General features: G+C 71.0%; 52 protein-coding genes, 1 pseudogene and 1 riboswitch (2 of these 54 only partly in view). Of the genes and pseudogenes, 32 read left to right on the plus strand and 21 right to left on the minus strand.

Going from position 1 to position 56,233, the window contains the following annotated elements; translation table 11 throughout:
- The 3 genes in view from C0010_RS05825 to C0010_RS05835 are tightly spaced (at most 37 nt apart) and all read right to left on the minus strand, a layout consistent with a single transcriptional unit that may run on beyond the window.
- A protein-coding gene (locus C0010_RS05825; protein ID WP_105566133.1) for a hypothetical protein crosses the window boundary here: on the minus strand, window positions 1-254 show its 5' end (the start). Its footprint begins 640 nt before the window's first position; 254 of the gene's 894 nt are visible here — the first part of the coding sequence; the start codon lies at window positions 252-254; its stop codon lies beyond the left edge, outside the window.
- Window positions 255-291: 37 nt separating this feature from the next.
- The gene (locus C0010_RS05830) at window positions 292-1,656 is read right to left on the minus strand and encodes an FAD-binding oxidoreductase (protein WP_105566384.1); all 1,365 of its coding nucleotides are present in this window, start codon (window positions 1,654-1,656) and stop codon (window positions 292-294) included.
- Entirely contained in the window at window positions 1,653-3,035 is a 1,383-nt protein-coding gene (locus C0010_RS05835; RefSeq protein ID WP_105566134.1) for an MFS transporter, read from the minus strand. Before C0010_RS05835 ends, C0010_RS05830 begins: the two co-directional genes overlap by 4 nt.
- A 157-nt stretch (window positions 3,036-3,192) precedes the next feature.
- On the opposite strand from C0010_RS05835, the gene C0010_RS05840 reads away from it, so the two are divergent.
- The 7 genes from C0010_RS05840 (at window position 3,193) to C0010_RS05870 (ending at window position 12,150) form a co-directional block, all read left to right on the plus strand.
- Window positions 3,193-4,659 carry a fumarylacetoacetate hydrolase family protein gene (locus C0010_RS05840; protein ID WP_105566135.1) on the plus strand — a complete coding sequence of 489 codons (1,467 nt, stop codon included), beginning with the start codon at window positions 3,193-3,195 and terminating at the stop codon, window positions 4,657-4,659.
- Window positions 4,656-5,342 (plus strand): GntR family transcriptional regulator, encoded by a 687-nt coding sequence (locus tag C0010_RS05845; RefSeq protein ID WP_105566136.1) that lies wholly within the window; start codon window positions 4,656-4,658, stop codon window positions 5,340-5,342. The genes C0010_RS05840 and C0010_RS05845 overlap by 4 nt, the downstream gene beginning before the upstream one ends.
- Window positions 5,339-6,829, plus strand: a complete 1,491-nt coding sequence (gene hpaE / locus C0010_RS05850; RefSeq protein WP_105566137.1) for a 5-carboxymethyl-2-hydroxymuconate semialdehyde dehydrogenase — start codon at window positions 5,339-5,341, stop codon at window positions 6,827-6,829. Before C0010_RS05845 ends, hpaE begins: the two co-directional genes overlap by 4 nt.
- A gap of 30 nt (window positions 6,830-6,859) precedes the next feature.
- A complete protein-coding gene (hpaD, locus tag C0010_RS05855) occupies window positions 6,860-8,017 on the plus strand; it encodes a 3,4-dihydroxyphenylacetate 2,3-dioxygenase (protein WP_105566138.1) in 1,158 nt (385 codons plus the stop codon).
- Between the two features lie 68 nt (window positions 8,018-8,085).
- Window positions 8,086-8,805, plus strand: a complete 720-nt coding sequence (locus C0010_RS05860) for a fumarylacetoacetate hydrolase family protein (RefSeq protein WP_158685357.1) — start codon at window positions 8,086-8,088, stop codon at window positions 8,803-8,805.
- Complete coding sequence (locus C0010_RS05865) at window positions 8,790-9,599, plus strand: HpcH/HpaI aldolase family protein (RefSeq protein ID WP_105566140.1); 810 nt, start codon at window positions 8,790-8,792, stop codon at window positions 9,597-9,599. The genes C0010_RS05860 and C0010_RS05865 overlap by 16 nt, the downstream gene beginning before the upstream one ends.
- A gap of 301 nt (window positions 9,600-9,900) precedes the next feature.
- Window positions 9,901-12,150, plus strand: coding sequence for an HNH endonuclease signature motif containing protein (locus C0010_RS05870; RefSeq protein WP_105566141.1), 2,250 nt, complete (start codon window positions 9,901-9,903; stop codon window positions 12,148-12,150).
- A gap of 369 nt (window positions 12,151-12,519) precedes the next feature.
- Here C0010_RS05870 and C0010_RS05875 read toward each other — a convergent pair whose 3' ends face one another.
- From C0010_RS05875 to sdhC, 10 genes are all read right to left on the minus strand, one after another.
- On the minus strand, window positions 12,520-12,876 hold the full coding sequence (locus tag C0010_RS05875) for a hypothetical protein (RefSeq protein WP_105566142.1): 357 nt from the start codon (window positions 12,874-12,876) through the stop codon (window positions 12,520-12,522).
- A 52-nt stretch (window positions 12,877-12,928) separates the two neighbouring features.
- A complete protein-coding gene (locus C0010_RS05880) occupies window positions 12,929-13,495 on the minus strand; it encodes a hypothetical protein (protein WP_105566143.1) in 567 nt (188 codons plus the stop codon).
- 34 nt (window positions 13,496-13,529) lie between these two features.
- A complete protein-coding gene (locus C0010_RS05885; protein ID WP_105566144.1) occupies window positions 13,530-14,135 on the minus strand; it encodes a GNAT family N-acetyltransferase in 606 nt (201 codons plus the stop codon).
- A gap of 12 nt (window positions 14,136-14,147) precedes the next feature.
- Window positions 14,148-15,155, minus strand: a complete 1,008-nt coding sequence (gene trpS / locus C0010_RS05890) for a tryptophan--tRNA ligase (protein WP_408631072.1) — start codon at window positions 15,153-15,155, stop codon at window positions 14,148-14,150.
- A 50-nt stretch (window positions 15,156-15,205) separates the two neighbouring features.
- Window positions 15,206-16,093, minus strand: coding sequence for an exodeoxyribonuclease III (locus C0010_RS05895; protein WP_232531761.1), 888 nt, complete (start codon window positions 16,091-16,093; stop codon window positions 15,206-15,208).
- 297 nt (window positions 16,094-16,390) lie between these two features.
- Complete coding sequence (locus C0010_RS05900) at window positions 16,391-17,059, minus strand: PepSY domain-containing protein (RefSeq protein ID WP_105566147.1); 669 nt, start codon at window positions 17,057-17,059, stop codon at window positions 16,391-16,393.
- 260 nt (window positions 17,060-17,319) lie between these two features.
- On the minus strand, window positions 17,320-18,078 hold the full coding sequence (locus tag C0010_RS05905; protein ID WP_105566148.1) for a succinate dehydrogenase iron-sulfur subunit: 759 nt from the start codon (window positions 18,076-18,078) through the stop codon (window positions 17,320-17,322).
- A complete protein-coding gene (gene sdhA, locus C0010_RS05910; RefSeq protein WP_105566149.1) occupies window positions 18,078-19,904 on the minus strand; it encodes a succinate dehydrogenase flavoprotein subunit in 1,827 nt (608 codons plus the stop codon). Before sdhA ends, C0010_RS05905 begins: the two co-directional genes overlap by 1 nt.
- Before the next feature lie 20 nt (window positions 19,905-19,924).
- Complete coding sequence (gene sdhD, locus C0010_RS05915) at window positions 19,925-20,368, minus strand: succinate dehydrogenase, hydrophobic membrane anchor protein (RefSeq protein WP_105566150.1); 444 nt, start codon at window positions 20,366-20,368, stop codon at window positions 19,925-19,927.
- Window positions 20,368-20,793 (minus strand): succinate dehydrogenase, cytochrome b556 subunit, encoded by a 426-nt coding sequence (sdhC, locus tag C0010_RS05920; protein ID WP_232531762.1) that lies wholly within the window; start codon window positions 20,791-20,793, stop codon window positions 20,368-20,370. Before sdhC ends, sdhD begins: the two co-directional genes overlap by 1 nt.
- Window positions 20,794-20,928: 135 nt before the next feature.
- Between sdhC and C0010_RS05925 the strand changes: the two genes are divergently transcribed.
- The 14 genes and pseudogenes from C0010_RS05925 (at window position 20,929) to C0010_RS05990 (ending at window position 36,263) form a co-directional block, all read left to right on the plus strand.
- Window positions 20,929-22,041, plus strand: coding sequence for a mannose-1-phosphate guanylyltransferase (locus tag C0010_RS05925; RefSeq protein WP_105566152.1), 1,113 nt, complete (start codon window positions 20,929-20,931; stop codon window positions 22,039-22,041).
- Between the two features lie 156 nt (window positions 22,042-22,197).
- Window positions 22,198-23,283 carry a BMP family lipoprotein gene (locus C0010_RS05930; RefSeq protein ID WP_105566153.1) on the plus strand — a complete coding sequence of 362 codons (1,086 nt, stop codon included), beginning with the start codon at window positions 22,198-22,200 and terminating at the stop codon, window positions 23,281-23,283.
- 85 nt (window positions 23,284-23,368) lie between these two features.
- On the plus strand, window positions 23,369-24,895 hold the full coding sequence (locus C0010_RS05935) for an ABC transporter ATP-binding protein (protein WP_105566154.1): 1,527 nt from the start codon (window positions 23,369-23,371) through the stop codon (window positions 24,893-24,895).
- Window positions 24,892-26,127: an ABC transporter permease gene (locus C0010_RS05940; RefSeq protein ID WP_105566155.1), complete on the plus strand. Its 1,236-nt coding sequence runs from the start codon at window positions 24,892-24,894 to the stop codon at window positions 26,125-26,127. The genes C0010_RS05935 and C0010_RS05940 overlap by 4 nt, the downstream gene beginning before the upstream one ends.
- Window positions 26,124-27,404, plus strand: coding sequence for an ABC transporter permease (locus C0010_RS05945; RefSeq protein WP_105566156.1), 1,281 nt, complete (start codon window positions 26,124-26,126; stop codon window positions 27,402-27,404). The genes C0010_RS05940 and C0010_RS05945 overlap by 4 nt, the downstream gene beginning before the upstream one ends.
- A gap of 5 nt (window positions 27,405-27,409) precedes the next feature.
- Window positions 27,410-27,808: a cytidine deaminase gene (locus C0010_RS05950; RefSeq protein WP_105566157.1), complete on the plus strand. Its 399-nt coding sequence runs from the start codon at window positions 27,410-27,412 to the stop codon at window positions 27,806-27,808.
- A gap of 47 nt (window positions 27,809-27,855) precedes the next feature.
- Window positions 27,856-29,214 (plus strand): thymidine phosphorylase, encoded by a 1,359-nt coding sequence (locus tag C0010_RS05955; RefSeq protein WP_174150327.1) that lies wholly within the window; start codon window positions 27,856-27,858, stop codon window positions 29,212-29,214.
- 80 nt (window positions 29,215-29,294) lie between these two features.
- The gene (locus tag C0010_RS05960) at window positions 29,295-30,428 is read left to right on the plus strand and encodes an adenosine deaminase (RefSeq protein ID WP_105566158.1); all 1,134 of its coding nucleotides are present in this window, start codon (window positions 29,295-29,297) and stop codon (window positions 30,426-30,428) included.
- A gap of 69 nt (window positions 30,429-30,497) precedes the next feature.
- Window positions 30,498-30,654, plus strand: a riboswitch (FMN riboswitch).
- A gap of 60 nt (window positions 30,655-30,714) precedes the next feature.
- Window positions 30,715-31,764 (plus strand): bifunctional diaminohydroxyphosphoribosylaminopyrimidine deaminase/5-amino-6-(5-phosphoribosylamino)uracil reductase RibD, encoded by a 1,050-nt coding sequence (gene ribD, locus C0010_RS05965; RefSeq protein WP_105566159.1) that lies wholly within the window; start codon window positions 30,715-30,717, stop codon window positions 31,762-31,764.
- Window positions 31,764-32,372 (plus strand): annotated as a pseudogene (locus C0010_RS05970) (riboflavin synthase); the annotation flags it as partial. The gene ribD and the pseudogene C0010_RS05970, both read left to right, overlap by 1 nt.
- A 152-nt stretch (window positions 32,373-32,524) precedes the next feature.
- Complete coding sequence (gene ribA, locus C0010_RS05975) at window positions 32,525-33,838, plus strand: GTP cyclohydrolase II (protein ID WP_105566161.1); 1,314 nt, start codon at window positions 32,525-32,527, stop codon at window positions 33,836-33,838.
- Window positions 33,835-34,305 carry a 6,7-dimethyl-8-ribityllumazine synthase gene (ribH, locus tag C0010_RS05980; protein WP_105566162.1) on the plus strand — a complete coding sequence of 157 codons (471 nt, stop codon included), beginning with the start codon at window positions 33,835-33,837 and terminating at the stop codon, window positions 34,303-34,305. Before ribA ends, ribH begins: the two co-directional genes overlap by 4 nt.
- A gap of 56 nt (window positions 34,306-34,361) precedes the next feature.
- On the plus strand, window positions 34,362-34,715 hold the full coding sequence (locus tag C0010_RS05985) for a Fe-S protein (protein WP_105566163.1): 354 nt from the start codon (window positions 34,362-34,364) through the stop codon (window positions 34,713-34,715).
- A gap of 174 nt (window positions 34,716-34,889) precedes the next feature.
- Window positions 34,890-36,263, plus strand: coding sequence for an MFS transporter (locus C0010_RS05990; RefSeq protein WP_105566164.1), 1,374 nt, complete (start codon window positions 34,890-34,892; stop codon window positions 36,261-36,263).
- A 92-nt stretch (window positions 36,264-36,355) separates the two neighbouring features.
- On the opposite strand, the gene C0010_RS05995 is transcribed toward C0010_RS05990, so the two are convergent.
- Genes C0010_RS05995 through C0010_RS06010 form a run of 4 tightly spaced genes read right to left on the minus strand, consistent with a single transcriptional unit; the run spans window position 36,356 to window position 42,090 of the window.
- Entirely contained in the window at window positions 36,356-38,920 is a 2,565-nt protein-coding gene (locus tag C0010_RS05995) for a glycoside hydrolase family 78 protein (RefSeq protein ID WP_105566165.1), read from the minus strand.
- 23 nt (window positions 38,921-38,943) lie between these two features.
- On the minus strand, window positions 38,944-39,852 hold the full coding sequence (locus C0010_RS06000; RefSeq protein ID WP_105566166.1) for a carbohydrate ABC transporter permease: 909 nt from the start codon (window positions 39,850-39,852) through the stop codon (window positions 38,944-38,946).
- On the minus strand, window positions 39,849-40,742 hold the full coding sequence (locus C0010_RS06005; RefSeq protein ID WP_105566167.1) for a carbohydrate ABC transporter permease: 894 nt from the start codon (window positions 40,740-40,742) through the stop codon (window positions 39,849-39,851). The genes C0010_RS06000 and C0010_RS06005 overlap by 4 nt, the downstream gene beginning before the upstream one ends.
- Before the next feature lie 58 nt (window positions 40,743-40,800).
- On the minus strand, window positions 40,801-42,090 hold the full coding sequence (locus C0010_RS06010) for an ABC transporter substrate-binding protein (protein WP_105566168.1): 1,290 nt from the start codon (window positions 42,088-42,090) through the stop codon (window positions 40,801-40,803).
- Between the two features lie 152 nt (window positions 42,091-42,242).
- Between C0010_RS06010 and C0010_RS06015 the strand changes: the two genes are divergently transcribed.
- Window positions 42,243-43,226, plus strand: coding sequence for a LacI family DNA-binding transcriptional regulator (locus C0010_RS06015; protein WP_232531764.1), 984 nt, complete (start codon window positions 42,243-42,245; stop codon window positions 43,224-43,226).
- Between the two features lie 27 nt (window positions 43,227-43,253).
- On the opposite strand, the gene C0010_RS06020 is transcribed toward C0010_RS06015, so the two are convergent.
- Window positions 43,254-44,660 carry an MFS transporter gene (locus C0010_RS06020; RefSeq protein ID WP_105566170.1) on the minus strand — a complete coding sequence of 469 codons (1,407 nt, stop codon included), beginning with the start codon at window positions 44,658-44,660 and terminating at the stop codon, window positions 43,254-43,256.
- A 122-nt stretch (window positions 44,661-44,782) separates the two neighbouring features.
- Here C0010_RS06020 and C0010_RS06025 point away from each other — a divergent pair, with 122 nt between their 5' ends.
- On the plus strand, window positions 44,783-45,184 hold the full coding sequence (locus C0010_RS06025) for a MerR family transcriptional regulator (protein ID WP_174150266.1): 402 nt from the start codon (window positions 44,783-44,785) through the stop codon (window positions 45,182-45,184).
- Between the two features lie 60 nt (window positions 45,185-45,244).
- Here C0010_RS06025 and C0010_RS06030 read toward each other — a convergent pair whose 3' ends face one another.
- Genes C0010_RS06030 through C0010_RS06040 form a run of 3 tightly spaced genes read right to left on the minus strand, consistent with a single transcriptional unit; the run spans window position 45,245 to window position 48,298 of the window.
- The gene (locus tag C0010_RS06030; protein WP_105566171.1) at window positions 45,245-46,381 is read right to left on the minus strand and encodes a hypothetical protein; all 1,137 of its coding nucleotides are present in this window, start codon (window positions 46,379-46,381) and stop codon (window positions 45,245-45,247) included.
- A gap of 58 nt (window positions 46,382-46,439) precedes the next feature.
- Window positions 46,440-47,120 (minus strand): response regulator, encoded by a 681-nt coding sequence (locus C0010_RS06035; protein WP_105566387.1) that lies wholly within the window; start codon window positions 47,118-47,120, stop codon window positions 46,440-46,442.
- A complete protein-coding gene (locus tag C0010_RS06040; protein ID WP_105566172.1) occupies window positions 47,117-48,298 on the minus strand; it encodes a sensor histidine kinase in 1,182 nt (393 codons plus the stop codon). Before C0010_RS06040 ends, C0010_RS06035 begins: the two co-directional genes overlap by 4 nt.
- Before the next feature lie 77 nt (window positions 48,299-48,375).
- Between C0010_RS06040 and C0010_RS06045 the strand changes: the two genes are divergently transcribed.
- The 9 genes from C0010_RS06045 to C0010_RS06085 all read left to right on the plus strand — a co-directional run.
- A complete protein-coding gene (locus C0010_RS06045) occupies window positions 48,376-48,807 on the plus strand; it encodes a hypothetical protein (RefSeq protein ID WP_105566173.1) in 432 nt (143 codons plus the stop codon).
- 70 nt (window positions 48,808-48,877) lie between these two features.
- Window positions 48,878-49,696 (plus strand): MurR/RpiR family transcriptional regulator, encoded by an 819-nt coding sequence (locus tag C0010_RS06050; protein WP_105566174.1) that lies wholly within the window; start codon window positions 48,878-48,880, stop codon window positions 49,694-49,696.
- A gap of 153 nt (window positions 49,697-49,849) precedes the next feature.
- Complete coding sequence (locus tag C0010_RS06055) at window positions 49,850-50,530, plus strand: tyrosine-protein phosphatase (RefSeq protein ID WP_105566175.1); 681 nt, start codon at window positions 49,850-49,852, stop codon at window positions 50,528-50,530.
- Complete coding sequence (locus C0010_RS06060) at window positions 50,527-51,315, plus strand: metallophosphoesterase family protein (RefSeq protein WP_105566176.1); 789 nt, start codon at window positions 50,527-50,529, stop codon at window positions 51,313-51,315. The genes C0010_RS06055 and C0010_RS06060 overlap by 4 nt, the downstream gene beginning before the upstream one ends.
- Window positions 51,316-51,357: 42 nt before the next feature.
- Window positions 51,358-52,395 (plus strand): ABC transporter substrate-binding protein, encoded by a 1,038-nt coding sequence (locus tag C0010_RS06065; RefSeq protein WP_105566177.1) that lies wholly within the window; start codon window positions 51,358-51,360, stop codon window positions 52,393-52,395.
- The gene (locus tag C0010_RS06070) at window positions 52,396-54,072 is read left to right on the plus strand and encodes an ABC transporter permease (RefSeq protein ID WP_105566178.1); all 1,677 of its coding nucleotides are present in this window, start codon (window positions 52,396-52,398) and stop codon (window positions 54,070-54,072) included.
- Complete coding sequence (locus tag C0010_RS06075; protein WP_105566179.1) at window positions 54,069-55,139, plus strand: ABC transporter ATP-binding protein; 1,071 nt, start codon at window positions 54,069-54,071, stop codon at window positions 55,137-55,139. Before C0010_RS06070 ends, C0010_RS06075 begins: the two co-directional genes overlap by 4 nt.
- Window positions 55,136-55,672, plus strand: coding sequence for a histidine phosphatase family protein (locus C0010_RS06080; RefSeq protein WP_105566180.1), 537 nt, complete (start codon window positions 55,136-55,138; stop codon window positions 55,670-55,672). The genes C0010_RS06075 and C0010_RS06080 overlap by 4 nt, the downstream gene beginning before the upstream one ends.
- A 90-nt stretch (window positions 55,673-55,762) precedes the next feature.
- On the plus strand, window positions 55,763-56,233 hold the start of the coding sequence (locus C0010_RS06085; protein ID WP_105566181.1) for an Rv2578c family radical SAM protein. 555 nt of this gene lie beyond the right edge of the window; 471 of the gene's 1,026 nt are visible here — the first part of the coding sequence; its start codon is at window positions 55,763-55,765; its stop codon lies off the right edge, out of view.

Below are 56,233 nucleotides of genomic sequence, written 5' to 3' on the forward strand. Positions count from 1 at the left end.
GCCGCGCCCGTCGTGATCGCGGCCCGGCCGACGAACCCGAGCTCGTCGCCCTCCGTATCACGGCTGGGGCGCAGGCTCGCCCACATCGTCCACGCGGTCAGCCCGGCCACGGCCCCTCGGTAGGCCAGCCGGCGCCCCGTCGACAGCCGCCTCGGCTCGATCAGGGCCAAGGCCGCCATCAGCGCGGTCGAGACGACCCCGTGCGCCACGCTGTTCGGATCGTTCAGGCGGCGCAGTATCCGACGAAGTGCCATGTGCCAACGCTATCGGTACCGGCTCACCCGAGGGTCGTCACACCGCGAACACCTTGCCCGGGTTGAGCAGCCCCCGCGGGTCGAAGAGCTCCTTGACGCCGCGTTGCAGCTCGAATTGCGCATCGCCCAGCTCGTCCGCCAGCCAGCGGCGCTTCAGCAGCCCGATGCCGTGCTCGCCGCTGAGCGTGCCGCCGAGGTCGAGCGCCGTCTGGAACACCTCACCCGCCGCTTCCCAGATGCGGTCGGGCACCGCGCCGCCGTCGTCGTACGAGAACACCGGATGCAGGTTGCCGTCACCCGCGTGGCACCCCGTCGGGATCGACACCTCATAGCGGCGTTCGATGCTCCGGATGGCGGCGAAGGCGTCGACCATCCGGTCACGCGGCACCGCGATGTCTTCGACGAGGAGCCCGCCGCTGGCTGCCTCGACCGCGGGGAACACGTTGCGCCGGAGGCTCCACAGCCGCTCGCTCTCTGCGGGGTCGGTCGTCGAGCGCACGTCGCCGCCCGCCTCCCGGAGCGCCTGCGCGACCCCGGCGCCCGTCCGCTCGGCGTCGGGGCCGTCGCACTGGGCCAGCACGTACGCATCGGCCGTCTCGTTCAGCCGCTCACCCGTGTACGCCGCGACGCAGTCGAGCGACGGACGGTCGAGCAGCTCGAGGATCGCCGGGACGAGGCCGCGGCGCGAGATCTCGGCGGCGGCCCCCGCAGCATCGTCGAGCCGGTCGAAGAACGCCCCGATCGTCACGGGCTCGCCCGTGACGATCGGCACGAGCTTGAGCGTCGCCTCGACGACGATGCCGAGGGTGCCCTCCGAACCGATCATCAGGGCGCACAGGTCGTAGCCGGTCACACCCTTCACGGTGCGGTGGCCGACGTCGATCACGCGCCCGTCGATCAGCACGACCTTGAGGGCGAGCACCGCCTCGCGCGTGACCCCGTACTTCGCGCACAGCAGGCCGCCGGCGTTCATCGCGATGTTCCCGCCGACCGTCGAGATGTCGCGGCTGGCCGGGTCCGGTGCCCACCACAGGCCGTACTGCGCCAGCTCGGCATTGAGCGCCGCGTTCAGGATGCCCGGCTGCACGACCGCGAGCCGGTTCTCGCGCGAGACCTCGAGGATCCGGTCCATCCGCATCAGCGAGACGACGAGCTCGCCGGGCCCCGCGATCGCGCCACCGGCGAGGCCCGTGCCCGCGCCGCGGGTGACGACCGGAACGCCCTCGGCGGAGGCGATGCGGCAGACCTCCTGCACCTCCTCGACCGTCTCGGGCTCCACCGCGGCGATCGGACGGCCGGCCGCGCGATGACCGGAGCGGTCGGCCGTGTACGGGGCGAGCCCGACCGGGTCGCTGACGACCCTGCCGGGCACCGCCCGTTCGAGGCGAGCGACGAGGCTCACCGCACGCGCTCCGCCGGCCGCTGCCACACGTAGATCCCCCGGCGCTGCTCCTCCTCCGCCGTGGGGCGGAGGTTGATGCCTTTGCGGTCGCGCAGCAGCAGCGTGCCGACGAGGCCGATGGCCGCCATACCGACGAGGTAGAACGAGATGCTGCTCGCACTGCCGGTCGCCTCCAGGATCCAGGCGGCGATCGTCGGGGAGAACGCGCCGCCGATGATCGCACCGATCGCGTACGAGATCGAGACGCCGGAGAAGCGCACTGATGACGGGAACAGCTCGGTGTACCAGGCGGACTGCGGCCCGTACGTGAGGCCGAGGCCGACCGTCAGCATCAGCAGGGCGAGGGTGAGCGCCCAGATCTCCCCGATGTTCACGACGGGGAACAGCGCCGCGGCGCCGATGCCGAGCAGGACGTAGCCGATCACGTACGTCGTCCTGCGGCCGATGTAGTCGCAGATGATGCCGGCGAAGAGCGTGAACACGAGCCAGCTCACGGCCGACCAGGTCACGGCGGCCAGGACCGGCCCGCGGTCGAGGCCGAGCTCGGTCGTGCCGTAGTTCTGGATGTAGCCGCCCGTCGTCATGTAGCCGATGGCGTTGTTGCCGGCGAACACGAGAGCCGCGAGGATCACGAGCGGCGTGTACCGCGCGAACAGCTTCACGACGGGCGCCTTCGTCTGGTGCTTGCGCTCGGCGATCTCGGCGAACACGGGGCTCTCCTCGACGCCGTGGCGGATCCAGTAACCGACCGCGATCAGCACGATGCTGAACAGGAACGGGATGCGCCAGCCCCACCCGAGGAAGGCGTCGCCGGGGAACAGCATGTTCATGATCTGGAGCATGCCGCTCGAGAGCAGCAGGCCGATCGGCACGCCGATCTGCGGCATGGCGCCGAAGAAGCCGCGCCGCTTCACGGGCGCGTGCTCGACGGCCATCAGCACGGCACCGCCCCACTCGCCGCCCGCCGAGACGCCCTGCAGGATGCGCAGCAGGATGAGCAGGATCGGCGCCCAGACTCCCGCGACCGCGTACGTGGGCAGCAGGCCGATCAGCGCGGTCGCGCCGCCCATCAGCAGCAGCGTCGCGACGAGCACGGGCTTGCGGCCGAATTTGTCGCCGAAGTGGCCGGCGAGGAACGCGCCGAGCGGGCGGAACAGGAAGCTGATGCCGACGGAGCCGAACGCGAGGATGGTGGCGATGCTGTCGCCGGCGGGTTCGAAGAAGAGCGCGCCGAAGACGAGGCCGGCGCAGGCCGCATAGGTGAAGTAGTCGTACCACTCGATCGTGGTCCCCGCCACGGTGGCGAAGGCGACCCTGCGACGGTCGCGCGTCGACGAGATGGTCCCCGTCGGCGTCAGGGGCTGTGGTGCGTTGGACATCGTGTACTCCTTCGTAGCGAATGCCTGGCCGCGCGGAGGGCGCCGCGCGAGCACCGAGGCTACCCCTCGGCGCACCTCGTGCGGAGACCTTGTGCGCTTCCCCTGCGATGATATACGATTTCGGATACACCTCACCCGGACGAAAGGCGACGACGCCATGGGCACCGACAACCGCACGGGGGCGCTCCCCGCAGAGCCGGGCAAGATCATCGCCGTGCACCTGAGCTATGAGTCCCGCGCCGCCCAACGAGGGCGCCGCCCGAAGCACCCCTCCTACTTCCTGAAGCCGGCCAGCTCGCTGGCGGCATCCGGCACCGAGGTCGCCCGCCCGGCGGGCACCGAACTGCTCGCCTTCGAGGGCGAGGTCGCCCTCGTGATCGGCACGACCGCGTCGCGTGTGACACGCGACGACGCGTGGTCGCACGTCGGCTGGGTCACCGCGGCGAACGACTTCGGCCTCTACGACCTGCGCACGGCTGACAAGGGCTCGAACCTGCGCAACAAGGGCCGCGACGGCTACACACCGATGGGCCCAGGCCTCATCGACGCGCGGAAGGTGTCTCCGGATGCGCTCCGCGTGCGCACCTGGCGCAACGGCGCGCTCGCGCAGGACGACACGACGTCGGACGACCGGATGATCTTCCCCTTCGCCCAGCTCGTCGCCGATCTCTCGCAGCACGTCACGCTCGAACCCGGCGACGTGATCGTCACGGGCACGCCCGCCGGTTCCTCGGTCGCGCTCCCCGGCGACACGATCGAGGTCGAGGTCGACGCGCCCGCTGCAGGGCTCACGACCGGCCGCCTCGTCTCGCACATCGTCGAGGCCTCGGGCTCCTTCGATCCAGAGCTCGGCTCACTGCCCTCGATGGACGACGCCCAGCGCGAGGAGGCGTGGGGCTCGCGCGAGGCCGCCGGCCTCGTCGACGCCCCCGCGATCGACCCCGAACTGCGCGCGAAGCTCGAGGCCTGCCCCGTCGCCGGCCTGTCGCAGCAGCTGCGGCAGCGAGGCATCCGGTCGTGCTTCATCGACGGCGTGCGGCCGCTGACCCCCGGAACCAAGCTCGTCGGCGCCGCCAGAACGCTGCGCTTCGTGCCGCTGCGCGAAGACCTCTTCGCGAGCCACGGCGGCGGGTACAACGCGCAGAAGCGCTGCTTCGACTCGGTGCGCGAGGGCGAGGTCATCGTGATCGAGGCCCGCGGCGAGCGCGAGACCGGCACGCTCGGCGACATCCTCGCGCTGCGCGCGCAGGCCAGAGGCGCCGCCGGCATCGTCACCGACGGCGGCGTGCGCGACTCCGCGATCGTCGCCGGCTTCGGCCTTCCGGTCTTCGCGCAGGGCGGGCATCCGGCCGTGCTCGGCCGCAGGCACGTGCCGTGGGAGCACGACGTCACGATCGCCTGCGGCGGCGCCGCCGTGCAGCCGGGCGACGTCATCGTCGGCGACGACGACGGCGTCATCGTCGTGCCGCGCGGCCTCGCCGAGGAGGCCGTCAACGCCGCCCTCGCGAAGGAGGCGGAGGACGAGTGGATCGCCGAGCAGGTGAAACGGGGCGCCCCGGTCGACGGCCTGTTCCCGATGAACGCCTCCTGGCGCGAGAAGTTCGAGCGGGAGGCGGAGCGATGACCGAGACGATCGCCGCGAGCAAGTCGGAGCGCGCCTACGCGTGGCTCGGCGAGCGCATCGCGAGCCGCGAGTTCGGCCCCGGCTACCGTCTCGTGCTCGGCGACATCGCCCGCGAGCTCGACATGAGCGTCGTTCCGGTGCGCGAGGCCATCCGGCGCCTTGAGGCCGAGGGCGTGGTCACCTACGAGCGCAACGTCGGTGCCCGCGTCGCCCTCGCCGACCCGAACGAGTACGTCTACGCGATGCAGACCCTCGGCGTGCTCGAGGGCGCGGCCATGGCCCTCGCGGCCGCCCACATCGCGCCGGACGCCCTTGACGAGGCCGAGCGCCTGAACCGCCGGATGCACGGGCTGCTGGAGCGCTTCGACCCGCACCAGTTCACGGTGCTGAACGAGCGCTTCCACACGACGCTGTTCGAGGCCTGCCCCAACCCGCACATCCTCGACCTCGTCGAGCGCGGCTGGCGGCGGCTGAACAACCTCCGCGACTCGACCTTCGCCTTCGTCCCGACCCGCGCATCCGAGTCGGTCGAGGAGCACACCGAGATCCTGCGGCTGGTGCGCGAGTGCGCGCCCCCGGCCGAGATAGAGAACGCCGCCCGCCAGCACCGCTGGCGCACCATGAACGCGTACCTCGAGAACCGACACCCCGCCACTTCCCCGACGACGAGGAGCACCCGATGACCGCCCGCCCCGCGAACCTGCCCGAGCGCATCCGCCACTACATCGGCGGTGCCTTCGTCGACTCGGTCGACGGCGACGCCTTCGATGTGCTCGACCCCGTCACCAACGAGACCTACATCACCGCCGCCGCCGGCAAGAAGGCCGACATCGACGCCGCCGTCGCCGCCGCGCGCAAGGCGTTCACGGAGGGCCCGTGGCCGAAGATGCTCCCGCGCGATCGCTCCCGCGTGCTGCACCGGATCGCCGACATCGTCGAATCGCGCGACCAGCAGCTCGCCGAGATGGAATCCTTCGACTCGGGCCTGCCGATCACGCAGGCGAAGGGCCAGGCCCGCCGCGCCGCCGAGAACTTCCGCTTCTTCGCCGACCTGATCGTGGCGCAGTCCGACGACACCTTCAAGGTGCCGGGCCGCCAGGTCAACTACGTCAACCGCAAGCCGATCGGCGTCGCCGGCCTCATCACGCCGTGGAACACGCCCTTCATGCTCGAGAGCTGGAAGCTCGGCCCCGCGATCGCGACCGGCAACACCGTCGTGCTCAAGCCCGCCGAGTTCACGCCGCTCTCCGCGCAGCTCTGGGCCGGCATCTTCGAGGAGGCGGGCCTGCCGGAGGGCGTGTTCAATCTCGTCAACGGCCTCGGCGAGGAGGCGGGCGATGCGCTCGTGAAGCACCCGGATGTGCCGCTGATCTCGTTCACGGGCGAGTCGACGACCGGCCAGCTGATCTTCGCGAACGCGGCCCCGCACCTGAAGGGCCTGTCGATGGAGCTCGGCGGCAAGTCGCCTGCGATCGTGTTCGCCGACGCCGAGCTCGACGCCGCGATCGATGCCTGCATCTTCGGCGTCTTCTCGCTCAACGGCGAGCGCTGCACGGCCGGCAGCCGCATCCTCGTGCAGCGCGACGTGTACGACGAGTTCGTCGAGCGATACGCGGCGCAGGCGAAGCGCGTGAAGGTGGGCCTGCCGAGCGACCCGGCCACCGAGGTCGGCGCGCTCGTGCATCCGGAGCACTACGACAAGGTGATGGGCTACGTCGAGATCGGCAAGGGCGAGGGCCGCCTCGTCGCGGGCGGCGGCCGCCCCGACGGGTTCGAGACCGGCAACTTCGTGGCTCCGACGGTGTTCGCCGATGTGGCGCCGGAGGCCCGCATCTTCCAGGAGGAGATCTTCGGCCCCGTCGTCGCGATCACGCCGTTCGACACCGAAGAGGAAGCGCTCGCGCTCGCCAACAACACCCGCTACGGGCTCGCCGCCTACGTGTGGACGAACGACCTCAAGCGCGCGCACAACTTCTCGCAGGCGATCGAGGCCGGCATGGTCTGGCTGAACTCGAACAATGTGCGCGACCTGCGCACCCCGTTCGGCGGGGTCAAGGCCTCGGGCCTCGGGCACGAGGGGGGCTACCGCTCGATCGACTTCTACACCGACCAGCAGGCCGTGCACATCACGCTCGGCGAGGTCCACAACCCGAGCTTCGGCCGCGGCTGACCCGACTCCCCCACGACGCAAGGACGCGACATGACCACGGAACGCATCAAGACCTCATCCGGCTTCTTCGTCTCGCAGGAGGCGCCGATCTCGAGCGAAAACCCCGTCGCCACGCCGACCTCGGCACCGCCCGACATCCTGCGCTGCGCCTACATGGAGCTCGTCGTCACCGATCTCGCCGCCAGCCGCGAGTTCTACGTCGATGTGCTCGGGCTCTACGTCACGGAGGAGGACGAGGAGGCGGTCTACCTGCGCTCGACGGAGGAGTTCATCCACCACAATCTCGTGCTGCGCCGCGGCCCCGTCGCCGCCGTCGCCGCGTTCTCATACCGGGTGCGGGGGCCTGAGGACCTCGACCGCGCCGTCGCCTTCTACTCGGAGCTCGGCTGCCGCGTCGAGCGCCGCCCCGGCGGCTTCACGAAGGGCATCGGCGACTCGGTGCGCGTGGAGGACCCGCTCGGGTTCCCGTACGAGTTCTTCTGCGACACGACCCACGTCGAACGACTCTCGTGGCGCTACGACCTGCACACACCGGGCGAGCTCGTGCGGCTCGACCACTTCAACCAGGTGACCCCGGATGTCCCGCGCGCCGTGCGCCACTACCAGGACCTGGGGTTCCGGGTGACGGAGGACATCCAGGATGACGCCGGCACCGTCTACGCCGCGTGGATGCGCCGCAAGCCGACGGTGCACGACACCGCGGCGACGGGCGGCGACGGGCCCCGGATGCACCACGTCGCCTTCGCGACGCACGAGAAGCACAACATCCTCGCGATCTGCGACAAGCTCGGCGCCCTGAGGCGCTCCGACGCGATCGAGCGCGGCCCCGGCCGCCACGGCGTCTCGAACGCGTTCTACCTGTACCTGCGCGACCCCGACGGCCACCGCGTCGAGATCTACACGCAGGACTACTACACGGGCGACCCCGACAACCCCGTCATCACATGGGACGTGCACGACAACCAGCGCCGCGACTGGTGGGGCAACCCCGTCGTGCCGAGCTGGTACACCGACGCGTCGCTCGTGCTCGACCTCGACGGCAACCCGCAGCCCGTCGTCGCCCGCACGGACTCGAGCGAGATGGCCGTCACGATCGGCGCCGACGGCTTCTCGTACACCCGCCCCGAGGATGAGGAGGCGATGCCCGAGTGGAAGCAGGGCGAGTACAAGCTGGGGCACCAGCTGTGACCGCGCTCACCGCCGACCAGGTCACGGCGATCGCCGACGAGCTCGCCGCGGCCGAGCGCGACCGCACGATGGTGCCGCTGGTCGCGCCCCGGCATCCGGGAATGACGATCGACGATTCGTACGCCGTGCAGAACGAGTGGCGCCGCCGCGCGATCGCGGCGGGGCGCCGGCCGTTCGGGCGCAAGATCGGGCTCACGAGCAGGGCGATGCAGCAGGCCACAGGCATCAGCGAGCCCGACTACGGCGCGATCTTCGCCGACCAGGTCTACGAGACCGGCGCCGTGATCGACCATGCCCAGTACACGGGCGTGCGCATCGAGGTCGAGCTCGCCTTCGTGCTCGGCGAGGCGATCGAGGGCCCGGAAGCCACCGTGTTCGACGTGCTGCGGGCGACCGAGTTCGTCGTGCCCGCGCTCGAGATCCTGTCGAGCCGCATCGAGCTGGAGGGGCGCACGATCGTCGACACGATCTGCGACAACGCGGCCCTCGGCGGCGTCGTGTACGGCGGGAACCCGACGGCGCCTTCCGACCTCGACCTGCGCTGGGCATCCGCGCTGCTGTACCGCAACGAGCAGATCGAGGAGTCGGGCGTCGCCGCCGCTGTGCTGAACCACCCCGCGAACGGCGTCGCCTGGCTCGCGAACAAGCTGGCGCAGCACGACGACCGGCTCGAGGCCGGCGAGTTCGTGCTCGCCGGCAGCTTCACGCGCCCGATGTGGGTGCATCCTGGTGACACCGTGCTCGCCGACTACGGAACGTTGGGAACCATCACATGCCGCTTCGCCTGAGCCCCACGCTGCGCCAGATGCTCGCCGGCGCCGATCGCCCGGTCTTCGGAGGCTGGGTCTGCTCCGGCTCCCCCGTCATGGCCGAGATCATGGCCGGATCCGGCCTCGACTGGCTCATGATCGACATGGAGCACGGGCCGAGCTCGCTCGAGTCCGTGCAGGTCCAGCTGCAGGTCGCCGCCGCCTACGACGTCGCGACGGTCGTGCGCGTGCCGGCGAACGACGCCGTCTGGGTCAAGCAGGTGCTCGACCTCGGTGCGCGGACGATCATGGTGCCGATGGTATCGACCGCCGAGGAGGCCGAACAGGCCGTGCGCCACGCGTCGTACCCGCCGAGGGGGCACCGCGGCGTCGGCAACGCGCTCGCCCGCTCCGGCCGCTGGAACCGCGTCGACGGATACCTCGCGGACGCCGCCGAGCACGTCAGCGTGATCGTGCAGGTCGAGACGCCGGCGGGCGTGGAGAACGCCGCAGAGATCGCGGCGGTCGACGGCGTCGACGGCGTCTTCGTGGGCCCCAGCGACCTGTCGGCCGCGATGGGCCTGATCGGCCAGCAGACGCATCCGGACGTCCGCGCGGCCGTCGCGCGCACCTTCGGCGCCGTGCGCGGCGCCGGAAAGCCCGTCGGCGTCAACGCCTTCGACCCGGCCGCGGCCCACGCCTACGCCTACGCCGAGCAGGGCGCGTCGTTCCTTCTCGTCGGGGCGGACGTATCGATCGCGGCCCGCGGCTCCGAGGCACTCGCGGCCGAGTTCGTCCCGGCCGCCGAGCGGGAGCGGCGGGGGTCGTACTGACCACGCGACCGACCCTTCCCCGGGGCCAGCGCGCCCCGCGAACACGCCGCGCGACGTCGCGCACCGGCCGGCGCAGGAGCTGCCGGATTCAGCGACGCACCACGGCGGCGGGCGCGACCGCGGCGGCCCGACGCGACGCCTCCGCCGAAACGACGCGCACGCGCACACGTCCGGGAGCCGATCGCTCGGAATGATGCGATGGTGCGAGTCCCGCATCCGGCGAACCTGATCGAACTTATAAACCAGGAAGTTGCCCTGACTTACTCTAGACTTTCGTTCTTCTGTTCGATAGAATGAGGGCATGTCGAAGGTGACGATCGAAGACAAGCTCAAGGACCCCGGTCCGGTAGAGCTGGCCGAGACGCGTCGCCTGGTGGCGGAGGTCGTGCGACTGCGGGAGGCGCAGGCCCGGATGGATGGGGAGGTCGCGTCGTGTGTGGCGCGGCTGGCGGAGATCGCTCAGGCGCAGGGTGAGGCGATGGGGTCGTCGCATGGGCCGGAGTATGCGCGGCGGGCGATGGCGGCGGAGGTCGCCGCGGCGACGCGGGTGCATCCGGGGTCGGCACGGGCGGAGCTGGAGTCGGCCGAGCGGCTCGTGACGAGCTTCCCGGTCACGCATGCGGCGCTGTCGGAGGGGCGGATCACCGCCAAGCACGCGAAGGCCGTCACCGACGCCGGGCTCACGCTCGATGAGGGTGCGCGGGCGTCACTGGACGCCTCGGCGGTGCCGTTCGCGGAGGCCCGGACGCCGGGGCAGTTCGCGAAGGTCGTGAAGCTGCAGGCCGCGCGGGTTTCTGCCGTGACGCCGGCGGAGCGGCACGAGGCCGCCCGTGCCGGGCGGGGCGTGTTCCTGACCGACCTAGACGACGGGATGAGCGAGCTGGCGGTGCGGGTTCCGACGCTGCACGCCCACGGCATCCACGATCGCCTCACCCGCATGGCCCGCCGCGTCGATGACGAGCGTCGCGCGGCCCGCCGCGCCTGGATCACGGCTGGCCTCCCTCGCCCGTCCGAGGGGTGGGAGCACCTCCTCGACGAGGCGACCCCGGCGATGCTCGCCGAAGCCGCCCACGCGACGGTGGACGGAGACACCGCGGACCGCAGCTCTGGCGCGCACGTGGGTGCCGGCGCGATGGGCGCTGGCGTGTGGACCTCGACGAGCGGAACGACTCGCCACTCGGCTTCGGCTTCGGCTTCGGCTTCGGCTTCGGCTTCGGCTTCGGCTTCGGCTTCGGCTTCGGCTTCGGCTTCGGCTTCGGCTTCGGCTTCGGACCGGATCTTCGCCGGTTCCGGCGAGGATCTCGGCCTGCGCGCCAGCGACACTCGCACCTTCGACCAGCTCCGCGCCGACCTGGCCGCGGACCTCGCCCTCACCGGGAGCCCGTCTGCGGGGCACGAGTTCGGCGCTACCGCCCTGGCGGGACTGCTGTCGGGCGTGACCGCACACGTGCAGGTCGTCATCCCCGCCCGCACGATCATCAACCCCTCCGAAGGCATCGTCCTCGACGCGCGCGGCACGATCATCGCCACCGACGACGCCCTCGCCGCCGCGGGGCACGCGACCGGGTGGGATCGCCTGTTCGCCGCCACCGAGACCGGCGAACTCCTCGCCGTCGACCGGTACCGGCCCTCCAACGCCCAACGGCGCATGATCGTCGCGCGAGACGGCACCTGCCGGCTGATGGGGTGCACTGTGCCCGCACGCGCCTGCGACATCGACCACGTCCACGACTACGCCCTCGGTGGCACCACCGAGACCGGGAACCTCGAGGCACTGTGCGAGCGGCACCACCTCATGAAACACACCTCGGGGTGGAGAGTCCGCGCCCTCGGTGGCGGGCAGCTGGAACGGACCAGCCCCACCGGCCGCACCTACCCGACCGGGCCCGAGAGCCGCGTCTACTTCCGCGAACTCCTCACCGACGACAGCCCCGCACCCTTCGAACCACCGACCACGGCCGCGAGCTCGGGGACGAGTGCGTCTCCACTCGCCGCACACGCCGCAGGGACGAGTGCGTCCTCGGCCGCGGCGCGCACGGAGGGGACGAGCGCGCCCGAAACCACCGCACGCACCGCCGAGACCACCGCACCCGCGACCGCCGCACGCACCGCCGAGACGGCTGCGACCGCACCGCACACGGAGGGGGCGACGGCACCCGCCTCCGCCGCACGCGCCACGGGAACGGACGCTTCCTCGCGCAGAAGCGTCGCCGCCGCGCGCTCCCGGTTCGCGCCAGCGATGACCCGGCGCCTCGACGCCGCCCGCGCCCGCCGCGCAGACCGCGCCGCACAGGCCGACGAGCGCGCCCGCGCCGCCGACGCCCGCGAGCGCCTCATCGCCCAGCACATCACCGAGCGCCAGATCGAAGCCGCAGGCAACGCGATCGGCGAATGGACCACCGCCGAGCTCGACGACGCGAGCCTCCCCGCCGCGCCCGCCGAAGCCTCCGCGATCGAACGCATCCTGGGCGCGTACCTCGACCCGGCGACCGCGCCGAACGGCGCACTCTCGCCAACGGTGCCCGTTGACTTCTCGCTTGCGCCGGCGTAGCGCGAGGCCAGCCGGCGCAAGCGACCGAGGCAAGCGACTATGCCCACGGCCTCTCCGCCCCACGCGGTCAGCGGCACGCCGACGGACACAACCGGGAACGCGCATTCGAGGCCGCAGCCGACACCATCAGCGATCGGATCACCACCGAACTCGATGACGCCGCGTTCCCCGCTGCCCCCGTCGAAGCCTCCGCCACCGACAGCATCGCGCTCGCGCGATACCAGCGAGCGAATGGGGCTCGCGCGGGGAGCGTTCATCGCGCCTCACGGATCTCGGTTCCGCACCGACCTGATGCCACCGCACGATCAGCGCTCAGAACTCAGCCGCCCCAGCCATCACTGGGCCCGTGATCTCACGCGTTCCAGGAGCTCAGCAGGGCACGAACCCGCCACCGACATAGCGGAAGCCGTGCGGCCCCGGTGAAGTGAGCGAGTTCACGCTCTCGTCCAGGTGGACATCGAAGAGGGAGAAGACCCCCGCCTCGACAGCGTCGCCCAGCACGAGCCCGACGTCACGTGCTCCGGCGCACAGGTGTGGGTACGCGGCCTCGAACGCCGCTCGAGGGATCTGCACATCGAACTCGGCCGGAGCGTCGACGTCGCCGTCCGGCCCCTCGTACGTCTCCACGCTCGGGCGCATCCGGATGCGCTCGCCGGCGGCATCCACGACGAGCACATCCTCGCGCCGCGCCAGCCAGTCGAGCAGGCGCTGGTAGTGATCGGCCATCATCGGCAGGGTACGCGATGCGTGAGAACCCGCCCGCGACTGCCAGCGGAAATCAGCGCACCGAGCAGGTGTTGTCGCCCGCGACCTCGTTGCCATCGCCGTCGGCGCGGACGCCGTCGCACGTCAGGTCGCCACCGATCTCGTTGCGGACGAGGGTGGCGTGCTCCGCCTCCGAGATCGCGAGCGAGCCGCCGACCTCGGTCATCTTCACCACGACGCCCTGGGTGCGCGTGACCGTGAGGTCGCCGTCGACGCTCGACCCCGTGACGACGAGCTCCCGAAGCCCTCCGGCCGCGACGCTTCCGGTCATGCGGGTGTCAATGAGCTTCACGAAGTCGTATCCCTCGAACGCCAGGTCGCCGTCGACGCTCGCGTTCGTCACGACACACACATCGCCGCCCCGTGCCTCGCCCGACGCGCAGAGCTCGTCGGCGTTCTCGGTCGGCGCCGCGGAGCCAGCCCCTTCGGTGCCCTGCTCATCCGTTTCGGCCCCCTGCTCCGTCGCAGACGCATCCTTCTCGGTGACCGGCGCTTCCGGATCTTCCGGCGACGACGCACACGCGACGAGGCCGATCGTCAGGAGGCTGGCGGCGAACAGCGTGCCGATGGTGCGGCGCATGGGGCTCCTCGAAGCTCGTGGCAAAGCACCCAGACTAGCCCGCAGTCGCGAACGCGGGCGCATCCGCCGAGCCCCAGTCGACCGCCGCTCGTTCGTCGGTCGCCAGCAGCCCGGCGACCCAGCCGTCCGCGCGGCCTCGCCCGCTGCCGGCGCCGATACCGCCGAGCCCGAGCCGCCGCACGCCCTCGAAGCGGAAGCCGAGCTTCTGTGCGACGCGCGCCGAGGCCGAGTTGCCGACGGCCGCCTGCCACTGCACCCGCTCGAGCCGCATCGGCCCGAACGCGAAATCGAGCACGGCGGCCGCGGCCTCGGCGATCGCCCCCGTTCCGCGGGCACCCGGTGCCGCCCAGAACCCGAGCTCGGCCGCACCGTCGGCGATGCTGTCGAGCCCGATGACGCCGATCACGCCTTCTGGCGCGTCGAGCGGGCGGACCACCCAGGTCATGCTGGTGCCGTCACGCCACCAGCCGGCGGTGAGCTCGATGAACTTCTCCGCGTCCTCGCGCGTGTACGGCGAGGGCACGGTCGTGAAGTGCTGGATCGCCTCGTCCTGGCACGCCAGGTAGATCGGTTCTGCGTCGGATGCCCGTGGCGCCGTCAGCAGGAAGCGGGTCGTGTGCAGGGGGACGGGGTCGCCCATGGGAGCCCGCGCTCAGCCACGGCGGAGCAGGCCGATCCGGTCGCGCACGTCGGTCAACGTGCGCTCGGCGACCTCTTCCGCCTTGCCGGCGTTGACGGCGAGGACGCGGTCGAGCTCGGCGGGGTCGTCGAGCAGCTCGAGCGCCTTGGCGCGCACGGGCTCGAACTCGGCGACGACCGCGTCGCGCACCGCCTTCTTGAAGTCGCCGTAGCCACGACCGGCGAATTCGTCCTCGATCGCGGCGTGCGTCGAGCCCGTCAGCGCACCGTAGATCGTCATCAGGTTGGCGACTCCCGGCTTCGCCTCGCGGTCGTACCGGACGACGCCGTCGCTGTCGGTCACGGCCCGCATGATCTTCTTCGCCGTGACGCTGACGTCGTCGAGCAGCCACAGCACGCCCGCATGCGACTCGGCCGACTTCGACATCTTCGACGTCGGGTTCTGCAGGTCGTAGATGCGGGCTGCCTCGGCGGCGATGACGGGCTTCGGCACGACGAAGGTCTTACCGAAGCGCGCGTTGAAGCGCTCCGCGAGGTCGCGCGTCAGCTCGACGTGCTGCTTCTGGTCGTCGCCGACCGGCACGACGTCGGTCTGGTAGAGCAGGATGTCGGCCGCCATCAGCACGGGGTAGGTGAACAGGCCGACGCTCGTCGCGCTCTCGCCAAACCGCTGCGACTTGTCCTTGAACTGCGTCATCCGGCCGGCCTCGCCGAAGCCCGTGATCGTCGAGAGGATCCAGGCCAGCTCGGTGTGCGCCTTCACATGCGACTGCACGTAGAGGGTCGACTTCGACGGCTCGATGCCCGCGGCGATGTACTGCGCGGCGGTGCGGCGCGTCTTCTCGCGCAGCTCGGCCGGATCCTGCGGAACCGTGATGGCATGCAGGTCGACGACGCTGAAGAACGCGTCGTACTCCGCCTGCATGCGGCGCCACGGCAGGAGCGCCCCGATGTAGTTGCCGGCCTGGAGGGAGTCGGCCGACGGCTGCATTCCGGAGTAGAGGCGCTCAGTAGTCACCAGACGATTCTATGCGCTCGCCGATGCCCGGATCGCGCGGGGCGGGCAGGGCCTCAGCTGATCGCGTACTCCGCGACCACGGGTGCGTGGTCACTCCAGCGCGCGTCGTAGGAGGGGTAGCGGTCGACGCGGTAGGCCCCGACGAGCGCTGCGAGCGCGGGCGACGCCAGGTGGTAGTCGATGCGCCAGCCCGTGTCGTTGTCGAACGCCTGGCCGCGGTTCGACCACCAGCTGTACGGCCCCTCGACCTCGCCGGCGAAGGTGCGGCCCACGTCGACCCAGCCGAGCCCCGAGCGGCCCTCGCTGTAGGCGCGGGTGTCGCTCAGCTCGCCGACCTTGCCGCGACCGATGGGCTCCTGCCCCGGGACGGGCTCGCCCTCGGCGCCCAGGAAGCGGTCGAAGTACGCCCGCTCGCGCGCGAGGTAGCCGGCGCGGGCGACGTTGCCCTTCCAGTTCTTGATGTCGAACGGGCGGTGGCCGACGTTCAGGTCGCCCGTGATCACCGCGAGGGCACCGGATGCGGCGAGCTGCGGCATCCGGGTCTCCATGGCGTCGAGGAAGCCCCACTTGGCCTCCTGCTTCTGCGTATCGACCTCTCCCGAGTGCACGTACGCGCTCACGACCGTGACGGTGCGCCCGCCGACCTCGAAGTCGGCCTCGAGCCAGCGCCCCTGCGCGTCGACGCCCTCGCCGAGGCCCGTGCGGTGCGCGACGGCGGGCTCGCGCGAGGCGATCGCGACGCCGGCGCGCCCCTTCTGCGGGGCCTCCTCCTCGAGGATGTGCCAGCCGGGCAGCGCGGCCTCGACGTGCGAGCGGTCGGCGCGCACCTCCTGGATCGTGATGATGTCGGGGGCTGCCTGTTCGACCCACGCCTGCATGCCCTTCCGGACCGCGGCCCTGATGCCGTTGACATTGACGGAGGCGATGCGCACGGAACTCATGCCCACCACCCTATCCAGGGCCCCGGACATCCGGCCCCGCCCCGCGCGTCCCGCGCGCGCCGAAGGAGAAGCGGCAGGATCGAGGAGCCGATCGCCGGATTCCTCCTCGATGTTGCGGTTTCTCCTCGAAGCCGCCGCTCCCCCTCGATTCCTCACCGCTGCCGCGTCCCGAGCGCACTACGAAGGAGAAACCGCAGGATCGACGAGCCGATCGCCGGGTTCCTCCTCGATGTTGCAGTTCTTCCTCGATGTTGCGGCGTCTCCTCGAGACGGCGGTTCCCGTTCAGTTCCGGGCGATCAGTCGTCGGTCTCGACCTCGACGACCGCGCCGTTCGAGGCATCGACCGTCACGCTCGGGCCGTCGTCGCCCGTGCCGATCTCGACGTCGTAGAGGATGCCCGACCAGGACTTGTCGAGCGACCAGGACGACACGGGCCCGGATGCCTCGGCCGTCGCTGCCGCCATCGCCTCGGCGGGCGTGATCAGGCCGTCGAGCTCGAACGCCTCGTCGTCGACCTCGGCAGCATCGTCGGAATCGAGGGCCTCGCGCTCCTGCTGAACGATCTCGCCAGTGCTCGGGTCGATCGTCGCCTCGAACTCCTCGCTGCTCGATGCGAGGGTGACCTGGTACTCGAAGCGACCGTTGTCCTCATCGAGGTCGAGCGAGGTGAGCCGCCCGTCGAACGCGTCCTGCGCGATCTGCACCGCCTCGTCCCACGCGACGTCGAACTCCTCGGCCGCGAGCCCGTCCGCCGCTGCGTCGCCGGAGCCCGAGTCGGTCGACCCCGAGTCGCCTGAACCGGCGTCATCCGCGCCGCCGCCAGTCGCCTCGTCCGACGGCTCCGCCGTCACACCCGGTGCCGTCGACGACGGGTCCTCCGTCGTGCAGCCGGCGAGCGCGACGCCCGCCAGGACCAGCACCGCGGCGGTGCTGAGCGCACCCGTCGTTCCATTCATCCGGACCATGAAACCCCCTCGATCGACCGCGACCACCGCGGTGAGGCCAGAGTATCGACGCAGCGTCGGAGAACGCCCGGAATCGCACCTCGGATAAGAGAATCCTCACGTCCCGCGCATATCGGAGGCGGAACCGCTCCATCGAGGAGCCGGGCGCCGCACTCCTCCTCGATCGTGCGGTTCCTCGCCGATTCAGCTCGGCTGCCACTCACGCGGAAGGGACCCGGCGAATGCCGGGCCCCTTCGTGTGCGATGCGCGCGTCAGCGGATCAGCGGCCGCCCTTGATGATGGCCTGCTTCACCTCGCCGATCGCCTTGGTGATCTCGATGCCGCGGGGGCACGCCTCGGTGCAGTTGAAGGTCGTGCGGCAGCGCCACACGCCCTCCTTGTCGTTCAGGATGTCGAGGCGCACGTCCGACGAGTCGTCGCGCGAGTCGAAGATGAACCGGTGCGCGTTCACGATCGCGGCAGGGCCGAAGTACTGCCCGTCGGTCCAGAACACGGGGCACGACGAGGTGCACGCGGCGCAGAGGATGCACTTCGTGGTGTCGTCGAAGCGCTCGCGGTCGGCGATCGACTGGTGGCGCTCCTTGCCCTTCTCGGGCTCCGAGCGGGTCTGCAGGAACGGCTGGACCTCGCGGAAGGCCTCGAAGAACGGGTCCATGTCGACGATGAGGTCCTTCTCGAGCGGAAGGCCCTTGATCGCCTCGACGTAGACGGGCTTCGAGATGTCGAGGTCCTTGATCAGCGTCTTGCAGGCCAGGCGGTTGCGGCCGTTGATGCGCATCGCGTCGGAGCCGCAGATGCCGTGCGCGCACGAGCGGCGGAAGGCGAGCGAGCCGTCCTGGTGCCACTTGATGCGGTGCAGCGCGTCGAGCACGCGGTCGGTCGGATACATCTCGACGTCGTAGTCGACCCACTTCGGTTCGCTGTCGGTCTCCGGGTTGAACCGGCGCAGCATGAACGTGACCAGGTACGACTGAACGGTCTGCTCCTCGGCGGGAGCGTCGGCGACGGCGGTCGACATCAGTACTTCCTCTCCATCGGCGGGTAGCGCAGCTCGCCCGCGTCGTCCTTCGTGAAGACGACGGGCTTCCAGTCGAGCCGGATGTGGTCGTCCGGATCGGGCGAGTGCGGGTCGCCCGTGAGGTACGCCATCGTGTGCTGCATGTACTTCTCGTCGTCGCGGTCCGAGTAGTCCTCGCGCATGTGGCCGCCGCGGCTCTCCTTGCGGTTGCGCGCGGCGTAGGCAACGATCTCGGCGAGGTCGAGCAGGAAGCCCAGCTCGATCGCCTCGAGCAGGTCGGTGTTGTACCGCTTGCCCTTGTCGTCGACGTAGACGTTCTGGTATCGCTCACGCAGCTCGTGGATCGTGCCCATCACGTTCGTGAGGGTCTCCTCCGTGCGGAACACCTGCGCGTTCTTGTCCATCTCCTCCTGAAGAGTGATCCGGATGTCGGCGACGCGCTCCGTGCCCTTGCGATTCCGGATCTCCTCGAGCATGCTCCGGACGTTCTCGGCCGGGTTCTCGGGGAGCGGGACGAACTCCGCCGTCTTCGCGTACTCGGCCGCGTTGCGGCCCGAGCGCTTGCCGAAGACGTTGATGTCGAGCAGCGAGTTGGTGCCGAGGCGGTTCGAGCCGTGCACCGAGACGCACGCGCACTCGCCCGCGGCGTACAGGCCCGGAACGACCGTGTCATTGTCGGCGAGCACCTCCGCGGCGTTGTTCGTCGGGATGCCGCCCATGGCGTAGTGCGCCGTCGGCATCACGGGAACGGGCTCGACGACGGGGTCGACACCCAGGTAGGTGCGCGCGAACTCGGTGATGTCCGGCAGCTTCGTCTCGAGCACCTCGGCGCCCAGGTGGGTGCAGTCGAGGTAGACGTAGTCCTTGTTCGGACCGGCGCCGCGGCCCTCGAGGACCTCCTTGACCATGGACCGCGCCACGATGTCGCGGGGCGCGAGGTCCTTGATCGTCGGCGCGTAGCGCTCCATGAAGCGCTCGCCCGAGGCATTGCGCAGGATCGCGCCCTCCCCGCGGGCGCCCTCGGTGAGGAGGATGCCGAGGCCCGCGAGCCCCGTCGGGTGGAACTGGAAGAACTCGATGTCCTCGAGCGGCAGGCCCTTGCGCCAGACGATGCCGACGCCGTCGCCCGTGAGGGTGTGGGCATTCGACGTGGTCTTGAACATCTTGCCGAAGCCGCCCGTCGCGAACACGACCGACTTGGCCTGGAAGACGTGCAGGTCGCCGGTGGCGAGCTCGTACGCGACGATGCCGGCCACGCGGGTGCCGCCGTTGCCGTCGTCGACCGTGAGCAGGTCGAGCGCGTAGTACTCGTTGTAGAACTCGATGCCGAGCTTGACGCAGTTCTGGAACAGCGTCTGCAGGATCATGTGGCCCGTGCGGTCGGCCGCGTAGCACGCGCGGCGCACGGCCGACTTGCCGTGGTCGCGGGTGTGGCCGCCGAAGCGCCGCTGGTCGATCTTGCCGTCGGGCGTGCGGTTGAACGGCAGGCCCATGTTCTCGAGGTCGATGACGGCGTCGATCGCCTCCTTGGCGAGGATCTCAGCCGCGTCCTGGTCGACGAGGTAGTCGCCGCCCTTGATGGTGTCGAACGTGTGCCACTCCCACGAGTCCTCCTCGACGTTCGCGAGCGCTGCGGCCATGCCGCCCTGCGCCGCGCCCGTGTGCGAGCGGGTCGGGTAGAGCTTCGTCACGACGGCCGTCTTGGCGTTCGGGCCCGCCTCGATGGCGGCGCGCATGCCGGCTCCGCCGGCGCCGACGATGACCACGTCGTACTGGTGGTAGTAGATGCCGTCCTTGAGCTCGGCATCCGGGTGCTTGTCAGTCACGTGTGAACTGCTCCGTCTCGTTACGCGGCCTGGCACGCGTCCCAGAGAACGCTGTTCTCAGTGACGCCGAGGCACGGGTCGAAGGTGAACACGACGAGCGTGCCGAGGACGATCAGCAGGCCGGCTGCGGCCCAGATCGCGGTGATCAGCGAGGTGCGCAGCGCCTTGCGCTGCACGTAGTCGTTGACGATCGTGCGCATGCCGTTGGCGCCGTGGATGAAGGCGAGCCAGAGCATCAGCACGTCCCAGATCTGCCAGAACGGGCTGGCGAGCTTGCCGGCGACGAACGCGAAATTGATCGCGTGCACGCCGCCCTCAGGGATGATCAGGTTCGAGATCAGGTGGCCGAAGATCAGGATGACCAGGAGCACGCCGGAGACGCGCATGTACATCCAGCCCCACTTCTCCCAGTTCGAGCCCTTGCTGCGGGGCGAGCGCGGAGCGGCGATGGTGTCGGCAGTCATCAGTGGCCTCCCCCGAACACGTTCATCAGGTGGCGCGGTGTGAAGCCTGCCATCACGACGACCCAGAGCGCGATGACGACCCAGAACATCACGCGGTGGTAGCGGGCGCCCTTCGACCAGAAGTCGATGAGGATGATGCGCAGGCCGTTGAACGCGTGGTAGGCGATCGCGCCGACGAGGGCGACCTCGCCGACCCCCATGATCGGGGTCTGATAGGTGCCGATGACGGCGTCGTAGGCCTCAGGAGAGACCCGGATGAGAGCGGTGTCGAGCACGTGCACCAGGAGGAAGAAGAAGATGGCGACGCCGGTGATGCGATGCAGCACCCACGACCACATTCCCTCCGTGCCGCGGTAGAGCGTGCCCCGCGGCGTCTTCGAGGTGGTGTCCGACACCGACAGCGTCTGTCGTGTGGAACTGGACACGAGACAGCCTCCTTGTCGGTGCATGCGTTCCGGCGCGCGCAGAAGCAGCCGCGTCGTTGCCGTCCATCCTATTCCCAGCGGGATCACATCACGACGAAGGGCAACCTAACCGAGCCGCGCCGATAGCCTGGGGTGATGTCATCCGGAATCGACGACTTCTTCGCCGTCATCCCCGCCGGCGGAGTCGGTTCGCGCCTGTGGCCGCTCTCGCGCGCCGACGCCCCCAAGTTCCTGCACGACCTCACGGGCTCCGGCGTTTCGCTCCTGCGCAGCACCTGGGATCGCCTGCTGCCCCTCACGGGCGAAGACCGGATCGCCGTGATCACGGGCGCGAGCCATGGCGACGCCGTCGCGAAGAACCTGCCGGACATCCGGTGCGAGAACGTGTTCCACGAGCAGGACCCGCGCGAGTCCGCCGTCGCGATCTGCCTCGTCGCCGCCGTGCTCATGCGGCGGAACCCGGATGTCGTGATCGGCTCGTTCGCGGCCGACCACGTCATCACCCGCCAGCGGGCGTTCGAGTTCGCCGTCCGCCAGGCGGTCGCCGTCGCGCGCGAGGGCTACATCTGCACGATCGGCATCCAGCCGACGGAGCCGTCGGTCGGCTTCGGCTACATCCGCACGGGGGCCGAGCTCGTGATCGACGACGCCCCGACCGCCGCGGTCGTCGAGCGCTTCGTCGAGAAGCCCGACCTCGAGACGGCGAGGCGGTACTTCGCCGATCGCTCGTTCCTCTGGAACGCCGGCATGTTCATCTCGCGCGCAGACGTGCTGCTCGACGAGCTCGCCCGTCACGAGCCGGAGCTGCACGCTCAGATCGACGAGATCGCCGCCGCATGGGACGGGCCGGAGCGCGACGCCGTCGTCGATCGCGTCTGGCCGCACCTGAAGAAGATCGCCATCGACTACGCCGTCGCCGAGCCGGCGGCCGAGAACGGCCGCCTCGCGGTCGTGCCCGGCCAGTTCGACTGGGACGACGTCGGGGACTTCGCGAGCCTGTGGAACCTCGTCTCGAACGGCCGACGCCAGGAGATGACGATCCTGGCGGAGGAGGACCACGTGCTCGACGCCGACTCGAACGGCTTCGTCGTGTCGCAGACCGACCGCGTCATCGCGGTCGTCGGCCTCGACGACGTGATCGTCGTCGACACCGACGACGCCCTGCTCGTGACCAACAGCGAGCACGCCCAGCTCGTGAAGAACGTCGTGTCGTCGCTGCACCAGCAGGGCCGCGACGGCGTGCTGTGAACGCCGCGTGCCCGGTTTGTAACTATCCCGTTTCAGCACGCGCCCGGAGCTCGGAACGCACAACCCCCACGGGTTAGCGTGTGCACAATGCCCTGGGGCGCGCCGTCCGATCAGCGATTGCGCGAAGGGGCCTCGGTCTATGGAGGACACACCGTCATGAAGACGATCACTCGCTCGGCCCTCGGCGGCCTGGCCGTCATCAGCGCAGGCGCCCTGCTCGCGGGCTGCGGCGCTGCCCCCGAGGAGGACACCGCAGGAGGCGAGGGCGCGACCGACTTCCTGCCGTGCATCGTCTCCGACTTCGGCGGCTTCGACGACAAGTCGTTCAACCAGCTGTCGATGGAGGGCGTGCAGGAGGCGGCCGACGAGCTCGGCGGCGAGTTCAAGCAGGTCGAGTCGAACGCCGAGACGGACTACGCGCCGAACCTCGAGAACCTCGTCGCGCAGGGCTGCAACCTGATCACGGGCGTCGGCTTCGCGCTGGCCCCCGCGACCATCGAGAACGCGAACGCGAACCCCGACATCGACTTCGTCCTCGTCGACGACGCCGGCGACGCGGACGGCGACGGCCAGACCGACGCCGACAACCTCAAGCCCCTCCTCTACGACACGGCTCAGGCCGCGTTCCTGGCCGGCTACCTCTCGGCCGGCTATTCCGAGAGCGGAAAGGTCGGCACGTTCGGCGGCCAGGAGTTCCCGACCGTCACGATCTTCATGGACGGCTTCAAGCAGGGCGTCGACTACTACAACGAGGAGAAGGGCGCCGACGTCCAGGTCGTCGGCTGGGACGGCAGCACAGGCACCTTCACCGGCGGCTTCGAGGCCGGCCCCGAGGCCAAGACGGCCGCGCAGAACATCATCGACCAGGGCGTCGACGTGCTGCTGCCGGTCGGCGGCCCGATCTACCAGTCGGCCCTGCAGGCGATCAAGGAGGCCGACCGCGACATCGCGCTGATCGGCGCCGATGCGGACCTGTTCGAGACCGACCCGTCGACGGCCGACGTCGTGCTGACGTCGATCCTGAAGAACATGCACCTGTCGACCTACGAGGCGACGATGTCGAGCGCGAACGGCGAGTTCGACGCGACTCCGTACATCGGCACGCTCGAGAACGACGGCGTCGGTCTCGCCGACCTGCACGACTTCGCGGACAAGGTCGACCAGGGCCTGCTCGATGAGGTGGCCGCCCTCGAGGAGTCCATCATCGCGGGTGACGTCACCGTCGAGTCGTACCTCGGCTGAGGCGTTCGACGCCGGGAAGGGAGATCGGTTCGCACCGGTCTCCCTTCCTCTGTGAGGACCTGAACACCCGAATAGGATCAACGACATGAAGCTGGAACTGCGCGGCATCACCAAGAGGTTCGGCGCGCTCACCGCGAACGACCACATCGACCTGGCGATCGAACCGGGCGAGATCCACTGCCTCCTCGGTGAGAACGGTGCGGGCAAGTCGACGCTGATGAACGTGCTCTACGGCCTCTATCAGGCCGACGAGGGCGACATCGCGATCGACGGCGAGGTGCGCTCCTTCGCGGGCCCCGGCGACGCCATGGCCGCGGGGATCGGCATGGTGCACCAGCACTTCATGCTCATCCCCGTCTTCACGGTCGCCGAGAACGTCATGCTCGGCCACGAGCAGACCCGCGTCGGCGGGCGGCTCGACCTCGCGGCGGCGCGCGCGAAGGTGCGCGAGATCTCCGATCGCTTCGGGTTCCACGTCGACCCGGATGCCGTGGTCGAGGACCTCCCCGTCGGCGTGCAGCAGCGCGTCGAGATCATCAAGGCCCTCTCCCGCGACGCCGAGGTGCTCGTGTTCGACGAGCCGACCGCCGTGCTGACGCCGCAGGAGACCGACGAGCTGATGGCGACGATGCGCCAGCTCAAGGCCGCGGGCACGTCGATCGTCTTCATCACCCACAAGCTCCGCGAGGTGCGCGAGGTCGCCGACCGCATCACCGTCATCCGGCTCGGCAAGGTCGTCGGCGAGGCCGAGCCCACCGCGACGAACGCAGAGCTCGCCTCGCTCATGGTCGGCCGCGCGGTCGAGCTGACGGTGCACAAGGAGCCCCCGACCCTCGGCGACGTCGCCCTCTCCGTCGATTCGCTGACGGTCACGGACGAGTTCGGCACCGTAGTGGTCGACGACGTGTCGTTCCAGGTGCGCGGGGGCGAGGTGCTCGCGATCGCCGGCGTGCAGGGCAACGGGCAGACGGAGCTGACCGAGGCGCTCGTCGGCCTGCAGGAGCGCGTCGCGGGGAGCGCCAGGTTGAACGGTCGGGAGCTGATCGGCCGCGACGTGCGCGCGATCCTCGACGACGGTGTCGGCTTCGTGCCGGAGGACCGCAGCGTCGACGGCCTCGTCAAGGAGTTCTCGATCGCCGAGAACCTGATGCTCGATCGCTCCTTCGGCGAACCCTTCGTCAGCCGTGGCAGCGTGAAGCCGCGGGTTCTCGCGGAGTTCGCGCGCGAGAAGATCGACGAGTTCGACATCCGGACCCAGGGGCCCGAGCAGGCGGCCGGCCGACTGTCGGGCGGCAACCAGCAGAAGGTCGTGCTCGCGCGCGAGCTGAGCCGCGAGCTGTCGCTGTTCATCGCGGCCCAGCCCACCCGCGGCGTCGACGTCGGTTCGATCGAGTTCATCCACAAGCGCATCATCGAAACCCGTGATTCGGGCATCCCCGTCATCGTGATCTCGACCGAGCTCGACGAGGCCGCCGCTCTGGCCGACCGGATCATGGTGATGTACCGGGGCAAGGTCGTCGGCATCGTCGGCGGCGACGCGTCGCGCGACGAGCTCGGGCTGATGATGGCGGGCGAGAGACCTGGCACGACCGACGGAGGGACCGAGGCATGACGTCCGCGGAGACCGCGGTGCCCCAGCCCTCGCGCTGGCACCGCGCACTGCAGCAGATCACGACGGGCGGCGCCGCGATCGCGGTGCTCTCGATGGTGCTGGCGATGTTGGCCGGCTCCATCCTGATCGCGATCACCGACCCCGAAGTGCAGGCGGCGGCCGGGTACTTCTTCGCGCGCCCCGTCGACACGTTCGCGGCGATCTGGGACGCCGTCTCCGGCGCGTACATCGCCCTCTTCCAGGGCGCCGTGTACAACCCGCACGCGGCGACCTTCGCGGGGCAGATCAAGCCGCTCACCGAATCGCTGAAGTTCGCGACCCCGCTGATCGCGGCAGGGCTCGGCGTCGGCCTGGCGTTCCGCGCCGGCCTGTTCAACATCGGCGGCCAGGGCCAGATGCTGATGGCGGCCGCCGCCGCCGGCTACGTCGGCGCCTACATGAACCTGCCGGTCGGCCTGCACCTCGTCCTCGCTGTCGCCGCCGGCATCGCGGGCGGGGCCATCTGGGCCGGCATCGCCGGCTACCTCAAGGCGAGGACGGGCGCCCACGAGGTGATCCTCACGATCATGCTCAACAACATCGCCTTCTACCTGCTCGCCTGGATGCTGGCGACGCAGGGCATCCTGCAGGCGCCCGGTTCGAACAACCCGAAGACGGCGCCGATGGAGCCCACGGCGCTGCTGCCGCAGCTGCTCGGCGAGAGCTTCAACCTGCACGCGGGTTTCCTGATCGCCCTCGCCGCCGTCGCCTTCACGTGGTGGCTGCTCGAGCGCTCGAGCCTCGGCTTCCGCCTGCGCGCCGTCGGCGAGAACCCCCACGCGGCACGCGTGGCCGGCATCGACGTGAGCCGCTCGTACGTCATCGTGATGCTCATCGCGGGCGGCCTGGTCGGCATCGCCGGCGTGAGCCAGGTGCTCGGCACGGTGCCGACGGGCTTCGGCGGCGACATCGACGCCGGCATGGGCTTCGACGCCATCACGGTGGCGCTCCTGGGCCGCTCCACCCCGCTCGGCATCCTGGGCGCCGGCATCCTGTTCGGCGCGTTCAAGGCCGGCGGCTTCTCGATGCAGGCCGCGGAGCAGGTGCCGAACGAGGTCGTGCTCGTCGTGCAGGCGCTCATCGTGCTGTTCATCGCGGCTCCCCCGCTCGTGCGCGCGATCTTCCGCCTGCCCGATCCCGCGGGGCCCCGGAGGCGAAAGCAGAACGGGAAGACGAAGGAGGTGGCCCGATGACCGCCGTCGCCGAGCCCGTCGTGTCGGGTGCCCAGCGCCGCGTCACGATCGTGTCGTGGAAGGTCCCGGTGATCTACGCCGTCGTCACGGTGCTGTTCGCCCTCCTCCCTCTGTTCGCGCCCCGCTCCGGCGCCGCCACCTTCCGCCTCGTCCGCAGCGCCGAAGCGGCGATCCAGATCCCGGATGTCGTGCTGCCCGCAAACCCGACGGCGTGGGTCTGCGTCGTGCTGATGGCCGCCGCCGCGGTGTTCGCCGTGCTGCGCACCCGCGCGAGCCAGCCGACGCCGCTGTGGACGACGGTGGCCTTCACGATCGTTCTGCTGATCGGCTTCCTCGCGTGGGCCGCGGCGGGCTCGACGCTGCCGATGATCGGTCTGCTCGTCGGCTCCCTCGCGCTCGCGACGCCGCTGATCTTCGGCGCGCTCGGCGGCGTGATCGGCGAGCGCGTCGGCGTCGTCAACATCGCGATCGAGGGCCAGCTGCTCGCCGGCGCGTTCTCGGCCGCGTTCGTCGGCTCGATCACGGGCACGCCGTGGCTCGGCCTGCTCGCCGCCATGATCGCCGGGCTGCTCGTCGGCCTCGTGCTCGCGGTCTTCGCCATCACGTACTTCGTGAACCAGATCATCGTCGGCGTCGTGCTGAACGGCCTCGTCGCCGGCCTGACCACGTTCTTCTTCAGCACGATGATGGCCGACAACACCGAGACGCTGAACTCGCCCGAGCTGTTCCGTGTGATCTCGGTCCCGCTGCTCAGCGAGATCCCGATCATCGGCCCCGTGCTCTTCCAGCAGACGATCGTCACCTACCTCATGTACGCCGTCGTCGCGATCGTCTGGTACGGCCTGTACCGCACCCGCTGGGGCCTCCGCCTCCGCGCCGTCGGCGAGCACCCGCAGGCCGCCGACACCGTCGGCATCAACGTCGCGCGCACCCGCTACCTGAACGTGATGCTCGCGGGCGCGATCGCCGGCATGGGCGGCGCGTTCTACACGCTCGTGTCGAACCCGCAGTTCGGCCGCGAGATGACCGGCGGCGCCGGCTACATCGCGCTGGCCGCCCTGATCTTCGGCAAGTGGGATCCGATCCGCGCGACCCTCGCGGCGCTGCTGTTCGGCTTCGCCACCAACCTGCAGGGCGTGTTCAGTGTGATCGGCTCCCCCGTGCCGAGCCAGTTCATGCTCATGCTCCCCTACGTCGTGACGCTTTTCGCCGTCGCCGGCCTGGTCGGGCGCTCGCGCCCGCCCGCCGCCTCCGGCCAGCCGTACATCAAGGAGTGACCAGGATGACCGAGATCGATTGGGCCGGCCTGCGCGGCCGCGCCGCCGACGCGATGCGGCGCGCGTACGCCCCGTACTCCGGCTACCCCGTCGGCGCGGCGGCGATCGTCGACGACGGCCGCATCGTGACCGGATGCAACGTCGAGAACGCTTCGTACGGCGTCGGCCTGTGCGCCGAGTGCGGCCTCGTCTCCGACCTGACGATGTCGGGCGGTGGGAAGCTCACGGCGTTCGTGTGCGTGAACGCCGACGACGAGGTGATCATGCCGTGCGGCCGCTGCCGGCAGCTGCTCAACGAGCATGCCGCCGACGGCATGCTGCTCGAGACCGTCAGCGGCATCCGGACGATCGACCAGGTGCTCCCCGACGCCTTCGGTCCGCGCGACCTCGACGCGGTGCGCTGAATGACGCGGGAACCGTTCGACCAGGTGCTGACGGGCGTGGTGCGCTGATGGCTCTGGAGCCCTTCGACGCGATCGATGTCATCGCGGCCAAGCGGGACGGCGGCGCCGTGCCGGAGCCGGAGCTGCGCTGGTTCGTCGACGCGTTCGACCGCGGCGTCGTCACCGACGCGCAGATGGCGGCCTTCGCCATGTCGGTGCGCTTCAACGGCATGGGCCGCGACGAGATCCGCGTGCTGACGAGCGCCATCATCGATTCCGGTGAGCGCATGGACCTTTCGGGGCTCGGCAGGCCGACCGTCGACAAGCACTCCACGGGCGGCGTCGGCGACAAGATCACCCTTCCCCTCGCCCCGCTCGTCGCGAGCTTCGGCGTCGCCGTGCCGCAGCTCTCGGGCCGCGGCCTCGGCCACACGGGCGGCACGCTCGACAAGCTCGAGTCGATCCCCGGCTGGCGCGCCGAGCTGACGAGCGCCGAGATCCGGGAGCGCCTGCGCGACAACGGCGCCGTCGTGTGTGCGGCGGGCTCCGGCCTCGCCCCGGCCGACAAGCGGCTCTACGCCCTGCGCGACGTGACCGGCACGGTCGAGTCGATCCCCCTGCTCGCGTCGAGCATCATGTCGAAGAAGCTCGCGGAGGGGCCGGACGCCCTCGTGCTCGATGTGAAGTTCGGATCAGGCGCGTTCATGACCGATCCGGATCTCTCGCGCGAGCTGGCCGAGACGATGGTCTCGCTCGGCGAGGACTCCGGCGTGCGCACCGTGGCCCTGCTGACCGATATGAGCGCGCCGCTCGGCCGCACGATCGGCAACGCGAACGAGGTGCGCGAGGCCGTCGAGGTGCTCGCGGGCGGCGGGCCGGCGGACGTCGTGGAGCTGACGCTCGCGCTGGCCCGCGAGATGCTCGACCTCGCGGGCCTGCCCGACGCCGACCCGGCCGCCGCCCTGCGCGACGGCCGGGCGATGGACGCGTGGCGCGCCATGATCCGCGGCCAGGGCGGCGACCCGGATGCGGCGCTGCCGGCGCCGCGGGAGTCTCACACCGTGCGGTCCGAGCGGTCGGGCGTGCTCACGGGGCTCGACGCGAAGGCGTTCGGCGTCTCGGCCTGGCGCCTCGGCGCCGGGCGCTCCCGCCCCGACGACGCCGTCGCGCATGCCGCGGGCATCGACCTGCACCGAGTCGTCGGCGACGCGGTCGCGGCGGGCGACGCCCTGTTCACGCTGCACGCCGACGACGCCGCGCGCTTCCCGCGGGCCCTCGCGTCGCTCGAGGGCGCGTGGCGCATCGACGATGCGGCGGCGGGCGGCCGCCCGCCGCGCGTCGCGGCCCGCATCGACGCGAACGGGTTCGCGCCGGCGCTGTCACGCCCGGCCGACACGGCACTGCCGTTCCCGTCGGGAACTGAATAGGCTGGTCCGGCGGGTTCCGCGGCCGCAGGCGCCGCCGCATCCGGAACCATCCGCGAGGCCCACGAATCCGGGAGTTCACCATGGCGCGCCAGAACAACAGCAAGTCGCAGCAGCGGCACGAGGCGACGATCGAGGGCGTTCCCGTCAGGAGCCTGCCCAAGGTCGCGCTGCACGAGCACCTCGACGGCGGCCTCCGGCCGGGCACCGTGCTCGACCTCGCGCGCGAAGCGGGCGTCGAGGCCCCCGCCGGCACGGCGCGGGAGCTCGGCGAGTGGTTCGCCGAACAGGCGAACGCCGGCAGCCTCGAGGGCTACCTGCAGACCTTCGAGCTCACGATCGCGGTGCTGCAGACGCGCGACGCGCTCACACGAGCAGCCCGCGAGCTCGTCGAAGACCTCGCGAACGACGGCGCGATCTACGCCGAGGTGCGCTGGGCGCCCGAGCAGCACACGTCGGGCGGGCTGACGATGGCAGAGGCCGTCGAGGCCGTGCAGGAGGGCATCGAGCTGGGCGAGGACGACGCCGAGGCAGCCGGCCGCTCCATCCGGGTCGGGCAGATCCTCAGCGCCCTGCGGCAGGGGCCGAACTCGCTCGAGGTCGCCGAGCTCGCGCTCGACTTCCGCGACGAGGGCGTCGTCGCCTTCGACCTCGCGGGCCCCGAGGCCGGCTACCCCGCGTCGGCTCACCGAGACGCGCTCGACCTGCTCACGACCGAGTTCTTCCCCGTCACGTTGCACGCGGGTGAGGCCGACGGCCTCGACTCCATCCGAAGCGCCCTGCTCGACGGCCGCGCCCTGCGCCTCGGGCACGGGGTGCGCATCGCCGACGACCTCGAGATCATCGCCGAGGAGGGCGAAGACGTGCGGGTGCGGCTCGGCGACCTCGCGGCCTGGGTGCGCGACCGCGAGATCGCGCTCGAGATCGCGCCGTCGTCCAACATGTCGACCGGGGCCATCTCGCGGTGGGGAAATCGCATCGAGGACCACCCCTTCGACCTGCTCTACCAGCTCGGCTTCGTCGTCACGGTGAACACCGACAACCGCCTGATGAGCCGCACGACGCTGACGCGCGAGATCGCGCAGCTCGCCGACGCGTTCGAGTACACGCTCGCCGACGTCGAGCGCTTCCAACTGAACGCCGCCGCGAGCACGTTCCTGCCCGTCGAGCAGCGCGAGGAGCTGATCGACCTCATCAGCGAGGGCTTCGATCGGTGATCGAGCCGGCGGTAACAGGGCGTCAGGGAATGATCCGCCCAGCGGCGTGGTTGTAGAGTGACAGCAAGAAACGTGCTCCGGGGTCGGTGAGAATCCGAACCGGCGGTGACAGTCCGCGAGCGCCGCGGAGGCCATGGGCCGAAGCGGCGTTGATCCGGTGGGATTCCGGAACCGACGGTGATGCGAGGCCCAGGCCCCGCGTAGTCCGGATGGAAGGCAGCACGGGCGGCGCTCAGGGTGCCGTTCGCAGACCCCGGTGACGGCAGGACCGAACCGGGGAGGCGAGATGGCGGCGAACGAGGCGGAGCGCAGCGCGATGGCGCGCGCCCTCGAGCTCGCCGAGCGCGGCCCCCGCGGGCGCAACCCGCAAGTGGGCGCCGTCATCCTCTCCCCCGCCGGCGATGTGCTCGCCGAGGGCTGGCACCGCGGCGCCGGCACGGCCCACGCGGAGGTCGACGCGCTCTCGAAGCTTCCGGATGGCGCCGCGCGCGGCGCGACCGCCGTCGTCACGCTCGAGCCGTGCAACCACACCGGCCTGACCGGCCCGTGCGCCGAAGCGCTGATCGCCGCCGGCATCGGCCGGGTCGTGTTCGCGGTCGACGACCCCGGCCCGGCATCGGGCGGCGGGGCCGAGCGCTTGGCCGCCGCGGGCATCGAGGCTGAGCCGCACGTGCTGCGCGCCGAGGGTGAGGCGCTGCTGGGCAGCTGGCTCGACGCCGCCGCGCTCGGCCGCCCGCACGTGACGGTGAAGTGGGCGCAGTCCCTCGATGGGCGCGCCGCCGCGGCCGACGGCACGAGCCAGTGGATCACGGGCCCGGATGCCAGGGCCGACGTGCATCGCGAGCGCGCGAGGGCCGACGCGATCGTCGTCGGGACGGGCACCGCGATCGCCGACGACCCCGCCCTCACGGCGCGCACGGGCGACGGCCTCGACGCGCACCAGCCGGTGCCCGTCGTGATCGGTGCGCGGGAGCTGCCGGCGACCGCGCGCCTCTACGACCACCCCCACGAGCCGCTCGTGTACGCGACGCACGACCTCCGCGCCGTGCTCGCCGATCTGCGCGAGCGCGGGCTGCACCGCGTCTTCGTCGAGGGCGGCCCGACCCTCGCGAGCGCGTTCCTCGCGGCCGGCCTCGCCGACCGGGTGCTCGCCTACGTCGCCCCCGTGCTCATCGGCGGCGACCGACTCGCGGTCGCCGACATCGGCGTCGGCACGATCGGCGAGGCCCGCCGCCTCGTCGTCGACCGAGTGACGCCGCTCGGGCACGACATCCGCTTCGACGCCCGCTTCGCGGACGCGTCGGCACAGACCATGCAAGAAGAAGGAGAGCGCTGATGTTCACCGGAATCATCGAGGAGATCGGCGAGATCGCCCAGGTCGGGCCGTACGGAGACGGCGTGCGCCTGTCGATCCGCGCGCCGAAGGCCGTCAGCGACGCCTCGCACGGCGACTCGATCGCGATCAGCGGCGTCTGCCTCACGGTGGTCGACCACAACGAGTACGGCTTCACGGCCGACGTGATGCGGCAGACCCTCGACATGTCGACGATCGGCTCCTTCGCGCCCGGAACGCGCGTCAACGTCGAGCGCGCCATGACGGCCGGCGCCCGGCTCGGGGGGCACATCGTGCAGGGCCACATCGACGGCACGGGCCAGGTGCTGAACGTCACGCCCGGCGAGCAGTGGAGCGTCATCCGGATCGGCATCCCCGCGAGCCTCGCACCGCTCGTCGTCGACAAGGGCTCGATCGCGGTCGACGGCACGTCCCTCACCGTGAGCGCCGTCAGCGCGGCCGGTGAGCCGACGGGGTGGTTCGAGGTGTCGCTCATCCCCGAGACGCTGCAGGCGACGACGCTCGGCGAGCGTCGCCCCGGCGACCGCGTGAACCTCGAGACCGACATCCTCGCCCGCCACGTCGAGCGGCTGCTCGCCTTCGACAAGCCCGCCGCGACGCAGCTGCACGCGCCGATCGGCGAGCTCGACGAGAACCGCGAGGGCGCCCACGCCTCCTCGAGCGCGTTCGCGACGACCGACACCCCTCCCGCGGACTACTCGATCCTGTCGTCCGCCGACACCGCCGAGCCTGGAGCCGCCCGATGACCGCAGCAGACCTCGCATCGATCGAGGAAGCCGTCGCGGCGCTCCGCGAGGGGCGCCCCGTGATCGTCGCCGACGACGAGGACCGCGAGAACGAGGGCGACGTCATCCTGTCGGCCGAGCTCGCGACGCAGGAGTGGATGGCCTGGACCGTGCGGTACACGTCCGGCTACCTGTGCGCCCCGATGCCGGCCGAGTGGGCCGATCGCCTCGAGCTGCCGCCGATGGTGGCCCACAGCGAGGACGCCCGCGGCACGGCATACACCGTCAGCGTCGATGCCGCCGCCGGCGTCACGACCGGCATCAGCGCCCACGACCGCGCCCGCACCGTGAACGTCCTGGCCGACCCCGATTCCGGCCCCACCGACGTGATCCGCCCCGGCCACATCCTGCCCCTGCGAGCCGTGCCCGGCGGCGTGCGCGAGCGCGCCGGCCACACCGAGGCCGCGGTCGACCTGATGCGCGTCGCCGGCCTGGCCCCCGTCGGCGTCATCGGTGAGATCGTCGCCGACGACGGCAGCATGATGCGCCTTCCCGGCCTCATCGAGATGGGCCGCCGCGAGGGCATCCCCGTCACGACGATCGAACGCCTGGCCGCGTACCTGAACGAGCACGACGACACCCCGAAGGCCGGCACGTCGCTGCGCCCCGTCAGCCTGCGCGCCGACGCGATCGTGCCGACCAGGCACGGCACCTTCCGCTTCCTCGCGTACAAGGACCGCACGACGGGCACCGATCACCTCGCGATCGTGTCGGGCGATCTCGCTCAGCAGGACGCACCTCTCGTGCGCGTGCACTCGGAGTGCCTGACGGGCGAGGCCTTCGGCTCGGAGAAGTGCGAGTGCGGCCCGCAGCTCGACGCGGCCCTGGCTCGCATCGAGGCGGACGGCGGCGCCGTCATCTACATGCGCGGGCACGAGGGGCGCGGGATCGGCCTCATCAACAAGCTGCGCGCCTACGCGCTGCAGGAGCAGGGTCTCGACACCCTCGACGCCAACACCGCGCTGGGACTTCCCGCCGACGCGCGCGACTACGCGGCGGCCGCCGGCATCCTCGCCGACCTGGGCGTCGGGAGCATCCGGCTCCTCACGAACAACACCGACAAGGTCGACCAGCTGCGCGGCTTCGGCATCGACGTCGCCGAGCAGGTGCCGCTCATCGTCGGGGTCGGCCCGAACAACCACCAGTACCTGCAGACCAAGCGCGACCGGATGGGCCACATCATCGGCGAGGCCGAGCTGGCTGCTGCCGTCGCGCTCATGCACGAGGAAGCCCACCAGGGCGAGAGCACGGAAGGGAACGAGCGCCGATGAGCGTCGAAGGAGCACCGCAGGCGGACCGCGTGGACGGCACCGGTCTGAACGTCACGGTCGTCGCCGGCATGTGGCACGAGCAGATCTCGGACGGCCTGATCGCCGGCGCTGTGCGCGCGCTCGACGAAGCGGGCGCCGCGCACACCCTCGTCAGGGCACCCGGCGCGTTCGAGCTGCCCGTCATCGCGAAGGCCGTCCTCGAGGGCGGTGCCGACGCGGTCGTGGCGCTCGCCGTGATCATCCGGGGTGGCACGCCGCACTTCGAGTTCGTGGCGAACGCCGCCACCGACGGGCTGACGCGCGTCGCGCTCGACACCGGCAAGCCCGTGGGCTTCGGCGTGCTGACGACCGACGACGAGCAGCAGGGCCTCGACCGGGCCGGCCTCCCCGGCTCGAAGGAGGACAAGGGCGCCGAGGCCGCCGACGCGGCCCTGCGCACGGCGGTGCTGCTGCGCGGCCTGCGCTGACGCGCGGGTTCGCGCTCCCCCTTTGAACGAGGCGTTTTTCTACGTAGGGTAGAAACATGGAGATCCTGCGCCACGCCGTCCTGTTCGTCCACCTGATCGGCTTCGCCCTGCTGTTCGGCGGCTGGTTCGTCGAGGTCGTGCAGCGCACGTTCCGGGTGAACATGGTGATGAACCTCGGGATGATCGTCGCGTTCGTCGCCGGCCTCGCGCTCTCGGCGCCGTGGGGCGTGAGCTACGACCTCAACTACACCAAGATCGGCGTCAAGCTCGTCGTGCTGATCGTGATCGGCGCGCTGATGGGCATCTCGTCGGCGCGGGCCAAGAAGGACCGCCCGCTGCCGGTGTGGACCTTCTGGGCGATCGGCGCGCTCACGCTGCTGAACGCCGGCCTCGGGGTGATGTGGCGGTAGCACCGACGCCGGATGGGCGGGTACGGGAGTAAGATAGCTCCTTGTGCCCGGCCACGACGCCGCACGCCGCTTCGGGCGGGGCGTGGCGCGATCCGCTGCGCGGCCGCCGGAGCCACCCAGCAGACCCCACCATCCGGCCTGCCTTTCATCCGCTCTGACAGCTGAAGGCAGCACATGACCAGCACCTCACAGGCGACGCCGAAGCCGGGCGCGCCGCTCAACTCCCGCGGCCGAGTGATCGCCGCGAGCCTCGTCGGCACGACGGTCGAGTTCTACGACTTCTACGCTTACGCGACCGCCGCCGCCCTCGTCTTCCCTCACCTCTTCTTCCCGTCGTTCAGCCCGACCGCCGGCCTGCTCGCGTCGTTCGCCGTCTTCGGCGCGGCGATGGTCGCGCGCCCGATCGGCGCCATGGTGTTCGGTCACTTCGGCGACACGTTCGGCCGCAAGTCGACGCTCGTGGCGTCGCTGCTCACGATGGGCATCGCGACGTTCCTCATCGGCCTCCTGCCGACCTACGACTCGATCGGCGTCTGGGCCGCCGCCCTGCTGCTCGTCCTCCGCCTCGCGCAGGGCTTCGCGCTCGGCGGCGAGTGGTCGGGCGCAGCGCTCGTCGCGACCGAGAACGCCCCGGAGGGCAAGCGCGCGCTGTACGGCACGTTCCCGCAGCTGGGCGCGCCCATCGGGTTCATCATCGCGAACGCGGTCTTCCTCGTGCTGAACTACTCGCTCCCCGGCGATGCGGCCAACGTCGACCACGCGTTCCTCACCTGGGGCTGGCGCGTGCCGTTCCTGTTCTCGGCCGTGATGGTCATCATCGGACTGTGGGTGCGCCTGAAGCTCGTCGAGTCGGAGGCGTTCCAGAAGATCTCCGAGAAGGGCGAGGTCAAGAAGGCCCCCATCGGCTACGTCTTCAAGAAGTACTGGTGGCAGCTGATCCTCGGCACGTTCATCATGCTGGCCACGTACGTGCTGTTCTACCTGATGACGAACTTCACGCTGGCCTACGGCACTGCCCCGACCGACGCAGCCGTTCCCGGCCTGGGCTTCGCGCGCACAGATTTCGTGCTGATGCAGATCTTCGGCGTCGTGTTCTTCGGCGTCTTCACGCTCGTCTCCGGCCCCCTCGCCGACGCGATCGGACGCCGCAGACTGCTGATCTGGGTGACATCCGGGATCATCGCGCTCGGCCTCGTGTACTCGGTGTTCCTGCTGCCGCAGGCCAACGCGGAGTTCACGGGCGCGCTCGCGCAGACATTCCTCATCTTCGGCTTCACTCTGATGGGCCTCACGTTCGGCCCGATGGGCGCCCTCCTGCCCGAGCTGTTCCCGACCACCGTGCGCTACACGGGCTCGGCCGTGGCGTACAACGTGTCGTCGATCCTGGGCGCGTCCGTCGCCCCGCTCGTCGCGATCAAGCTGTGGGAATTCGGCGGCGGCAACCCGTGGCTCGTCGGCGTCTACATGTCGGCGGCGGGCGTGCTCACGCTGATCGCCCTCATCCTGAGCAAGGAGACGAAGGACATCGACCTCGAGACGATGGACTGAGTCGAGGCACGTACACGGCGGTGGCCCCGGATCGGATGATCCGGGGCCACCGCCGTGTACGGAAGGCCGCCGGGCCTTCCGCACCGCGCCGCTCAGCCGGTGACGACGCGCTCGAGCGCTGAACCGGGCTCGACCTCGATCGCCTGCTCGACGCCGGGCAGGCGCACCTCGGCGTCGACGCCCGTCGGCACGGACAACCGGTACGCGATTCCGCCGTCCACTCGGCGCCAGGAGCCTTCGATCCGGCCGTAGGGCGAGTCGAAGCTGACGTCCGCGTGCTCGAGGCCGCCGCCCGGCTGCGGCGCCCACACAACGCGGCGGTACGCAGGCGCGGCCGGCGAGAGCCCGCCGATCACCCGGTGCATCCAGTCGGCGACCGACCCCAGCGCGTAATGGTTGAAGGATGTCATCTCGCCCGGGTTGATCGAGCCGTCCGGCAGCATCGAGTCCCAGCGCTCCCAGATCGTCGTGCCGCCCTGACGCACCGTGTACAGCCACGACGGGCACTCCGTCTCGAGGAGAAGGTCGTAGGCGGCGTCGAGGTGACCCGTCTCGGTCAGCGCATCGGAGATCACCGGGGTGCCCGCGAACCCCGTCGCGATCCGGTTTCCGGCTTCCCGGACGAGCTCCGCGAGCCGCGCTCCCGCCGATCGCGCTTCGCTGGCCGACAGCAGGCCGAAGCGGATCGCAAGGGCGTACGCGGTCTGAGCATCGCTCGTCAAACGCCCGTCCGGAAGGACGTACTCCGCGCGGAACGCGTCCCTCGCCTCGCCGGCGACGCGGGTATAGCGCTCGGCCTCAGCGGTGCGCCCGACGATGGTCGCGAGCTCAGCCATGCGCCGAGTCGTGTGCGCGAAGTGCGCCTGAGCGACGAGGTAGCGATCAGTGAGCCCCGCCGCCGGGTCCTCCGGAGGCGCGGCCGGGTCCAGCCAATCGCCCAGCTGATGGCCGGAGCGCCACACGCGAGCGGCCCCCGCCTCGCGGATCATCCGCTCGACCCAGGCCTTGGCGCTGTCGTACTGCTCGGCGAGGATCCGCGCATCGCCGAAGCGTTCGTGCACGGTCAGCGGCGTCAGCACGGCCACGTCGCCCCAGACCGCACCCGTCTCGATCGGTTCCCACGTCGGTCCACCCGGGATCACGGGGACGAACCACGGCACTGTGCCGTCGTCCAGCTGCTCCACCGCCACGTCCCGCAGCCAGCTCTCCAAGAAGCCCGAGCAGTCGTAGAGGTATGACGCCGTCGGCGCGAACACCTGGATGTCGCCCGTCCAGCCGAGGCGCTCGTCGCGCTGGGGACAGTCGGTCGGGATGCTGACGAAATTGCCGCGCATCCCCCACAGGACGTTCTCGTGCAGACGGTTCAGGTCGTCGTTCGACGAATGGAACCTTCCCGTGCGGCGCATGTCGGTGTGCATCACCCGGGCGACGACGTCACCGGGACGAATCTGGTCCAACCCGTGCACGGTCGCGTAGCGGAATCCGTGGAACGTGAACCGCGGCTCCCACGCACGAGGACCGGAACCGTCGAGCGTCAGCACGTCCTGCGCGTCAGCGAGGCGGAGGGGGCGCGTTCCGAGCGCGCCCCGCTCGAGAACCTCCGCGTGCCTCATCTCGACGCGATGCCCGGCCGGGCCATCCGCGCGCACGCGCAGGCGCCCGACGAGGTTCTGCCCGAAGTCGAGCAGGAAGCCGCCGTCGTCCGTCGGCTCGACCGAGACCGGAGCGAGTTCCTCCGTCACCCGCACGGGCGGCAGCGCGGGTGCCACGAGCGTCGCCGGATCGCGGCGCCCGACGGCGACGGGCGACCATGCGCCGACGACGGCGCGTGGCTCCGACCATCCGCCGACCTCCTCGCGCGCATCGTGCTTCTCGCCGTCGTACAGGCTCGCCAGCAGGATCGGGCTCGGTGCCGCCTGCCACGCGGCGTCGGTCGCGACCGTGACGACCGAGCCGTCGTGTCCCTCGACCTCGAGCTGCGCGAGGAGCGACTGGTCGGTGCCGTATAAGTCGCGGTAGCCGCCGTTGAAGCCGAGCCGCCCGCGATACCAGCCGTCCGCGAGCCACGCGCCGATCACGTTCTCGCCCTCGGCCACCTGTTCGGTGACGTCGAAGGTCCAGTAGACGAGGCGTTCGTCGTAGCTCGTCCAGCCGGGCAGGAGCTCGTGGTCGCCGATGCGGCGGCCGTTGATCTCGACCTCCGCAAGGCCGTGCGCCGTCACATAGAGCCGTGCGCGGGCGACACCAGACGGCACCGTGAAGGCGCGGCGGACGAGTGCGGGGCGACGCTCGGTATCGGGTTCCTCATGCCACCCGGCGCCGACCGGGACCGCTCGCCAGTCGTCCGGCGAGAGCAGTCCCGCCTCGACGACGGCGGTGTCGCCCCAGTCGGACCAGGCGCCGTCCGCTCCGCGCACCCGTACGCGCACGGCGACACGTTCGCGCGAGGCGAGCGGTGCGAACGGCCAATCGACGAGGACCTGCTCCGGACCCGTCCCCTGTGCGACCTCGACGCCGTCGCCGCGTGACGCCTCGGCCTGCCATCCTGCCTGACGCCAGCCTGGGGCCGCGACGATGCGCCACGAGATCCGCGGTGCGGGGGTGCCGACGCCCAGGGCGTGCTCGAGGTGCTCGAATCGAGGCGCGGACACGCGCATAGTGGATCCCTTCTGCCGCGCCGTCATCCCTTCACGGCTCCCGCCGTCAGGCCCTTCTGGATGCTCTGGTTGAGCACGAGGTAGATGATGAGGAGCGCGAACACGTTGATGCTGACGGCCGCGAACAGCGGGCCGTACTGGGTCGTTCCGAAATTGCCGTTGAAGTTGAGCAGCCCGACCTGCAGCGTCCGGAGGTTGCCCGTGTTGGCGAACGTCAGCGCGATCAGCAGGTCGTTCCAGAAGAAGAAGAACTGCACGAGGCCGACCGTGAACAGGCCGTTTCGCATCATCGGCAGCGCGATCGAGAAGAACTGCCGGTAGATCGACGCTCCGTCGAGGGTCGCCGCCTCGAAGACTTCGCGCGGAATAGCGCGGAAGTACGTCGCCATGAGGAACACCGTCAGAGGCATGCCCGTCGCGGTGTAGGTCAGGAACAGTGGCCACAGAGTACCCGTGAGCCCGATCTGAAAGTACGCGCTGAACAGCGGCAGGAGGATCATCTGCGTCGGCACCATGATCCCGGCCAGGAAGATCAGCAGCACACTGCCGCGCCCCTTCCAGACGAGCACCTCGAGCGCGAAAGCCGCGGCAGTTCCGAACAGCAGCATGCTTGCGAGGGCCGGAAGCACCGTGACTGCGCTGTTGAGCATGGCCGTGCCGAGATCGGCCGTCTGCCATGCCGTGATGTAGTTCTCGAAGTTCCACTGCTGAGGAAGCGCCCACGTGGGCTCCTCGAGGAACTCGCGCTGCGTCTTGAACGACCCGAGGAACAGCCAGACCAGCGGGTAGCCGACGATGACGAGCAGGCCGGTGACGGCGATCCACAGCGGCAGGCGCTTGAGTCGGAGCCGGCGAGAGCGCAGCGGCGCTCTGCCGCGGGGGCGACCGGATCGGCCGGTGGTGATGACCCGGGTGGACTGCGAGAGGCTCATCGAGTGCGCTCCTTGGTGAGGTCGCGGCGCGAGGCGCGGAAGATGAACAGCGTGACGATGAGGCAGATGATCGTAAGCAGCATCGCCAGCGTGGATCCGTAGCCGTACTCGCCGTACGTGAAGGCGTGGTCGAAGACGGAGATCGTGAGCGGGCTGGTCGACGTTCCCGGCCCGCCGCCCGTGAGCGCCATGATGCTGTCGAACACTTTGAGCGTGCCGTTGATCGAGAAGATGAGCGACGAGACCAGCACGGGCAGCGACAGCGGCAGGATGATGTGCTGCACGAGCCGCCATCCGCTCGCCCCGTCCATCCGGGCCGATTCGAGGACGTCCTCCGGGATGTCGACGAGCCCCGCGTAGAGCAGCACGCCGTAGAAGCCCATCGAGCGCCAGATGTCCATGATCGCGATCACGACGAAGGCGCTGCCGCCGTCACCGAACCAGTCGACGGGAACACCGCCGAAGCCGGCGAGCACCGAGTTGACCACGCCGTCCGTCGGCGCGATCGCGAACAGCTGCTGGAAGAGCAGCGCGACGGCCACCGTCGGCATCACGATCGGGAAGAACACCAGCGTGCGCACGATTCCCGACGCGCGGCTGAGGCCGAACACGTACAGCAGCGACAGCAGGTAGCCGACCACGACTTGGCCGATCGTCACGACGACGGCGTACTTGAGCGTGAACAGCAGTGCCTGGTGCGCCTCGGCGTCGCCGATGAGCCGAACGAAGTTGTCGACTCCGACGAACTGGAATCCGCTGATCGCGTTGCCCTCGAACAGGGTGTAGCCGAGCGACCACACCACGGGCAGCAGCATGACGACGGAGTAGATGATCAGCGCGGGTGCCAGCAGCGTGAAGGCGGCGCGACGGTCTCCGAGAACGTTCTTCATAGGGGTGTCTCCTGCGGGCGCGGGCGGCGACGACCCTGCGTCGCCGCCCGCGGACGGGTCACTGGTCGCCTTGGACCTTCTGCATGAACTCCTCGGCGGAGATGCTTCCGGTCACGAGCGGGGCCGCGTTGCGCTGTGCGGTCGTCGTCGCCTCGGCCGAGAGGAGTGCCTCGAACCAGAGCACGGTCGTCTCCGTGTTCGCGACCTGGTCCTGCACCATGGCGGTCAGCTCGGGGATGTCCTCGACCTCGTCGTTCAGAGCGAATCCGGACACCCGGTTCTCCTGCGCGAGCGCCGTGGCCCCGTAGTTCTCGACGATGCACTCGAGCCACGGCGTCGTGTCGTCGTTGACCAGGTTCGCGTTCATCGTGAGCGGCAGCCCGACGTTGGCGGCGAGCTGGGTGCGGTCGCCCGCACCGCCCTCGACAGCAGGGAACGGCATGAAGCCGACGTTCTCGGTGCCGATCTGATTCATCTCGGGGTCGTTGAGCCCGCTGAGGAACCAGCTGCCCATGTAGAACATCGCGGCGGACCCGTTCAGGAACTGGTTCTCGCTCGTCGCCATGTCGATGGATCCGACGCCTTCGCCGAACCACCCCTCCGCGCCGAGGTCGGCGATCGCCTGCGCCGCGGCGACGTACTCCGGATCGGTCAGGCTCGCCTCGCCGTCGGCCACCTTCTGCAGGGCGTCGGGGCCGAGATCACGGAAGATGTAGCCCGAGATGAGGCGCGTCAGAGGCCAGCCCTGCTCGCCGCTCGCCGAGAACGGCTGCACGCCGGCGTCGCTGAGGGCGCCCGCCGCCGAGACCAGGTCGTCGAAGGTCTCCGGCTCATCGATGCCGTTGTCGGCGAAGATCTGCTTGTTGTACCAGATGCCCTCGACGTTGTACTCGAACGGAAGAGCGCGGAACCCGCCGTAGAGCGATTCGATGGTCGACACTGCGGCCGGCTCGATCTGGTCCGCGATCCCGAGGTCGCCGAGGACCTCGGAGAAGTCGGCGATGTGTCCCGCGTCGGCGAGCTCCGCCGTCAGCGACGGCGCGTTGCCGGCGGAGAACAGCACGGGCAGCGCGCCCTGGCCCGCGAGCAGCTGGAGCTGCTGGTCGAGGTTCGTCTGCGGCGTCGTCTCGATCTCGAGCGGCATCGCCTCGGCTTCGGCCGAGCACGCCCCCGCAGCGAGGGTCTCGAGAACAGCGGGCACTTCCGTGTTCTCTACGTTGACGAGAACGCTGAAGGCGTCGGCGCTGGCGCTTCCTCCTCCGCCCCCGCAGGCGGCGAGCGCGAGCACGGATGCCCCAGCCGCGGTCGCCACTGTCGTTCGGGTGATGGTCTTCCTGGTGAGCTTCATGAATCCTCCTCGATTCGCGGTCACATTCCACACGGATTTGAAGCGCTTCAAAGCTACACTTGAACCGCTTCAATTGCAAGAGTCCGCAGAACTGCGGCAAGAATGGGATCGCTATGTCACTCACACCCGCGGTCGGACGAGGACGTCCGGCGATGAAAGACGTCGCCCTCCGTGCCGGGGTGTCCCTCGGCACCGTCTCGAACGTGCTCAACAACCCGACCGTCGTCAGCACGGCCACGCGCGAGCGAGTCGAGCGGGCGATCGCCGAGCTCGGGTTCGTCCGGAACAACGCGGCTCGCCTGCTGGCGGCCGGGCGCAGCGACACGATCGGATTCGTCGTGGTCGACCTCGGCAACTCGCTGTTCCTCGATATCGAGCGCGGCATCGAGGCCGGGCTCGACGAACAGGGGAAGCGCCTCATCCTCGCGAACAGCGACGTCGACTTCGACAAGCAGAAGGCACACCTGGAGCTCTTCGAGGAAGCACAGCTCGGCGGCGTGGTCCTCGCCCCGCTCGACGGACCGCTCGACGCGGCCGTCGCTGCGCGCGAGCACGGCATGCCCCTCGTGCTCGTGAACTGGCCGGGCGACGGCAACAGCTGCGGGGTGCAGGCAGACGACGAGCACGGCGGCTATATCGCCGCGCAGCACCTCATCGCCCAGGGGCGCACCCGGCTCATGTTCTCCGGCGGCCCGTTCTCGCTCTCAGCGGTCGCGAGCCGTCTCCGCGGGGCCGAGCGCGCGGTGGCCGAAGCACCGGGCGTGTCGCTCGAGATCATCGAGACCGAGCGCATCACGGTGCGCGGAGGCACGGCTCTCGGCGACGAGCTCGCCGCGAGGAGCCCGCGCAACCGACCGGATGGCCTCGTCGCCGCCGCCGACGCCCTCGCCTCCGGCGCCATACACTCCCTCCTCGTCGCCGGGATCCGCGTCCCGGAGGACATCGCCGTCGTGGGCCACGACAACAACCACTTCGCGCATGACACTGCTGTGCCGATCACGTCCGTCGCCCAGCCGGGCCACGACATGGGCCTCACGGCCGCGGCGCTCCTGCTCGAGGAGATCCTCACCCCAGAGGAGCACACGCACCGCACAGTGACGATGCAGCCGTCCCTCGTCGTGCGTTCCTCGAGCTGACGGCTGGCCCTGCGCGGCACGCGGGGCTCACCGCGGGGCCCGGCGGGAGCGCTTCTCCGAACGGATCAGCACGACTGCGAGGACCGCGCCGGCGAGCGCGACCGCGGCGTTGAAGCCGAACGCCCACGCGAAGCCCGGAGTGCCGGCGATGCGGGTGACGATGATCGTCAGGATCGCGATGCCGACCGCGTTCGAGACGTACTGCGCCGATGTGAGCACGGCTCCCGCGGCGCCGCTGAGCTCGGCGGGCACGCCCGTGTTGCCGAGCACGAACACCGATGTGAAGACCATGCCGTGGCCGAGCCCGCTCACGAGGAGGCCAGGGAACATCCCGGCCCAGAACGATTCGACGCCGAGCATGGTCGCGAGCATCAGCAGACCCACCGCAGACATGCCGAAGCCGAGCAGCAGCACGCGCGGCGCCGACCACGACTTCAGCAGGCGCCCCGCCCAGAGGTTCCCGGCCGTGACGAGCACCGCCAGCGGCAGGAACGCGATGCCCGCAGCCAAGGGTGAGAGGTCGCGCTGGTCCTGCAGGAACAGCGTGATGACGAAGAACTCCGTGCCGACGCTCGACATGTACAGCGCCGCGGCGAGCGCGCCCCGCCGCACGTTCGCGAGCCGGCGGAGCGACCGCGCGACGAGCGGCGTCGCCGAACGCCGCTCGTTGACGAGAAAGGCGAGCAGGGCGACGAGGGCGATCGCCCCGACGGCGACGGGCACGACCCCGTCGTCGGCGGTCTCGCCGAGCAGAGTGAGGGCGGACACGACGAGCAGGATGGCCGCCGTGCCGAGCGCCGTCGAGGCAACGGGCATGCGGGCACCGGCCGTGCCTGCCCGGACGGTGTCGGTCATCCGGCGCGCGCCCCAGATGCAGGCGAGCACGATCGGGATGTTGACCAGGAAGATGAGGCGCCAGCTCACCTCGGTGAAGACGCCGCCGAAGACGACGCCCGCGGCGAGGCCCGAGGCGCCGACGGCGCCCCAGACGGAATAGGCGCGGGCCCTGGCGGGCTCGACCGGGAAGCCGGTCGACAGCAGCGCGAGGATCGCGGGCGACAGGAAGGCCGCGGCGACCCCTTGCAGGGCGCGCCCGGCGATCACCATCCACTCGGCCCCGGCGGCGCCCGCGAGGATGCTGGCCGCGCCGAACACCCCGAGCCCCGCGACAAAGACCCTGCGGGCGCCGAGCCGGTCGACGACAGCTCCCCCGAACAGCAGGAAGCCGGCGAAGGGCAGCGCGTAGGCCGTGACGAGCCACTGCAGCACGGCGGGTTCCATGCCCAGGTCCGCCCCGATGGTCGGCATCGCGACGTAGACGATCGAGAAGTCCATGGCGATGGCGAACTGGGCGAGCCCCAGCGTCGCGAGCGAGCGGCGCTGCGTCGTGTCCATCGCCGCGGACGCTGCGGATGCCTGCTGTCCGGTGCTCATGTCGCGAGGGTAGATCTTGACATCAGTGTGAAGTTCAAGCCCGCTGCGGAGATCCGTCGGTGCGCGACCGAGTGGCTGTGATCATCGATGCCCCGGATCCGCGGCGCGGGTACGATCGGGGCATGTCGTCGAAGCAGGCGGATACGACGCTCGCTGGCGGCGACGTGCTGTCCGTCGGGCGGCTCGCCGATGCCAGCGGCGTCAGCACGCGCTCCATCCGGTACTACGAGGAGCAGGGCCTGCTCGAATCCCGGCGCACGCAGGCGGGGCACCGCCGCTTCGCTCCCGAGACGATCGACAGGGTAATCCTGATCCAGCGCCTCTTCGCCGCGGGCCTGAGCAGCCGGGAGATCGAACCGGTGCTCCCCTGCATGGTCGACGAGAGCGCTCGCACCTCGCTGCTGGTCGACGTGCTGCGCGACCACCGGGAGCGGCTCGCGCAGGAGATCCGGAAGCAGCGTGAGACCGTGCGCGTCCTCGATGAGGTCATCGAAGAGTTCGACACGGTGCGGCACCGCCGCTGACCGCGAACAGCGGCGGCCCCGGATGATCCGGGCCGCCGCCGTGCGCGGGCGGGAGGGGACTCAGGCGCGCACCGCCTCGCCCTCCTCCGCCCGGTGCAGCGCGTAGCCCCAGGTCGCGAGCCCGAGGAGCGGGCCCCACAGCCAGAACGGGAGCACGAGCGCGATCAGCAGCTCGATGGGTGCTGCGCCCTGCGCGATCCCCGCGACGAGCGAGTCGACCCCGCCGGCCGTGAACAGCACCGCGACGATGGAGGCGGGCACGACCGCGAGCGCCACGGGCACCCGGCCGCCGCCGACGACGGGGACCCAGCGCGGGAACTGCGAGCCCCACGGCATGATGAGCCCGAGCGTGAGGATGCCACCCACGAGCATCGCTCCGGCGAGCATGAGGCCCGTGATCTGCACGGCGGCTCCGCCGGTGGCGAGCGCTTCTCCGCCGAAGAGCGGCCACGGCGTCAGCCAGCTCGCCCTGGCGATCACGTAGGGCGCCGCGCAGCAGGCGGCGAGGACCGTGATCGGGGTGCGCCGGCGCAGCACGAACCGGCCGAGCGCTCCCGAACCCCTGGCGACGGCGAGGGCGCCGCACAGCAGCCAGACGCCCGCGAACAGGATCCACATGACGCCCGCGGCCATCACGACGCCCATCTCCGCGAGGCCTTGGAGCGCACGCGCGTAGAAGGCGCCGACGGGAGCGGGCCCTGCGATCGCCAGCGCGGCGAGCGCCGCGACGCCGAGGAGCACGAGGCCGCCGACGCGGGGCCGCCGGATCGCGAAGACGATCGCCGCGGCGACGAACGAGGGCGGAGCCGTCATCGCCAGCAGGTAACCCGCGAGGACGATGCCGTTGAAGCCCACCAGGCCGAGCGCGGTGACGGAGCCGCACACCAGCCCGACGGCGGCGAACGCACCTCCGGCGCGCGGGCGGGCGAAGAGGACGAAGAGTGCGGTGGCCACGGCCGCGGCCCCGAGGACGGCCTGGATGGCGGCCATGATCGCGGCGCTCGCTGCGCCATCCGGGAGCAGGCGCTGCAGCGCCACGGGCTGTGCGGCGTACGGGCCGAGGCCGGGCGCGACGAGCCAGACGAGCGCCGTGGCGAGCATGGCGACGCCGAGCGCGGCGCCCGCCCACACGAGGCCGCGGAAGCCGGCGCGTTCGGAACGGAGGACTGTGGGGGAGGCGGTGCCGATCGTGTTCATGCGGCAACGATCCCTCGCGCGCACGCCCCGCGGCATCGCCTCCGCGGGCGAGTGCCGGTCACCCGATCGGGTGATCTTCCTCAGCCTCGCCGGGGCGGATCAGGCCGTTCTCGTAGGCCCAGATCACCACCTGTATCCGGTCGGGCAGCCCGAGGCGCGCGAGCACGGCACGCACGTGGGTCTTCACGGTGTTCTCGGTCAGGAACAGCCTCTCGCCGATGTCGGCGTTGGACGAGCCGCGTGCGAGCAGTGCGAAGACCTCGCGCTCGCGCGGAGACAGCGCCGCGAGCGCGTCGCCGTCCGGTTCGACGTGCCGCCGGACGTGGCGGAGCAGCGAGGCCGCCGCGCGCGGCGAGACGGCCGCGTCGCCGTCGGCGACGCGCACGATCGCGTCCGCGAGATCCGCGGGGCGCGTGTCCTTCGTGAGGAACCCGCTGGCGCCCGCGCGGATCGCGGCGAACACGTACTCGTCGAGGTCGAAGGTGGTGAGCACGAGCACCCGCGTCGCGGGGCTCGCCCTCAGCACCTCGCCGGTCGCCGAGATGCCGTCCATGCCCGGCATGCGCACATCCATCAGCACGAGATCGGTTCGATGCGCCCTGACATGCTCGACGGCGGCCGCCCCGTCGCCGACCCCGCCGACGACGCGGATCCGCGGGTCGGCGTCGAGCACCGTGACGAGCGCGTCTCGCAACAACTCCTGGTCGTCGGCGAGCAGCACGGACACCGGCGCGGTCATGCCCGTGCCCCCGCGGGGAGCACGGCGCGGAGCCGCCACCCCGAGCCCCTCGCGATCTCCAGACTGCCGCCCGCTCGCTCGATCCGCTCGGTCATCGCGATCAGGCCCGTGCCGCCGTGCTCCGCGGCGGTCGGTGCGGCGCGGCCGCGCCCGCCGTCGTCCGCCACGACGACCTCCACGTCGTCCTCGCCCCAGGCGACGACCACGTCGATCCGGACAGGAGGTGCCACGTGCCGGATAGCGTTCGTCAGCGCCTCCTGCGCCATCCGGTACGCCGCCAGCTCCGCATCCGGCGCAATCGGCATCGCTCTCCCCCGCACCTCGAGCTCGATCACGTGCTCCGCGCTGCGCGCCCCTTCGACGAGTTCGGGGATCCTGGCGACATCCGGGACCGCCTCGCTCGATGCCGGGCGCGCGTCGAGCACGCCGATCATGCCGCGCAGCCCCTGCATCGCCGAGCGGCCCGTCTCCGCGACCTTCTCGAGCGCCTCGTCGGCGCCGGCGCCCCGCGCGAGGACGCGCGCCGCCTCCGCCTGAGCGATCATGACCGCGAGGGAGTGCGAGACGACGTCGTGCAGGTCGCGGCTGATGCGAGCCCGCTCGTCGGCGACCGCGCGGCGCGTGCGCTCCTCGAGCCGCTCCGCCTCGGCGCTGCGCCGCGTGCGCGACAGGGCGCCGAGCGCCCATGCCGCGAGGATCCCTGCCACGAGCATGCCGGATTCGGCGAGCAGGAGAAGGGGGTCACGGACCCCGCCGCGGGTGGCATCGAGCGCGGTGATGACCACGGCGCCGGCGATCCCGACCGCGAGCGCACCTCGCGAGCGGAGGCGGTCGTCGTCCGCGGCCATCCGCCACACGAGCGGGAGATACGCCAGCCCCGATGGCATCATCGCCGCGCTGGACAGGCCGGGAATGTGTGTGATCGCCAGCGCGAGCATGAGGAGGGAACCGGCGACGAACGCGCCGGTGGGCAGCCACCGCGCGAGGACGTTCGCGGCGTGCAGAAGCGCGCAGAGCGAGATCACCCATGCGCTCAGCGCCGGCGAGATGCCCCGATCCGGCGTCTGGTCGAGCACGACCAGCGTCAGCGGCAGCGCCACGGCCGCTATCAGGGCGGCGGCGACGAGCATCCCGATGCCGTCGAGCCGCGTCTCCGATCGCGCGCGCAGTGTGGCCATGCCCCGAGTATTCCGCCACGGCGCTCCCGCCGCATCACCCGCACGGGTGATCGCGCGCGTGCGGATATCCTGTCGGGATGTCCCCCGGCCTCTTCGCGATCCTCTGGTCGATCGCGATCATCGCGTGGTTCATCCTGGTCGAGCGCCGCTTCGGGAATCGGTTCAGGGCGATGCTCGTGGCGTGGTCGGGCGGCCGGGCCCTCCGCGGTTTCCTCGCGACGACGGGGCTGTATCTCGTGGTGTGCGCGCTCGCGCTGCTGATCACGGTGTTCGCGATCGCCTCGCCGGGCGGCGAGGTCCTGGCCATCGGCCTCTGGCTGATCGGCACGATCGCGCTCGTCCCCGTGAGCATGTTCCCGCTGCACTGGGGAGGCATGATCACGACCGAGGTGCTCCTCGGCCGCATTCCGCGGCGCGTTGCCGCCGCGATCAACGTGCCCGCGTTCCTGCTCGGGCTCGTGTCCGCGATGTCGCTGTTGGCGGCGGGCTTCGCGCTGTTCGCGCCCTGAGGCCGTTCCGACGACCGGCCGACAGGCGTTCGTTCGCCTCTGCGTAACCTGGCGGGTCTACCGTGACGGGATGAGCATCGCCAGGCCCGCTCTCGGCGTCGTCGCCCGGGTGCGCACGGCGCAGTCCTCACTCGGGCCGAGCGAGGCGCGCGTCGCCGACGTGATCGTGGAGCGGCCGGATGACGTCGTCGGCTGGTCGACGGCCGAGCTGGCGGCCGCGGCGGAGACGTCGACGGCCACCGTCATCCGGGCCTGCCAGAGCGTCGGGTTCCGCGGGTTCCAGCACCTCAGGCTGGAGCTGGCGCGGTCGGCGCCGATGGCGCCGCGCGACGAGGCCGACGCCGTGCCGAACACGTTCGACGACGCGATCGAGGCCGTGCGCCTCGCGCAGGAGTGCGTCGACCCCGACCAGATCGACAGCGTCGCCGGCGCGATCGATGCCGCAGGCAGGGTCGTGCTCGTCAGCAACGGCTTCTCGGGCCCGCCTCTGCAGGACTTCGCCATGCGGCTGTCGACGCTCGGCCGCTGCGTGGAGGCGCCGGTCGATGCGCTCGCGCAGCAGTTCGCCGCCCACACCCTCGGCCACGGCGACCTGTGCCTCGCGCTGAGCTACTCCGGTGCGAACGTGCAGACGCTGCGCGCATGCCAGGCGGCGGCCGACCGCGGCGCGACGGTCGCCGTCATCACGAGCTACTCCCGCTCGCCGATCGGCCGGCTCGCGGCGCTCGTCGTGGCGACGGGGCCCGCCGGCGAAGCCCACGACGTCGATCCGTTCCTCGCGCGTCTCGGCCACACGGTGGTGCTGCACGCGCTGCACTCGGCGCTCGAGCCGCGCGCGGGCGTCGTCGAGATGCGCGGCGTCGTCACGGATGCGCTGACCGAGGAATAGGCGCCTCCCCCACGGCCGGCGTCACGCCGACCTCATCGACCGTTCACCTCCGCGCAAGGCGGCCTCCACCGCTTCGTCGTCCGCCGCCGTCAGCCTGTTCCCGTAACCGCGTTCCATAGGTCGCGAAACGCACGTAACACCGAGAGGCCCCGGATGACGCAGCTCGACATCGACGGGATGTTCAACACCAGGGCGCTCGGCGACCCGGCATGGCTCGTGCGCACGGGCGCCCCGGAGCGGGTCACGCCGGAAGGCGCCGCCGCCCTGCGCGGCCTGGGCGCATCGATCGCCGTCGACCTGCGCGAGCCGGACGAAGCCGGCCCCGTCGCACACGGCCTGCCCGTGCGGAGCGTGCCGATCTACGGCCGGCCCGCTCCCCTCACGGGGCGCCTCGAGGAGATCTACGAACGGCTGCTGCGCGAGCGGGGCGCAGCCCTCGCCGAGGCCGTCGGCGCGATCGTCGACGCCGACGGCGCCGCCGTCGTGCACTGCACGGCGGGCAAGGACCGCACCGGCCTCGTCGTGGCGCTCGCGCTCGCGGCCTCCGGCGCGAGCGCCGAGGAGATCGAAGCGGACTACGCGCTGTCGGGAGCGAACGTGCGGCCGGTGCGCGAGCGCGCCGCCCTCGCGATCGCCGACGGGCTGGAGTCCGCCGACCGCGCCGAGATCCTGCGCCTGCACCTCGACAGCCCCGTCGCCGCCGTCCGCCACGCTCTCGACGTGATCGCCGATCTCGGCGGCGCCGCCGCCTACCTCGCCGGGCACGGGCTGAGCCCCGCACAGATCGAGGGGCTGCGCGCGAAGCGCGTCGGCCGCATCGGAGCGCCCGCGTGAGCCGGGAATCGGGCCGCCTCACGGTGCTGCACATCAGCGACGTGCATGCCACCGCCGACGGTCGCCTGTACGACCGGGTCGACGGCGTCGAGCGCCTGCGGGCGGTCGGCGACTACGCGCGCGACGCCGGCGTGACGCCCGAAGCGATCGTCGTCACGGGCGACCTCATCCAACGGGGCAACCCCGATGCATACCCGCGGCTCGAGGCAGCGCTCGACGACCTCGAACGGGCGGCCGGCGTGCCGGTCCTGACGGTGCTCGGCAACCACGACGACGCGCGTGCCGCGCGCGGCATGCGCCGCCACGCGGGAGGGCACCACCGCATCGAGCACATCGCCGGCATGCGCTTCGCGCTGCTCGACTCGTCGACGGGCGCCCTCGGCGCGGAGCAGACCGATTGGCTGCGCGAACAGCTGCGCGAGCCGTACGGCGCGGGCACCGTCGTCGCGCTGCACCATCCGCCGCTCGGCTCACCACTGCCGACCCTGGCCAAGGCCGGGCTCGCCGACGCGGGCGCGCTCCTCGACGTGCTCGCCGGGTCCGACGCCCTCGCCGTGCTGGCCGGTCACTTCCACCACCCGCTCTCGGCGACGCTGCGCGGCGTGCCCGTCTCAGTCGGCCCGGCGCTCGCCTACCACCAGGTGATGAACGCCGGCCCCGATGTCGTGGCCGGCCACGACCAGGCGATGTTCTCCCTCGTGCACCTGCTCCCGGGCGGCGTCGCGGCGACGAGCATCTCCCTCGACTCCCCCGCTCCCCTGTTCACCCAGCCCGTCACCGCCTGACCGGGCGGCCGGATCCATTTCATACCCGAAGAGGAATACACAATGCCCCGCAAGCTCACCCGCCTCACCCCGCTCGCGATCCTCGGCGTCGCCGGCGTCGCGCTCACCGGCTGCTCGTCGGCCGACGCCACCGCCGACGCGGCGGGCGATGCCGCCGAGGACAGCACGATCACGGTCTACACGTCCGAGCCCGAGGAGAAGATGGCGGCGCTGGTCGACGCCTTCAACGCGGAGCACCCCGAGGTGACCGTCGAGGTGTTCCGCGCCGGCACGGGAGACCTGACGACCCGCATCGCGACCGAGCAGGAATCGGGCGAGGGCGTGCAGGCCGACATCCTCCTCGCCGCCGACGCCGCGACGTTCGAGGGCTACGCCGCCGACGACGAACTGCTGGCGTACACGCCGGCCGACGTCGACGCGATCAACCCCGATGTGGTCGACCCCGAGGGGTTCTACACGGGCACCCGCATCATCCCGACCGTCATCGCGTACAACACGACGATGATCGAGGAGGCGGACGCGCCCGCTTCGTGGGCCGAGCTCACCGATGCCGCGTACGCCGAGCAGATCGTGATGCCGAACCCGGACGTCTCGGGCGCCGCCGCCTACAACGCCGCCGTCTGGTCGCTGACACCGGAGCTCGGCGACGCGTGGATGGAGGCCCTGTCGGAGAACACCCCGGTCATCGCTGACAGCAATGGCCCCGTCTCGCAGGCCGTCGCCACGGGCGCTCAGCCGGTCGGCGTCGTCGTCGACTACCTCGTGCGCGAGCTCGCCGACCAGGGCTCGCCCATCGCCGTGTCGTACCCCGAGGAGGGCGTGCCGTTCGTCTCGCAGCCGGCCGGCATCTTCGCGAACACGGACGAAGAGGAGGCGTCCAAGCTGTTCGTCGACTTCCTCGTCAGCGAGGAGGGCCAGAAGCTGGCCGTCGAGCAGTCCTACCTCCCCGTCCGCAGCGACGTCGACACCCCGGAGGGTGCCCCGTCGATGGATGAGATCACCATCCTGAACCCGGCGCTCGAAGACGTGCAGTCGAGCCAGGACGCGGCCGTCGAGACGTTCCGCTCGCTGTTCCTGTAGATGACTGCTGTTGCTGCCGAGCCGGCGGGCCCGGTCTCCGGCCGGGCCCGCCGGCTCGCGCGCCGCTTCGGCGGCGCGGGCATCGCGACCGCCGCGCTGTGGGTCGCGATCGCGTTCTTCGTGCTGCTGCCGATCGGCGCCGTCCTGCACCTCGCGGGCGACGGCAGCCAGGCGGGCGTGCTGCTGCAGGGCGATGTGCTCGAAGCGGCGCGCAACAGCTTCGTCTCGGCGGGGGTCTCGGCCGTGCTCGCGGTCGGCGTCGGCACGGCGCTCGCTCTCCTGCTCGACCGCACCGACGTCCCCGGCCGAGGAGCGCTGCGCCTGTTCGCCCTGAGCCCGTTGCTGATGCCGCCGTTCGTCGGCGCGATCGCGTGGCTCGGCATCGCCGGCCCGACAAGCCCGCTCAACCTCGCCTGGCGCGACGTGTTCGGCTCCCCGCTCTGGTCGATCTACGGCGCCGACGGCGTCATCCTGCTGCTCACGGTGCACAGCTACCCGATCGTGATGCTCATCATCGCGGCCGCGCTGAAGCGCATCCCCAGCGACCTCGAGCAGGCGGCCCGGATGAGCGGGGCCGGCCCCGCTCGCAGCCTCCTGCAGGTCACGGTGCCGCTGCTGCGGCCGGCGCTGCTGTCGTCCTTCATCGTCGTCGCCGTCGGCAACCTCGCCGACTTCGGCATCCCGTCGATCATCGGCCTCCCGGAACGCTTCGTGACGCTCGCGACGCTCGTCTACCGGTATCTCCAGTCGGGCACGGTCGACGAGCCCCTGCAGATCGTCGCCACGATCGGCGTCGTCGTGCTGCTCCTCGCCCTGATCGGCGTCGTGCTGCAGGCGCTGGCCTCCGGCCGCGGCGCCCAGCTCGACATGTCGCAGGCCCGAGCGCAGCGGATGCGGCTCGGCGCCGCGCGCCTCCCGGTCGCGGCGGTCACCTGGGCCGTCGTCCTCGGCATCACGGTGCTGCCGCTGGTCGCACTGGCGACCCAGACGCTGCTCAGGGCGCCGGGCGTCCCTCTGACGTGGGACAACCTCACCCTCGACCACTTCGCCACGGCGCTGACGAGCGAATCCGCGCTCACCGGAGCGGCGAACTCGGTCATGCTGGCCACCCTCGCCGCCGTGGTGTGCGGCGTGCTGGGCCTCGGCATCGGCGTCGCGGTCGCCCGCATCCGCACCCGCCCCGCCCGCTGGTTGGGCGCAGCCGCGAACCTGCCGCAGGCGGTGCCCGGCATCGTGATCGCCGTCGCCTGGCTCATCCTCGCCCCGACACTCGGCCTGTTCAACACCCCGTGGCTCATCCTTTGCGCGTACGTGACGAGCTTCATCGCCCTCGTCGTGCAGGCCGTCGCGGCGCCGCTCGAGTCGACGCCCGCGAGCGCCGAGGAGGCGGCCAGGGTCGCGGGCGCCGGCCGTCTGCGCTCGCTCATCGACATCACGTGCCGGATGGCGCTGCCCGCTGCGCTCTCGGGCGCCGTGCTCGTCGCCGTCACGGCGGTGCGCGAGCTGACGCTGTCCGTGCTGCTGCTGTCGCCGGGTTCGCAGACCCTCGGCGTCGCGATCTTCAACTTCCAACAGGCGGGGGCGTTCTCGACCGCTTCCGCCTGGTCGCTCATCGTCGCGGTGTTCGGGCTGGCTTTCATCGGCCTCGCCACCCGCACGCAGAAGGGTTCGTCATGACATCCGTCACCCTCGACTCCGTGTTCGTCCGATTCCCCGGCGGCAATCTCGGTCTGCAGGACATCGACCTGCGGATCGACGACGGGGAGTTCCTGGCGCTCGTGGGCCCATCCGGATCCGGTAAGACGACCCTCCTGCGCTCGATCGCCGGCTTCGTGGAGCCGGCATCCGGCCACGTCCTGATCGGCGACCGCGTCGTGGCCGGCGGGAAGGCGTTCGTGCCGCCCGAGAAGCGCGGCCTCGGCATGGTGTTCCAGCAGCACGCCGTCTGGCCGCACTGGACGGTCGGCCGCAACGTCGAGTACCCCCTGAAGAGGGCCGGAATCGCGCGCGACGAGCGCCGGCGCCGCGTATCGGAGACCCTCGAGACGGTAGGTCTCGCCGGGTACGACGGGCGCGATCCCTCGACCCTGTCCGGCGGCCAGCGCCAGCGGGTCGCCCTCGCGCGCGCGATCGTCGCGCGACCCGACGTGCTGCTGCTCGACGAGGCGCTTTCGGCGCTCGACGAACCCCTCCGCGACCGCCTCCGGCTGGAGCTGCACGCGCTCACGCGCGAGCTCGGGCTCACGGTGATCCACGTGACGCACGACAGGGCCGAGGCCCTCGCGCTCGCCGACCGGGTCGCCGTGCTCGACGAGGGGCGCATCCAGCAGGTCGGCACGCCGGAGGAGCTGCTCGCCGCCCCCGGGTCGCCCTTCGTGGCGGAGTTCCTCTCGGACGCGACGCTCGTCGACGGGCGGGTCGCGGAGGGTGTGTTCGGAGCCGGCGACCACCCCCTATCGGTTCCCTGCGCTGTCGGCGTTCCGGACGGCGACGCGCGGGCCGCGATCGCCCCCGGTGCCGTGCGGGTCGTGCCCGACGCGGTGGGCGACGCGTCCATCCGCTCGTCGCTGTTCACCCCCTCCGGGAGCGACCTGGTCGTCGACTGGGCCGGGCTCCGCATGCGCGTGCACCACACGGGGCCGCGCCTGCGGGCGGGAGAGCGCGTGCGCGTGGAGGTCGAGCGCGCGAGCGTCTACCCGTCGGTCGCGTCTGCGGCCAGGTCGGCGGAGCGGGTGTCGGCGTGACCCTTGCGCTCGTGCGGCACGGCCGCACCGAATGGAACCGCGCCCGCCGCATGCAGGGCCGCAGCGACATCCCGCTCGACGCGCACGGCCGCGCACAGGCCGACGCCGCCGGTCGCGCCCTCTCCGTGGCGGTGTGGCGGCGGATCGTGACATCGCCGCTGAGCCGAGCGCGCGAGACGGCGGCGATCATCGCGGGGCACATCCCGGGTGTCGGGATCGAGCCGGAGCCGGCACTGGTCGAACGGGGCTACGGCGAGGCGGAGGGCGTCTCCGTCGCCGAGGCGCGTGAGCGCTGGCCCGACGACGACTTCCCCGGCGCGGAGTCGGTCGCCGATGCGACGGCGCGGGGCGTCGCCGCCATCCGGGGCCTGGCGGACGCAGGCCCCGCGACGATCGCCGTCGCTCACGGCACCCTCATCAGGCTCGCCGTTTCGGCGCTGACGGGCGACGACTGCCCCCGCCTCCCGAACGGCCAGGTCGTGCTCCTCGCCCGCGACGGCGACGGGTTCCGCGCGAGCTGGCTGCATGGGTGACGGGTCGGCGGAGCCCGCTGGCGCCGACTCGCGCGGGCCCGGCCGCGCGGCCCGCTTGCAACCGAGTCGAATCTATGTTCGACTGAACGCATGCGCTGGAGTGGACAGACGATCGATCGACAGCAGGAGGCTCTCCCGATCCCCGGCCTCGCGCGGTCGGTCCGGACCCCGGAGTTCGCGGGGATCACGTTCCACGAGGTGATCGCGAAGTCCGCACTGAACCGCGTGCCCGCGGCGAGTTCGATGCCGTTCTCGTGGACGGTGAACCCGTACCGCGGCTGCGCTCACAGCTGCGTGTACTGCTTCGCGCGGAACACGCACCGATACCTCGACTTCGACGCCGGCGACGACTTCGATCGCCAGATCGTCGTGAAGACGAACGTCGCGGCCGTGCTGCGCGCCGAGCTCGGCCGCCGATCGTGGCGGAGGGAGCTCGTCGCGCTCGGCTCCAACACCGACCCGTATCAGCGGGCCGAGGGGCGCTACGGGCTCATGCCCGGCATCATCCGCGCGCTCGCCGAGAGCGGCACGCCGATCTCCCTCCTCACCAAGGGAACCCTG

It is taken from the genome of Microbacterium halophytorum (genome assembly GCF_002970975.1).
Taxonomy (GTDB): Bacteria; Actinomycetota; Actinomycetes; order Actinomycetales; family Microbacteriaceae; genus Microbacterium; species Microbacterium halophytorum.

Excerpts from the sequence above, each read along its gene's own strand:
- C0010_RS06050 (WP_105566174.1), top strand. The coding sequence starts at position 48,878 with ATGAGCATCGCCAGGCCCGCTCTCGGCGTCGTCGCCCGGGTGCGCACG.
- C0010_RS05845 (WP_105566136.1), top strand. The coding sequence starts at position 4,656 with ATGACCGAGACGATCGCCGCGAGCAAGTCGGAGCGCGCCTACGCGTGG.
- C0010_RS06030 (WP_105566171.1), bottom strand. The coding sequence starts at position 46,381 with ATGAACACGATCGGCACCGCCTCCCCCACAGTCCTCCGTTCCGAACGC.
- C0010_RS06055 (WP_105566175.1), top strand. The coding sequence starts at position 49,850 with ATGACGCAGCTCGACATCGACGGGATGTTCAACACCAGGGCGCTCGGC.
- C0010_RS05835 (WP_105566134.1), bottom strand. The coding sequence starts at position 3,035 with ATGTCCAACGCACCACAGCCCCTGACGCCGACGGGGACCATCTCGTCG.
- hpaD (WP_105566138.1), top strand. The coding sequence starts at position 6,860 with ATGACCACGGAACGCATCAAGACCTCATCCGGCTTCTTCGTCTCGCAG.
- C0010_RS06010 (WP_105566168.1), bottom strand. The coding sequence starts at position 42,090 with ATGAAGCTCACCAGGAAGACCATCACCCGAACGACAGTGGCGACCGCG.
- C0010_RS06025 (WP_174150266.1), top strand. The coding sequence starts at position 44,783 with ATGTCGTCGAAGCAGGCGGATACGACGCTCGCTGGCGGCGACGTGCTG.
- C0010_RS06035 (WP_105566387.1), bottom strand. The coding sequence starts at position 47,120 with ATGACCGCGCCGGTGTCCGTGCTGCTCGCCGACGACCAGGAGTTGTTG.
- C0010_RS06065 (WP_105566177.1), top strand. The coding sequence starts at position 51,358 with ATGCCCCGCAAGCTCACCCGCCTCACCCCGCTCGCGATCCTCGGCGTC.
- sdhD (WP_105566150.1), bottom strand. The coding sequence starts at position 20,368 with ATGACTGCCGACACCATCGCCGCTCCGCGCTCGCCCCGCAGCAAGGGC.
- C0010_RS05925 (WP_105566152.1), top strand. The coding sequence starts at position 20,929 with ATGTCATCCGGAATCGACGACTTCTTCGCCGTCATCCCCGCCGGCGGA.
- C0010_RS06040 (WP_105566172.1), bottom strand. The coding sequence starts at position 48,298 with ATGGCCACACTGCGCGCGCGATCGGAGACGCGGCTCGACGGCATCGGG.
- C0010_RS05885 (WP_105566144.1), bottom strand. The coding sequence starts at position 14,135 with ATGGGCGACCCCGTCCCCCTGCACACGACCCGCTTCCTGCTGACGGCG.
- C0010_RS06020 (WP_105566170.1), bottom strand. The coding sequence starts at position 44,660 with ATGAGCACCGGACAGCAGGCATCCGCAGCGTCCGCGGCGATGGACACG.
- C0010_RS05945 (WP_105566156.1), top strand. The coding sequence starts at position 26,124 with ATGACCGCCGTCGCCGAGCCCGTCGTGTCGGGTGCCCAGCGCCGCGTC.
- C0010_RS05995 (WP_105566165.1), bottom strand. The coding sequence starts at position 38,920 with ATGCGCGTGTCCGCGCCTCGATTCGAGCACCTCGAGCACGCCCTGGGC.
- C0010_RS06070 (WP_105566178.1), top strand. The coding sequence starts at position 52,396 with ATGACTGCTGTTGCTGCCGAGCCGGCGGGCCCGGTCTCCGGCCGGGCC.
- C0010_RS05865 (WP_105566140.1), top strand. The coding sequence starts at position 8,790 with ATGCCGCTTCGCCTGAGCCCCACGCTGCGCCAGATGCTCGCCGGCGCC.
- ribH (WP_105566162.1), top strand. The coding sequence starts at position 33,835 with ATGAGCGTCGAAGGAGCACCGCAGGCGGACCGCGTGGACGGCACCGGT.
- C0010_RS05870 (WP_105566141.1), top strand. The coding sequence starts at position 9,901 with ATGTCGAAGGTGACGATCGAAGACAAGCTCAAGGACCCCGGTCCGGTA.
- hpaE (WP_105566137.1), top strand. The coding sequence starts at position 5,339 with ATGACCGCCCGCCCCGCGAACCTGCCCGAGCGCATCCGCCACTACATC.
- ribA (WP_105566161.1), top strand. The coding sequence starts at position 32,525 with ATGACCGCAGCAGACCTCGCATCGATCGAGGAAGCCGTCGCGGCGCTC.
- C0010_RS05930 (WP_105566153.1), top strand. The coding sequence starts at position 22,198 with ATGAAGACGATCACTCGCTCGGCCCTCGGCGGCCTGGCCGTCATCAGC.
- C0010_RS06075 (WP_105566179.1), top strand. The coding sequence starts at position 54,069 with ATGACATCCGTCACCCTCGACTCCGTGTTCGTCCGATTCCCCGGCGGC.
- C0010_RS05950 (WP_105566157.1), top strand. The coding sequence starts at position 27,410 with ATGACCGAGATCGATTGGGCCGGCCTGCGCGGCCGCGCCGCCGACGCG.
- ribD (WP_105566159.1), top strand. The coding sequence starts at position 30,715 with ATGGCGGCGAACGAGGCGGAGCGCAGCGCGATGGCGCGCGCCCTCGAG.
- C0010_RS05935 (WP_105566154.1), top strand. The coding sequence starts at position 23,369 with ATGAAGCTGGAACTGCGCGGCATCACCAAGAGGTTCGGCGCGCTCACC.
- C0010_RS06005 (WP_105566167.1), bottom strand. The coding sequence starts at position 40,742 with ATGAAGAACGTTCTCGGAGACCGTCGCGCCGCCTTCACGCTGCTGGCA.
- C0010_RS06000 (WP_105566166.1), bottom strand. The coding sequence starts at position 39,852 with ATGAGCCTCTCGCAGTCCACCCGGGTCATCACCACCGGCCGATCCGGT.
- C0010_RS05960 (WP_105566158.1), top strand. The coding sequence starts at position 29,295 with ATGGCGCGCCAGAACAACAGCAAGTCGCAGCAGCGGCACGAGGCGACG.
- C0010_RS05840 (WP_105566135.1), top strand. The coding sequence starts at position 3,193 with ATGGGCACCGACAACCGCACGGGGGCGCTCCCCGCAGAGCCGGGCAAG.
- C0010_RS05895 (WP_232531761.1), bottom strand. The coding sequence starts at position 16,093 with ATGAGTTCCGTGCGCATCGCCTCCGTCAATGTCAACGGCATCAGGGCC.
- C0010_RS05880 (WP_105566143.1), bottom strand. The coding sequence starts at position 13,495 with ATGCGCCGCACCATCGGCACGCTGTTCGCCGCCAGCCTCCTGACGATC.
- C0010_RS05985 (WP_105566163.1), top strand. The coding sequence starts at position 34,362 with ATGGAGATCCTGCGCCACGCCGTCCTGTTCGTCCACCTGATCGGCTTC.
- C0010_RS05955 (WP_174150327.1), top strand. The coding sequence starts at position 27,856 with ATGGCTCTGGAGCCCTTCGACGCGATCGATGTCATCGCGGCCAAGCGG.
- C0010_RS05900 (WP_105566147.1), bottom strand. The coding sequence starts at position 17,059 with ATGGTCCGGATGAATGGAACGACGGGTGCGCTCAGCACCGCCGCGGTG.
- C0010_RS05940 (WP_105566155.1), top strand. The coding sequence starts at position 24,892 with ATGACGTCCGCGGAGACCGCGGTGCCCCAGCCCTCGCGCTGGCACCGC.
- C0010_RS06045 (WP_105566173.1), top strand. The coding sequence starts at position 48,376 with ATGTCCCCCGGCCTCTTCGCGATCCTCTGGTCGATCGCGATCATCGCG.
- C0010_RS06015 (WP_232531764.1), top strand. The coding sequence starts at position 42,243 with ATGAAAGACGTCGCCCTCCGTGCCGGGGTGTCCCTCGGCACCGTCTCG.
- C0010_RS05875 (WP_105566142.1), bottom strand. The coding sequence starts at position 12,876 with ATGGCCGATCACTACCAGCGCCTGCTCGACTGGCTGGCGCGGCGCGAG.
- C0010_RS05860 (WP_158685357.1), top strand. The coding sequence starts at position 8,086 with ATGGTGCCGCTGGTCGCGCCCCGGCATCCGGGAATGACGATCGACGAT.
- C0010_RS05990 (WP_105566164.1), top strand. The coding sequence starts at position 34,890 with ATGACCAGCACCTCACAGGCGACGCCGAAGCCGGGCGCGCCGCTCAAC.
- C0010_RS05905 (WP_105566148.1), bottom strand. The coding sequence starts at position 18,078 with ATGTCGACCGCCGTCGCCGACGCTCCCGCCGAGGAGCAGACCGTTCAG.